The following is a 57,671-nucleotide window of genomic DNA, read 5'->3' as shown; positions in this document are numbered from 1 at the left end:
GTCGAATTGCTATTGCAGGAGACGCCCGGGCCAGATGGCGCGGGAATCGCAATCGAAGCAGGCCAGACGGCAGAATGAAGAGAACAGGCCAAGATGAGCGGTGACAAGCGCCACACCCCGACGGACCCGGTCAAACCTATCAGCAGCGACAGCCCCTATCTGCTGCGCGGTGCGGTGGACATCGCCTATGTACTGGCGTCCCTGGTCAAGCACCACAGCAGCATCACGGCCTTTTACAACGAGCGCCAGGAGTTTGCCTCGGTCACGCTGCTCGCCATCGACACCAAGTCGCACCAGCTGATCATCGACCCGAGCCCCAGTGCCACCGCCAATGCGCAACTGACCCAGGCCGGCAAGGTGATGTGCGTCAGCTCGCACGACAAGGTCAAGGTACAGTTCGACACCGGGCCGTTCCGCCCTATCCAGTACCAGGGGCGCTCGGCCTTCACCGTGCCGATACCGGACAAGCTGCTGAAGCTGCAACGGCGCAACTACTACCGGCTCAGCATCCCCTACAGTCAGACGCTCAAGTGCGTCATCCCGATTGCCGGGCAGATGCCGGTCGAGGTCGAAGTCATGGACATCAGCCTCGGCGGTATCGGCATGATCGGCTATCCGCTGGAAATCGAGCTGGAACCCGGGCTGACCTATGAGAATTGCAGCATCAGCCTGCCCGGCGTAGGGCTCATCGTGACGACGCTGCAGATCCGCTCCAGCTTCGACTTCGTGTTGCGCACCGGCCTGCGCACGCGGCGTTCGGGTTGCCGCTTTCTCGACCTGACACCGCAGACCGAGCAGATCATCCAGCGCTACATCCTGGAGCAGGAGCGCAAGTTCCGCGCCCGCCAGCTCAGCGAATAACCGTTTCCCGGCTCAGCCCTGGAGCCATTCCGCCGCATCGAGCGCGAAATAGGTCAATACTGCATCGGCACCCGCGCGCTTGAACGCCAGCAACGATTCGAGCACCACGGCACGCTCGTCGAGCCAGCCGTTCAGCGCCGCGGCCTTGAGCATCGCGTATTCACCCGACACCTGGTAGACAAAGGTCGGCACGCCGAATTCGTCCTTCACGCGACGAACGATATCGAGATAGGGCATGCCCGGCTTCACCATCACCATGTCGGCGCCCTCAGCGAGGTCCAGCGCCACCTCGCGCAGCGCCTCGTCGCTGTTGGCCGGGTCCATCTGATAGGTGTACTTGTTGCCCTTGCCCAGGCTGGTGGCGGACCCCACCGCCTCGCGGAACGGGCCATAGAATGCCGAGGCATACTTGGCCGAGTAGGCCAGGATGCGCGTGTGGATCATCCCCCTGGCTTCGAGCGCCTGGCGCAGGCTGGCAATGCGGCCATCCATCATGTCGCTCGGTGCCACCATGTCGGCACCGGCCGCGGCATGACACAAGGCCTGCTTGGTGAGGATTTCCACCGTTTCGTCGTTGAGCACATAGCCGCTGCCGTCGATCACGCCGTCCTGGCCATGGCTCGTGTACGGGTCCAGGGCGACATCGGTGATCACGCCCAGCTCGGGGAAGTGCTCCTTGAGCGCCTCGATCGTGCGCGGCACCAGGCCCTCGGGGTTGTAAGCCTCGCGCCCGTCGAGCGTCTTGAAACTGGCATCGATGACCGGGAACAGCGCCAGCGCCGGAATGCCGAGCTTGACCGCGCGCTCGGCCGTATGCAGCAGGTGGTCGATACTCTGGCGCTCGACGCCGGGCATCGACGAGACGGGCTCGACGCGGTTGCTGCCATCGAGTACGAACACCGGATAGATCAGATCGTTTGCCGTCAGCACGTTTTCGCGCATCAGTCGGCGGGAAAAGTCGTCATGGCGCATGCGGCGCGGGCGGATCAACGGGAATTTGCCTTGGAAATTCATGCAGCTACCTCGATAGATTGACAGCTAAACTTAGAGCCAGCCGTGACAGTCAATTGTGCTATTCTGCCGCGCTTGCCCAAAGAGGACCTTGATATGTCGCAAAAGCCCACGCACCAGTATTTCGCCCCCTGCCCTCGCGGACTGGAACCCGCGCTGGCGGAAGAATTGAGCAGCCTGGGCGCGGGTGGCATCAAGGCGGTGGACGGTGGCGTCCATTTTAACGGCGACTGGTTGATGGGGGCAAAAGCCAATCTCTGGAGCCGCACCGCGAGCCGCGTACTATGGCGCGTGGGCGACGGCCAGTACCGGACAGATCAGGACATCTATGCGCTTGCACGCAACACCGAATGGGACTGGCTATTCGACGTGAAGCGGACCATTCGCGTACAGATGACCGCAAACAAGAAGGCGCCGATCCAGAGCGTCGAATTTGTCACGCTGCGCGTCAAGGACGCCGTGTGCGACCGCTTCCGCGACACATGCGGCGAGCGTCCGAGTGTCGACCGCGCCAATCCCGACGTGCGCATCCATGGCTTTCTCGACGGCACGCGCTGCACCCTGTATGTGGATTTCTCCGGCGAGCCGCTGTTCAAGCGCGGCTGGCGCGTGGCCACCAACGAGGCGCCAATCCGCGAGAACCTCGCCGCGGGCATTCTCATGCTCGCCGGCTGGACGCCCGAGCAGACGCTGCTCGACCCGATGTGCGGCAGCGGCACCTTCCTGCTCGAGGCGGCGATGATGGCGCTCAATATTGCGCCCGGGCTCAAGCGCAGCTTCGGCTTCGAAAAGCTCAAGACCTTCCACCGCATCAAGTGGCAGGCCTTGCTGGACGAGGCACGCACCGCCGCCCAGCCGCCGCACCCGCTGGCGATCTACGGCAGCGACAAGTACGGCGACGCGCTCAAGGCGGCGCGCGCCAACCTCGAGCACGCCGGCCTTGCCGATTGCGTGCAGCTCAAGCAGGTCGACCTGATGGAAGTATCGGCGCCGACCGAGACCGGCGTACTGGTCGCCAACCCACCTTACGGGGTACGGCTGGACGAACTCGACAAGCTGGCCGAGATGTACCCGCAGATCGGCGCCGTGTTGAAGAAGAAATTCTCGGGCTGGCGCGCCTATTTCTTCACGGCCGACCCGGCGCTGGCCAAGCTGATCCGCCTGTCGGCCTCGAAGCGCACGGTATTGTTCAACGGCGCGCTCGAATGCCGCCTGTTCGAATACAAGATGGTGGCCGGCAGCAACCGCAAGGACTCGGCCCAGGCCGATCAGCCGTAACGCTTGTCAGCCACGAAGGGGTTGGTCGCACGCTCCTGACCGAAGGTCGACATCGGGCCATGCCCCGGCACGAAACGCACGTCGTCGCCAAGCGTCCACAGCTGCTGCTTGATCGAATCGATCAGCTGCTGATGATTGCCGCCCGGGAAATCGGTGCGGCCGATCGAGCCGGCGAACAGCACGTCGCCGACGAAGGCGACGCGGCTCTCGGGCTCGAAGAAGATCACATGGCCCGGCGTGTGGCCTGGGCAGAAACGCACCAGCAAGCGAAGCGGGCCTAGCTCGACCACATCGCCCTGGGCCAGCCAGCGATCCGGTACAAAGGTCTTGGCGTCGCCGAAGCCAAACATCTGCGCCTGCTGCGGCAGGGCCTCGATCCAGAACTGGTCGTCCATGTGCGGGCCCTCGATCGGCAGGCCGAGCTTGCTGGCCAGTTCGGCCGTGCCGCCGACATGATCGAGATGGCCGTGCGTGAGCAGGATCTTCTTCAGCATCAGCCCATGTTTTTCCACTTCGGCCAGGATGCGCGCCACGTCGCCACCGGGGTCGACCACGGCGGCCTCGCGCGTGGCGTCGCACCAGATCAGCGAGCAGTTCTGCTGGAATGGGGTAACCGGGATGATCTTGAATTGCATGATGAGTCCGTCAGGGCTGAAGTCGGCGGCAGTCTAGCACGACAGCCCTCCCCTTGACCGCGGGGAGGGCTGCTGGCGCTACTTCCTGTCGCCCTTGCCGGCAGCGGCAAAATCACCGGCCACCACCTGCACCAGCTTGCCGGCATCGAGATACTTGCGCAGCGCCGCGTTGACCTCGTTCGCCGTGGCGGCCTTGATTTTTTCCTCACGCTCTGCCGAGAAGGCCATGGTTCGCTTCAGGTACAGCTGGTTGGCCAGCCCACCGGCCAGCGTGCCGTCCTGCGCGCGCGCCACGCGTGACGCCTGCAGCAGGCCGCTCTTGGCCTCTTCGACCTCCTGCTCGGTCACACCATCCTTGAGCAGGCGGGTAAGCTCTTCCTGCACGCCCTGCTGCACGCGCGCCAGGTTCTGCGGCGCGAAGATGGCCTGAATGCCAAGCCCGCCGTTTGCATCCTGGCTGCCCGCCACCAGCCAGGAGCCCGCACCGTAGCTGAGACCCTCCTTCTGGCGCAGGCGATCCATCAGGCGCGACTTGAGGCTGCCGCCACCGAAGACGTGCTCGCCGATCAACAGCGCCGGGTAATCCGCATCGTCATCCCGAAGCGGCAGGCGCTGCGTCGCGAGCAGCACGGCGTTGGCCTTGTCCGGTGTCTCGAAGCGCATCGCAGTCGGCTCGGCGGGCACGAACGGGCCCGGCACGCGCGCATAGCTGGCGGGGCTGTTCCAGCCGCCGAACAGCCTGGCCAGCTGCGGTTGCACGGCAGCGGCATCGAAATCGCCCACCAGCGCCAGTTCACCGTTGTTCGCGCCATAGAACTGGCGATGGAAGGCCTTGAGCTCATCGAGCTTGATCGCGTTGATGCTGGCCAGTGACTCGTCCACGCTCTCGACATAGCGCACGTCGCCCTGGGGATAGGGGTTGGCATAACGCGCCAGGGCGTTCTGCGCGACCGCGCCGGGCTCGCGCCGCTGGCCTTCGACATTGGTCAGCCAGCTGGTGCGGAACTGCTCGAACTCGCCCTGCGGGAAGGCGGGCTCGCGCAGTATCTCGCGCAACAGGTCGAGAAAGGCCGGCAAGGCGTTGCGGCGGGTCTCGAAGTTGATGCTGACCACGCCGCCATCGCCGCCGATACTCATGCTCGCCTTCAGTTCGTCGAGACGGTCGGCGATCTGCTGACGGCTCAGCTTGCTCGTGCCTCGGCGCAGCATGCCGGCCGTCATCGCGGCCACCGATTTCCGGCCCTTGAGGCTGCTCTCGTCGCCAAACCGCAGCACCAGGCTGCCGTTCACCGTGTTGCCACGCGTCGTCTTGGGCAGCAGCGCGAGCTTCATGCCGTTGGCCAGCGCGGTGCGCGTGGTGCGCTGCTCGATATTGGCCGGCGTCGGGTCGAAGGCCTCGCCCTCGGCCAGCGCGGCGCGGCCCTGGTAGCCCTCGACCAGCGGCGCGACCTCCGGTGTCGGCGGGATCGCGACACGCTCGGCCTTGTCGGTGGGAATGAATTCGCCGAGCGTGCGGTTGGGCTCGCGCAGATACGTCTCGGCAACGCGCTGCACATCGGCCAATGTGACTGCGGCAATACGGTCGCGCCCGACGAAGAACAGGCGCCAGTCACCGACCGCGATCGCGCTCGACAGGGCCACCCCGAGCGCGGACGGATCGTTCTGCAAGTCCTCGAAATCGTTAAGCAGCGAGGTCTTGGCGCGCTTCAACTCGTCTTCGGTGATCGGCCTGCGGCCCACGCCCTCGACGACATCGAGCAGCTGCTGCTTTGCCTCGTCGCGCGACTGCTGCTTGTTGAGCTTGGCGAAGAACAGGCCGTAACCGGGTTCTTTCAGCGCAAAGCCGTTGGACCAGGCTGCGGCGGCCTTGCCCTTCTCGACGAGTGCCTTGTGCAGGCGGCCGTTGGGCGTGTCGCCAAGGATTTCCGCCAGCACCCAGAATGGCGGATAGTCGGCATGGCTCGCCGCTGGCACGTGGTACATCGCGCCGACGAGCTGCATGTCGCCCACGCGCTTGAGCGTCACAGAACGGGCACCATCCTGCGCCGGCTCGACGGTATAGCTCGGTTCGAGCACGCGGGATGGCTTCGCGATTGCGCCGAAATAGCCCGCGATGCGGCGCAGCGTGGCGGCCGGATCGAAGCGCCCGGCCACCACCAGCACCGCGTTGTCGGGCTGGTAATACTTGCGGTAGAAGGCCTGCAGGTTCTCGATCCTGACGTTCTCGACATCCGAGCGCGCGCCGATCGGGAACTTGCCGTAGTTGTGCCACAGGAAGGCCGTCGCCACCATGCGCTGCATCAGCACGCCGGCGGGGTCGTTCTCACCCATCTCCATCTCGTTGCGCACGACGGTCATCTCGCTGTCGAGATCCTTCCTGGCGATGAAGGAATTGACCATACGGTCGGCCTCCATCTTCAGCACCCAGTCGAGGTTGTCGTCGGATGCGGCAAAGGTCTCGAAATAATTTGTGCGGTCGAACGAGGTGGTGCCGTTGTAGCGCATGCCGCGCTTGCCCAGCTCCTGCACGATGCTGGTGCCGGGCAGGCCCGGCGTACCCTTGAACACCAGGTGTTCGAGCAGGTGGGCCATGCCGGTCTCACCATAGTTTTCGAGACGCGAGCCGACCAGGTAGGTGACGTTGACGGTCGTGGTCGGCTTGGCGGCGTCGGGCGCCAGCAGCACGCGCAGGCCGTTAGCGAGCCGGTATTCGGTGATGCCTTCGACCTCGGTGTAGCGGCTGATGCCGGCAGGCAGCGTCACGGCCACCGGGGTCTGTTCGGACCAGGCCGGCAGCGGTGCGCACAGGCTGGCCAGCGCCAGGCTCAGGGCCAGCGCAGTGGATTTCAGTCTCATCTATTCCTCTTCGTTATTGTTTGCTGTCGGCCTGTGCCTTCAGTTCACCGGCGAACACGCGGGTAAAGCCTGCCGGGTCGAGCTGGCGCTTGAGCGCGGCATTGATATCGGCGGCCGTGAGCCGCGCCACCTTGTCCTGCAGCGCTGCCGCATCGCGCATGCTGCGGCCGAGCCGCAACTGTTCCGCCAACTCGCCCGCGAGTGCGGCATCCTGCGCCCGGCCGAGCTTGATTTCCTGCAGCAGGCCCGCCTTGGCGTCGCTGACTTCCTGCTCGCTGACGCCATCGTGCGCGAAACGGCTCAGCTCCTCGCTGAACCCGCGCTTCAGCCGCTCAAGGTTCTGCGGCGCGTAGATCGCCATGGCGCGCAGCTCGGCATCGTCATCCTGCGCGCTCACGTTCAGAAACGAGCCCGCATAGTAGCTGATGCCGTCCTGTTGGCGTAAGCGGTTGATCAGGCGCGAGCTCAGGCCGCTGCCCTGGCCAAGTATGTAGTTGGCCACGAGCAGCGCCGGGTAGTCGGGCGAACGGTCGGTCAGCCGCAGCGGCAGGGCGGCGACGAAGAAAGCATTGGCCTTGTCCGCCAGCTGCACACTGAGTTCGGCCGGCTGGCCCGCGTCAAACGGCCGCGCCACCCGCCGATAGGGGCTGGCGCTGCGCCAGTCGCCGAACAGGGCGTCGAGCTCGGGCTTGATCGCGGCTGCGTCGAAATCGCCGACGATGGCGAGCTGGGCGCTGTCGCCGCCGTAAAAGCGCTGGTGAAAGCCCTTGACCTGCGCCAGCGTCACCGACTGGAGCGCCGCTGTCGACTCGTCGAAGCTCGGCTGGTAGCGCACATCGCCGACCGCGTAGTGGTTGAAATGCCGATACAGCGTATTCATCGCCAGGGCTTGCGGGTCGCTGCGGCTTTCCTCGACGTGCGCCAGCGACTCGTTGCGCAGTTGCGCAAATTCGGCCTCGGAGAATGCCGGCTCGCGCAGCAGCTCACGCACCAGCCGCAAGGCCTGCGGCAACGACTGGCGCGAGCTCTGCAAGGTCAGCGCGCCGCCCTCGGCGTTGCCGTCGTAACGCCATTGCGTCTTCAGCGCATCGAAGGCCGATTGCAGCTGCTGCCGGCTCTTGTGCTCGCTGCCACGCCCCAGCATGGCGGCGGCCAGCCGGCCGATCTCGCGCTGCCCGGCGAGCGACTGCTCATCGCCAAAGTGCAACGCCAGCGTCAGCGACACCGCCTCGCCCCGGGTCTTTTTCGGCAACAGGGCCAGCCGCATGCCGTTTTTCAGTGCCGTGCGTTCGGTGCGTGCCTCGATATGTTCGGGCGTCGGGTCAAAGGCCTCGCCCTGCGCCACCGGCGGCTTGCCCTGGTAGCCCGCCAGCGCCAGCTTCAGGTCAGACTGGGGCGGGATGACGGCGCGTTGCGGCTTGGCATCCGGGATGAACTGGCCGAGCGTGCGGTTGCTCGACAGCAGGTAGTGGACCGCCACACGCTGCAAGTCCGTGGCCGTAGCGTGCTCGATGCGGTCGCGCAGCAGGAACAGGCTGCGCCAGTCACCCAGCGCGATGCTCTCGGACAGCCGCACGCCGAGCGCTTCCGGGTCGTTCATCAACTTGTCGAAGCCGTTGAGCCAGCGTGCACGCGCGGCCTCCACCTCGTCGTCGGTGATCGGCCGCTGTGCCAGGCCTTCGAGCTCGGTCAGCAGCGCCTGCCGCACCGCTTCGCGGTCACCATCGACGCGCAGCTTGGCGCCGAACAAGGCATAGCCGGGCTCGTTCAGGTTCATCTGTTCGCCGAACACCTCGGTCGCCAGCTTCTGCTCGACCAGCCGCTTGTACAGCCGGCCATTGGGCGTGCCGCCGAGTACATCGGCCAGCAGCTCGAAGACTGCGGCATCGGCGTGGCCGCCATCGGGGCCGTGGTACAGCGCCGCCACGATCTGCGCGTCGCCCGCGCGGCGCAGGGTGATCTCGCGTTCGCCGTCTTGCGTGGGCTCGGTGGTGTAGGTCGGCTCAAGCACGCGCAGTGGCTTTTTCAGCGCGCCGAAATGCTGCTGCACCCAGCGCAGCGTCTGCGCCTCGTCGAACTTGCCGCTGACCGTCAGCACGGCGTTGTCGGGCTGGTAGTACTGGCGATAGAAGGCCTGCAGATGGGCGATGTTGACGTTCTCGACGTCGGCACGGGCGCCGATGGTGTCCTTGCCGTAGTTGTGCCACTGGTAGGCAACGGCCGTCATCTTCTGCCACAGCACGGACATCGGGTCGTTCTCGCCCGACTCCATCTCGTTGCGCACGACCGTCATCTCGCTGTCGAGATCGCGCTTGGCGATGAAGGAGTTGACCATGCGGTCGGCCTCCATGCGCAGCGCCCACTGCAGGTTGTCGCCCGACGCCGGGAAGGTCTCGAAATAGTTGGTGCGGTCGAACGAGGTGGTGCCGTTGGACTGCATGGCCCGCCGCGTGTAGTCCTCGTCGATATGCGGGTGGCGCGGCGTGCCCTTGAACATCAGGTGTTCGAGCAGGTGCGCCATGCCGGTCTCGCCATAGTGCTCGTAGCGCGAGCCGACGAGATAGGTCACATTCACCGTGGTCGTGGGCTTGGATTGGTCCGGCGCCAGCAGCACGCGCAAGCCGTTGGCCAGCCGGTATTCGGTAATCCCCTCGACACGGGTGACACGCTGGACGCCAGCCGGGGCCGCGGCCAGCGGTGCCGCCACTGGCGCGGCCTCGGGCAGCAGGCTCAGGGCCAGGCTCAGAGCCAATGCTAGACGACGCATATGCATGGTGATGGTTTACTCCAAAAAGACAAACCTGGCGGGCGCCCAGCGCAGGCCCTGCGATCGGGGCCCATGCGCCGCTCGCAACGCCGCGTGAACAGGTGCTGGGTCAGGCCAGGGTTGCAGCCGGAAAAAGATAACGATATCGACAAGTGGGTGGCGTCCGGGTTCAGTCGCTGCCGCGACAGGCATCGCAGCCTCCACCATCAACGCAGTCGCCGCCATTGCCGCTGACAGCGATACGCCGGGCGGGATGCAAGCGCTCTGGCCGACGGCAGCCGCAGCGCTGATCGCGCGTCAAGGCCAGGAGCCGGTGCGTAAGCGGCTTCTGGCCTTGACGCGGCCCAGCAGGCCGGCCCATCAGGGCAAGGCGGCCAGCACCTGCGCCGCGGCCGTCACCGAGGCATACTCGCCATCGAGATTGGCGAGCGCCAGCGCATGCACCTCGTCGGCCGGCCAGTAGCGGCCATTCCAGTCGGTGCGGCCGAAGGTGAAGCAGGCATCCTGCGCGAGCCAGGTGTTGAAGCCGAGATTGCCGGCCATGCGCACGGTCGCCTCGACCGAGTTGTTGGTGGTCACCCCGGCGACAACCAGCGTGCCGCTGCCGGCAGCCCTGAGCTCGGCTTCCAGTGCGGTGCCGACGAAGGCGCTGTTGGTCTGTTTCTCGATCACGCGCTCGCCCGGCAGTGGCAGTGACTCGGGCTTGAAGTCGTTGCCGGGCTGGCTCGGGCGATAGGGCGAATCGGGCTCGGTCGACATATGGCGCACATGCACGACCGGCATGCCACGTTCGCGCCAGGCGGCCAGCAGGCGCGCGACCTGCTGCTCGGCATCCGGGTTGTTGCGTGCACCCCAGCACGGCTGGTCGATCGCCTGCTGCATGTCGATGAGCAGCAGACAGGCATTGGCCGGCAAGGGCGGGATCGCCGGTTGCGGCTTGGCCGGCTCATCGAGCAGCTTGCCGAAGTGGTATTCGTCCCAGTAGCTGCCATCGTCGAGCTTCAGCGAGTGGCGCTTGATGCCCTCGCAGCGGTAGCCGAGCGACAGGTAGAGCTGCTGCGCGGGCCGGTTGTGGGCGATCACGGTCAGCTCGATGCGCGTCATGTTCTGCTCGCGCGCCCAGGCCTCGGCCTCTTGCAGCAGATGCTTGCCCACCCCCTGCATGCGGTACTCGGGCAGCACGCCGACGATCAGGTAGCCGCGATGCCGGTCGCGGCTGATATTGCCGCCGATCAGCCGCAGAAACCCCGCCAGCCGGCCGTTACCGGGGTCGGCGACGAAGATCATGCTGTTGTCGGTGGACAGTGTGGAGCGGATCGTGCCCTCCATGATCGCGCCGCTCGGCAGGCGGTCACGCGCGGTCAACAGCATGAAGGGGGTATCGAGGATGAGCGCGCGGAACATCGCCGCGAACGCGTCGGCGTCATCCTCACGAATCGGTCGGATATGCATGACAATCCTTATTTTCGTATGTCATGCAATCTACCAAATATTGCCCTATCTTGACGAGCGCTTACTCTAAATGCATAAAAATCAGACGGCTGCGAGGCTGCCGGTTTCCACCGCCACGATGGCCTTGGCCTGATTCATGTCGTCGGCGTAGCCGCATGCATACAGGCAGCAGGCGAGCTGGTTGACGAGCGGCGTCGGCAACGGCTGGTGGCCGGCCAGCGCCTCCTTGATCCAGGCTGCCGTGGTGGCGGCGTCGATGGCCTCGGGCAGCTTCGGCAGGTGCGTGATCGGGCCGGCCTCGGCCTCGAACAGCACCTCGTGCAGGCCATCCTTGAACAGCTCGATCTGCGGACGCCGCTTGGGGTTGGCAAAGGCCTCGCCCTCGGTGCCGCGCATCAGCATGGCCGTGGCCGAGCTGCCGAGATAGAAATCGCGCATCTTGGTCAGGTATTCGGGGTGGCTCACGCTGACCAGCCGCACGCTGTTGCCGTCGAACGGGTCGATCATCTTGATCAGGCTATGCGCGCTGCCGCGCACGCCGAGCCGCTGGCGCAATGCGAGCAGGCTGGCGAGCCCCGGCGAGATGACCTGGGTCGGCACGAAGGCGATGCCGTCGCGGTCGATCGCATCCTGCGCGCGCGACAGGGTCGGCGATGGCTGCACCCCCAGTTCGCGCAGGATGGTGGCGGTGCCGACGCGGCCCATGCCCTCCAGCGGGCCGTGGATCAGCACCGGAATGCCGAAGCGGCCCTGCAGCAAGAGCGCCAGCAAGGGCAGCAGATTGGGCTGGTGGCGCGCGCCGTTGTAGCTTGGGATCACCACTGGCGAAGGCTTGCCGCTGGGGCGGCGCAGGCGCATCAGCCGCTCGTCCGCCGCGCGGTAGAAGCCGCAGAGTTCGTCGTGCGCTTCCGACTTCATGCGGAAGGCGATCAGGATGCCGCCGAGCTCGAGGTCGGAGACCCCGCCATCGAGTACGGCGGAGAACAGTTCGTAGGCTTCCTCCTGGTTCAAGTCACGCGAGCCATCGCGGCCGCGCCCGATCTCGCGCAAAAAACGGGGGATATTCAGCATGCCTGTTCCGATCTGTCGCGGGTCGATGCCCGCGCTGGTGTTGTTTCCGCAAGCTCAGGCCGGTATTGGCTTGAGCGTGATCATCCGCTTGATTTCCGGCACGCACGAACCGCACGAGGTGCCGCATTTGAGCTTTTCCTGCAGCCGCACCAAGTCGAGCCCGGCGGCAATCCCCGCCTGGATGTCGCGTTCCGACACATTGAGGCAGTTGCAGACGATTTTACCGCGACTTTCGCCGCCGACAGGCGGGTTGGCCGTCGGCGCCAGCATCCACGGCCGCAGCTCGGCGGCGGCATGGCCTTCGGCCATCAGCTCCTTGAGCCAGTCGCGTGCGGCAGTCTCGCCGGTCAGGCGTACACCTTCGATGCCGCCATCCGCCCCGACCAGCACGCGCTTGGAAATACCGCGCTTCGGGTCGGTATAGGTCATGCAGTTGCCTTCGTCCACCATGTCGAGCAGCACATCGAGCTCGTGCAGCAGCGCGGCGTCCGGCGCCTCGGTGCAGGCCACGCGCAGGATCGTCGCCGGCTCATCGCACCCGAACAGGCCCACGGTAGCATAGGTAAATCGGCTCAGATACGGCTGCAGTGCCTGCATGCGAGACAGCGCGTCGCCCTTGCGCATGATCACCATCTGCCACGGCAGCTCGACCTTCTCGACCTGCACCGCGGCGTGCTTGAGCTCGGGCTGCTTGGATACCGGGTCGAACTTGCCGGTGGTCAGCGCGTTAACGCCCACACCCGACATGAACTGCCCGCCCCAGTGCATGGGCAGGAAGGCCTGGCCCACGCGCACATCGTCGGATGCCTGCACGCGCAGCACCGTGGCGCCACGGCGGCTCTTGACGCGCACGATGTCGCCGGCCACGAGCTTGCGCCGGCTCATGTCGTCCTGATTCAGCACCAGCGTCGGCTCCTCGACGTGGTTGTACAGCCGCGCCACCGTGCCGGTGCGGCTCATGCCGTGCCACTGGTCGCGCAGGCGGCCCGTGGTCAGCCGCAGCGGATAGCGGGCATCGGCCGGCTCGGCCACCGGCAGGAAGCGCGTCGCGACAAACTGCGCCTTGCCCGATGCGGTCTCGAACTTGAAATCCTCGTAGAGCCGCGCCCTGCCGCTGCTCGCGGCCTCGGGGAACGGCCACTGCTGCGGGCCCAGGCTATCCAGCCGCTGGTAGCTCAGGCCGGTGATGTCGAGATCGCGGCCACGCGTGCTTTCCTTGTGCTCGTCGAACACCTGCTCCACCCGCTCATACGGGAACAGCGTGGGCAGGCCGGGGCGCAGCCGGGCTTCGAGCCGGCGTGCGAAATCGACCGCGATGCGCCAATCGGCGCGCGCCTCGCCCGGCGCCGGGATGGCCGGCCGCACATGCGAGATGCGCCGCTCGGAGTTGGTCACCGTGCCCTCGCGCTCGCCCCAGGTGGTGGCCGGCAGCAGCACATCGGCGTAGGCCGTGGTATCGGTCTGCCTGAATGCCTCCTGCACCACCACCAGCTCGGCCGTCTCCAGCGCCTCACGCACCAGGTTCACGTCCGGCATCGACTGCGCCGGGTTGCTGCAGGCGATCCACACGGCCTTGATCTCGCCGCTGCGCACGGCCTCGAACAGCTCCACCGCCGTCTTGCCGGGCCGCGCCGGCACCTCGTCGACCCCCCACAGCCGCGCCACTTCGGCACAATGCTCAGGGTTGGCGAGGTCGCGGTGCGCCGACAGCAGGTTGGCCATGCCCCCCACCTCGCGCCCACCCATCGCATTGGGCTGGCCGGTGAGCGAGAATGGCCCGGCGCCGGGCCGGCCGATCTGGCGTGTGGCCAGATGCAGGTTGATCAGCGCCGCGTTCTTGTCGGTACCACGGCTGGACTGGTTCAGCCCCATGCAATAGAGGCTCAGCGTCGCCTTCGACTCACCGAACCACTTCGCCGCCTGCACCACCTGCTCGGCCGGGATACCGCAGATATCGGCCACGAACTGCGGCGTGTACTCGCGCACCAGCGCCTTCAGCGCATCGAATCCCTCGGTGTGCTCGCGGATGAAGGCCTGGTCGCACAGCCCCTCCCACAGCAGCACATGCAGCATGCCGTTGAACAACGCCACATCGGTGCCGGGCAGGATGGCCAGGTGCAGATCAGCCGACGCCGCCGTATCAGTGCGGCGCGGGTCGACCACGATCAGCTTCAGCTGCGGGTTGGCCTGCTTCGCATCCTCGATGCGGCGGAACAGGATCGGATGCGCATAGGCGGTGTTCGAGCCGGCGATAAAGATCGTCTCGGCATGGTTCACGTCGTCGTAACAGGCCGGCGGCGCATCCGACCCCAGCGTGGCCTTGTAGCCCGCCACCGCGGACGACATGCACAGCCGCGAATTGGTATCGACGTTATTGGTGCCGATCAGGCCTTTGGCCAGCTTGTTGAAGACGTAATAATCCTCGGTCAGCAACTGCCCCGAGATGTAAAAGGCCACGCTATCGGGCCCGTGCTCACGGATGGTCTCGGCGAAACGCGCCGCCAGATGCTCCAGCGTCGCATCCCAATCCGCCCGCTCGCGCACCTCACCGCGCTCGCCGCGCAACTCGGGGTACAACAGCCGCGCATCGAGCCCGGCCGTCAGATGCAGTGTCGAGCCCTTGGTGCACAGCCGCCCGAAATTCGCCGGATGCGCCGGATCGCCCTGCACATCAATGATCTTGTCGTTATCAGTCTTGATGAGCACCCCGCAGCCTACGCCGCAATAACAACAGGTTGCCTTAGTCGTTTGCATGTATCTCTCCAGCTTTTGACTGGCCACATGCAAAGGTTGTGCCACCAATACAAATCAACTAATAATCAATATGATGCAGCTTAATTCCGGCCCGGCTGGCAGGCACAGGTCCAAATTGGTGCACCAAAACCGGCCACCCACGCCTTGACATGGTGCAACGGCAAGCCGACATCGCCACATGCGTTAGCGGTTATGCACGAATTGGGGGCGTGGGGGTGATTTGGGCGTGCCTATGCGTTGACACACCACTTCCCTGAGAAGGGCGAACCAGTCCGGCCATGGACATACACTTCTCCGGCATCAGTCGGTCGGAGCTTCATATTTGGACGCTCACTGCGGGTGGGGCTCACATTCCCACAGGCGTGGGCCGCCGCCGCAGGATAGCATTTCATGTGAATAGTGTTTACACGGCTCATCCCCACAGGTGTGGGGAACAGTGGCCAGCCAATTCTGGCCTCGGCGTCCGCCACCGGTTCATCCCCACGGGCGTGGGGAACAGGGCTCGTGTCTGCAAGAAGGTATTGAGCGCATCGGTTCATCCCCACGGGCGTGGGGAACAGGTGACAAAGTGACGCGAGGCCGGGCTCGCCAGCGGTTCATCCCCACGGGCGTGGGGAGCAGCTGATGGGGATCATCCCCAACAATACTGGCGGCGGTTCATCCCCACGGGCGTGGGGAACAGGCCTATGGCAACATCGACTCGCTGCACGGAATCGGTTCATCCCCACGGGCGTGGGGAACAGCGGCTTGCGGCAGAAGCGGTTGAGGATTCTGGCGGTTCATCCCCACGGGCGTGGGGAACAGTTGCCCTCGCCCCAACTGTATGCGGCGAGCGCCGGTTCATCCCCACGGGTGTGGGGAACAGTAAAAATGCCGAACACCACTCACCAACCCCGACGGTTCATCCCCACGGGCGTGGGGAACAGGGGTGGCGGATCATCTGGTTGACCCGCTGCACCGGTTCATCCCCACGGGCGTGGGGAACAGTTGGGGTCGTGGTACTCCTTGCCCTCAGCGGCCGGTTCATCCCCACGGGCGTGGGGAACAGGCCTCATGTGTGGTGGTCTTGAAAATCGGTGTCGGTTCATCCCCACGGGCGTGGGGAACAGGGATTCAGGATTCAGGGGGTGCTCGCACTGTGCGGTTCATCCCCACGGGCGTGGGGAACAGCAGGTCGGCCATGGATTACTGCTCCGGCGTCACGGTTCATCCCCACTGGCGTGGGGAACAGTTGGCACCGACATGCTCTTGCGTCACACGCTCCGGTTCATCCCCACGGGCGTGGGGAACAGAGGCTCGGTGCACCGAGCGTTGCATCCCATGTCGGTTCATCCCCACGGGCGTGGGGAACAGAGCCCCATATTGAAGTGTTTCACGGATTTTTTCGGTTCATCCCCACGGGCGTGGGGAACAGGCAGAATTGGCGCGCCTGTTCCGACGGCTTCACGGTTCATCCCCACGGGCGTGGGGAACAGGGAATGAAGCCATTCCGGGCGAACGCGTAAAGCCGGTTCATCCCCACGGGCGTGGGGAACAGTGCAGGACGCGGGGTTGATCTTGAGGGTCACCGCGGTTCATCCCCACGGGCGTGGGGAACAGGTTGTAGCCGGCCTTGACCTCGGCGATTAGCTCCGGTTCATCCCCACGGGCGTGGGGAACAGGCAATGCTCTCAGCGTCCAGGTAGGTGTTCACCGGTTCATCCCCACGAGCGTGGGGAACAGGGCGTGCTCGCCTATAGCAGACTGGATCGCAGCGGTTCATCCCCACGGGCGTGGGGAACAGCGCCTTCCTGGCCGGCATGCTGATCTCTGAGACGGTTCATCCCCACGGGCGTGGGGAACAGTCGCTGACCAATGACGCCAAAAAGCCCACATCCGGTTCATCCCCACGGGCGTGGGGAACAGTGCCCCCGAAGCTCTTCGGCCTGGACCGTGCCCGGTTCATCCCCACGGGCGTGGGGAACAGCTGCCGGCCCTGAACCATAGAGGGCTCCCCGACGGTTCATCCCCACGGGCGTGGGGAACAGTGCGGCGTGACTACCGACTTGGCCATCTGCTGCGGTTCATCCCCACGGGCGTGGGGAACAGTCCAGTGCGGTACCGCGCGCAGCCGCCTGCAACGGTTCATCCCCACGGGCGTGGGGAACAGGGCCGCCGCCGTCGTGCCGGTGACGCTGACCCAGGTTCATCCCCACGGGCGTGGGGAACAGCAGGTGGGGCTGTGAACGACGTTCCTACGCGACGGTTCATCCCCACGGGCGTGGGGAACAGGTCGACCGATCCATTGGCGCAGATATTTCTCGGCGGTTCATCCCCACGGGCGTGGGGAACAGAGCGGCGGCTGCCCCATCGCCACCGACCTAGCCGGTTCATCCCCACGGGCGTGGGGAACAGGCGGTGTGTGAGCAGACGGGCGAGGTGATCGGGCGGTTCATCCCCACGGGCGTGGGGAACAGCGCGGCGGAACTAGAAGATGAAGTGATCAACTACGGTTCATCCCCACGGGCGTGGGGAACAGACCTTGGCGTCACGCGCAATGCTGTCTGCCGTCGGTTCATCCCCACGGGCGTGGGGAACAGTTCTACCGCACCCTCTACGGCCAGAAGTACCTCGGTTCATCCCCACGGGCGTGGGGAACAGCTGGCGGCCAGCAGCCGGGCGGCGTTTTCCTGCGGTTCATCCCCACGGGCGTGGGGAACAGCGCGTCAGAGCAGGCGGGGTTGATCCACACCACGGTTCATCCCCACGGGCGTGGGGAACAGCGAGGACGCGATCGCCGCAGTCAAGTCTGGCGACGGTTCATCCCCACGGGCGTGGGGAACAGGGTTGAGGCACTGGAGATTGCGACCGAGGAAAAGGTTCATCCCCACGGGCGTGGGGAACAGTCCTGATCTAAATCATCATCTCCGCTGCCCGGCGGTTCATCCCCACGGGCGTGGGGAACAGCGAGGGGGGCGTATGGGATGGCGCGGTGGTGTCGGTTCATCCCCACGGGCGTGGGGAACAGTCCCAGCCCTGCTCACGGGCCTTGGCGACGAACGGTTCATCCCCACGGGCGTGGGGAACAGGCGGCTCATAAACTCGAAGCAGTGACCGCCGTCCGGTTCATCCCCACGGGCGTGGGGAACAGACAATGGTAGGAATACGCGCCCAAAGCGAATGCGGTTCATCCCCACGGGCGTGGGGAACAGAGCAGGGCTGAAAAAATGATCGTTCAAATCTGCGGTTCATCCCCACGGGCGTGGGGAACAGTTCGCGTGAGCGTTGCCAAGTGAGCATCAAGACGGTTCATCCCCACGGGCGTGGGGAACAGCGATTAGTGCAGAAGCCCATCAACGACGCGTTCGGTTCATCCCCACGGGCGTGGGGAACAGCGGAAATGTATTGTGTTTGAGCTTGTTGAATTCGGTTCATCCCCACGGGCGTGGGGAACAGGCGTCAATTTGGCCGGTATATTTGGACTATTGCGGTTCATCCCCACGGGCGTGGGGAACAGTGCCAAAGGTCAATATTTTTATGATGGGGCGTCGGTTCATCCCCACGGGCGTGGGGAACAGGGTGCGGTCGGCCGGGAACATGCGCAGCCCGGCCGGTTCATCCCCACGGGCGTGGGGAACAGTCCAGAATTGGAGCGCCCGGCCCGACCGGTTAGCGGTTCATCCCCACGGGCGTGGGGAACAGTTATCAACGCCAATATCCCCGTTATCAAAACGCGGTTCATCCCCACGGGCGTGGGGAACAGGATTTGATATTGGCAGGTTCGCCGTGTCAAGGAGGTTCATCCCCACGGGCGTGGGGAACAGGCTCGGATACAGGAATTCGCCAGAATCCCTATCGGTTCATCCCCACGGGCGTGGGGAACAGGATGCTCATCATGAAGCTGGCGAACGAGATCGCGGTTCATCCCCACGGGCGTGGGGAACAGCATGCCAGGGGCCAGCAGGCCGTTATTCACGCCGGTTCATCCCCACGGGCGTGGGGAACAGACCATATCTACCAGGTCGAGCCGGAGCGCGGCTGGTTCATCCCCACGGGCGTGGGGAACAGTGCGCGCAGGGAAAGTCGGACTCGAAAGAATCTGGTTCATCCCCACGGGCGTGGGGAACAGCTCGACCAACCCATCCCGGCAAAGAGGTAATCCGGTTCATCCCCACGGGCGTGGGGAACAGGTGGTTCCTCGACACCGAGGCCGGCGTCCCCTACGGTTCATCCCCACGGGCGTGGGGAACAGTTCGACGACAGTACCAAGGTCTCCACAACCGCCGGTTCATCCCCACGGGCGTGGGGAACAGCTGCTGACCGGCAAGGATAACCAGACGCATGACGGTTCATCCCCACGGGCGTGGGGAACAGGCCCGATGCGATGGTTCGATGGCACGGAAATCCGGTTCATCCCCACGGGCGTGGGGAACAGGTGTCGCGCTCCGCTTTGACTCGGGCGAACAGCGGTTCATCCCCACGGGCGTGGGGAACAGCAGTTCGATGATGTTGAAGGCGCGCGTATGGCCGGTTCATCCCCACGGGCGTGGGGAACAGGGAATTACACGATCAACCGATTTAAATTCGACTGGTTCATCCCCACGGGCGTGGGGAACAGATCAGACCGGCAACGAACATGAAGCCAGCGGCCGGTTCATCCCCACGGGCGTGGGGAACAGGTATTGTCATACGTAGTACCCTCAACATCGCCCGGTTCATCCCCACGGGCGTGGGGAACAGGGCTGCTGCCTCACTCTGCGTCAGCGCAGATGCGGTTCATCCCCACGGGCGTGGGGAACAGGTTGATGCGGGCGGCGACGCCTGCGCCGATATCGGTTCATCCCCACGGGCGTGGGGAACAGTTAGTGCAGGGATTTCCTAATAAAATCCTCGACGGTTCATCCCCACGGGCGTGGGGAACAGGTCCAAATCAACAACACCACAACCGATGCCGACGGTTCATCCCCACGGGCGTGGGGAACAGACGATATAACCGGCGTCGAATCGTTTAACCGACGGTTCATCCCCACGGGCGTGGGGAACAGAACGATTGCCCGGCGCGCGCATTGGTAACAATCGGTTCATCCCCACGGGCGTGGGGAACAGGTCTTGTTCGGGCTGCATCGCGCTTTTCCTTTCGGTTCATCCCCACGGGCGTGGGGAACAGGCAACAATGTTATTTATTTGTGTTCGATAGAACGGTTCATCCCCACGGGCGTGGGGAACAGGGTCAGGCGGGTGATTTCCGCGTCGAGCCATGCGGTTCATCCCCACGGGCGTGGGGAACAGTGCTATGGCGGCTGCGTTCGAAGAAGCGGCGCTGGTTCATCCCCACGGGCGTGGGGAACAGATTCGCGCTTAGTCCATGCCATGATTCAACCCCGGTTCATCCCCACGGGCGTGGGGAACAGGGCGACAGCGCAGCCGACCGGCTGAACAAGTCGGTTCATCCCCACGGGCGTGGGGAACAGAATGGCGGCGGAAATGATCGAGCGTAGCAGGTCGGTTCATCCCCACGGGCGTGGGGAACAGTTTCGTTCCATCTCCGCCCGCCTTTTTTTGGTCGGTTCATCCCCACGGGCGTGGGGAACAGTTGACATAGCCCCCCATCTCACCCGGCCTGCACGGTTCATCCCCACGGGCGTGGGGAACAGATGCCCGAGCCAGCCTCGATGCCCGAGCCAGCCGGTTCATCCCCACGGGCGTGGGGAACAGTTGTCGCCCGGCAGCAGAATGACGTGGTGCAGCGGTTCATCCCCACGGGCGTGGGGAACAGATGTTGCTGGTCGACGATTACCCGCATCGCACCGGTTCATCCCCACGGGCGTGGGGAACAGGACCTCTCCGGTCAACATGTCGCGCTCGATGTAGGTTCATCCCCACGGGCGTGGGGAACAGTGTAGAGGCGGCGCAGGCGGCGGATAGGGGGGAGGTTCATCCCCACGGGCGTGGGGAACAGTCTAACCGCTTCGTCGTGGGCGACTATCACTTCGGTTCATCCCCACGGGCGTGGGGAACAGATGCGCGAAATCGTGAAGCCGACCGCCGAAGCCGGTTCATCCCCACGGGCGTGGGGAACAGTTCGTAAAACCTTCTCGTCGCGCTTCGAGTTGCGGTTCATCCCCACGGGCGTGGGGAACAGTGCTTGAGGCCGCCTTGGTACTGGCCCACGATCGGTTCATCCCCACGGGCGTGGGGAACAGAAAACCAAGAAGCCGTTTTGCTTACGAATAACCGGTTCATCCCCACGGGCGTGGGGAACAGACACCGGTTAGCGCCGCGCTGGCCAGCGGCGCCGGTTCATCCCCACGGGCGTGGGGAACAGTGGTAATGCTCTGCGAGTCCTTTTGCGCCTGTCGGTTCATCCCCACGGGCGTGGGGAACAGTGCTGCGCGTCGCGTGGCGTTGCCCCGTCATACGGTTCATCCCCACGGGCGTGGGGAACAGCTGGTGGCGAGTGCCGCCGATTTCTCGACGTACGGTTCATCCCCACGGGCGTGGGGAACAGTGACGTGAAAAAAGCCGGCCTGTTCTGGCCGGCGGTTCATCCCCACGGGCGTGGGGAACAGGCGTGGCAGTATTGGAGCGGCAGGTTGCCGCGCGGTTCATCCCCACGGGCGTGGGGAACAGTGTAGAGGCGGCGCAGGCGGCGGATAGGGGGGAGGTTCATCCCCACGGGCGTGGGGAACAGGTAACCACGCCGCTCGCCACGTTGCCCGCTCCCGGTTCATCCCCACGGGCGTGGGGAACAGGCGCCACTGAGGAGCTTCAACGCCTGCATGCCCGGTTCATCCCCACGGGCGTGGGGAACAGGCAGGCTGCCGCGTCAGCACAAACTCAGGCCACGGTTCATCCCCACGGGCGTGGGGAACAGAGTTTGAACACGATTAACCGGGCCGGTTAAATCGGTTCATCCCCACGGGCGTGGGGAACAGGCGCAACCCCCGGCCTGATCGCCACCATGCGCCGGTTCATCCCCACGGGCGTGGGGAACAGCGGCGCGCTATTCGTGTCGGTGCCAAGTAGTGTGGTTCATCCCCACGGGCGTGGGGAACAGCAGCGCGAAACTATGCGCCGCATTTATGATCGCGGTTCATCCCCACGGGCGTGGGGAACAGTTACGCATAAAGTGACAAGTCACTAAATGTGACGGTTCATCCCCACGGGCGTGGGGAACAGTTCGCACTTTTCCCACTATCCCTAAATCTTCCCGGTTCATCCCCACGGGCGTGGGGAACAGTGCAGACACCAATCAATCATGTCCGCCCTACCCGGTTCATCCCCACGGGCGTGGGGAACAGAAATTCACCGACTGGGCCAGCAAGAAACTGTTCGGTTCATCCCCACGGGCGTGGGGAACAGCACATGGACAAGATGGCCATGGTGGCCGCAGCCGGTTCATCCCCACGGGCGTGGGGAACAGAGCAAGTTGGGTTAGACCTCAATGCCGTGATTCGGTTCATCCCCACGGGCGTGGGGAACAGTGCCAGTTCATGCCGAAGCCGGCAATCGATGGCGGTTCATCCCCACGGGCGTGGGGAACAGTTTGGCGACAGTCGCAAGAATTGCCCAGGTTGCGGTTCATCCCCACGGGCGTGGGGAACAGTTGCTATCCCATATAGGCACGATATGCACCGGCGGTTCATCCCCACGGGCGTGGGGAACAGCGCGCCCAGCTCGCTACCCAATCCCAGAACGGCGGTTCATCCCCACGGGCGTGGGGAACAGACCTCGCGCGCAAATTCGAGCTGGCAGAATGTCGGTTCATCCCCACGGGCGTGGGGAACAGACCTCGCGCGCAAATTCGAGCTGGCAGAATGTCGGTTCATCCCCACGGGCGTGGGGAACAGGTTTCGCAACATGTGCCGCACATCTTGCAAGTTCGGTTCATCCCCACGGGCGTGGGGAACAGGTTCGTTGGTCTTGTTCATCCCGTTTCTCCTTCGGTTCATCCCCACGGGCGTGGGGAACAGCCGTTGTTGGAGCGTTTCAGTTGGACAAACATCGGTTCATCCCCACGGGCGTGGGGAACAGGAGCAATGGGGCTATCGCCGGGGTGAGTACTGGCGGTTCATCCCCACGGGCGTGGGGAACAGATGGGTGGCCGGCGTGGCATTCGGCCTGCCGGCGGTTCATCCCCACGGGCGTGGGGAACAGATGGGTGGCCGGCGTGGCATTCGGCCTGCCGGCGGTTCATCCCCACGGGCGTGGGGAACAGACCGCCGATACCGCCAACAAGCCGCGACGCGCCGGTTCATCCCCACGGGCGTGGGGAACAGGCCGCCTTGGTGGTGCCGTTCGAGCGAGCCACCGGTTCATCCCCACGGGCGTGGGGAACAGTCCGGCTTGCGGCTCAGCTCTTCATAGAGAGACGGTTCATCCCCACGGGCGTGGGGAACAGGGGACGAGTTTGGTGGCGAGTTCATCGCTGACCGGTTCATCCCCACGGGCGTGGGGAACAGGAACTCGGCGAAGGAAATGTTGCGTTTGGCGGCGGTTCATCCCCACGGGCGTGGGGAACAGTTGCTGCTGGCCCTGCGGTGCGCCCCATGCAGCGGTTCATCCCCACGGGCGTGGGGAACAGATTGCAGCATTCAAACGCGGCGAACTTCGCGCTGGTTCATCCCCACGGGCGTGGGGAACAGTTCCGTAGTTGCGATAGCGTACTTTTATACCACGGTTCATCCCCACGGGCGTGGGGAACAGTCAGGCCGATTCGACCGATACGAATACGCTGACGGTTCATCCCCACGGGCGTGGGGAACAGGTTTCTTCGTCAAGATTGACGCTATCAAACGGCGGTTCATCCCCACGGGCGTGGGGAACAGACCAAAAATAAGTATTTGATCTAATGCAAAAATTCCAACACCGACAAAACCACCAAACTTCAGGCGCCTAACACCCGCCCAATTTCATCCATTTTGTTAAAGATCGGTATGGTCTTCCGAGGGGAGAAAAGACACCAACTTAGCCCCATCCAGCTCGATGGGAATGCGTCGATTGGTGCCCAATGTGACGAAATCGAATCCCGCCTCGTTATTGGCACGCCAGGCCATGACCGCATTACCGTCCTCGATGCCCTGCTCCACTTGCTGCCAGATATGTTCGCGGACTCGTCGGGAATAGTTACCGACATAAACGCCCGCACGGATTTCCAAGAGCCAGATGGCAAGCCGACCACGTAGCCGCGGCGGGGCGTTTTCAAGCACGATGACCAGCATCGCCGAGACTCTCCGGGTTGGGGATGGCCGGCGGGATAGCCTCCTCTGCAGGTTCAGGAGGTGTGAGGCCACCCGCAGCCAGGATTTCTTCTATGTCTGGAATGATCCGCTCCAAAAGGCGGGTCTGGCGAAACAGGTCACGACATTTGAGGCGCACCGCGCGCTCTGGCTGGGCCACAGGCTTGGCTGCGACAGCAAAGGCCGCCGGCACGACTGTCTCGAACTTGTAGAGGTCGGCCACATCGTAGACGAAGGACAGCGGCTTGCCTGAATGGATAAAACCCACGGCAGGCGCATAGCCGGCGGCCAACACAGCGGCTTCTGTAACGCCGTAGAGGCAGGCCGTTGCAGCGGAAAGGCAGCGATTGGGGATGTCCGCTGCATCCCAATCCTGCTGGTCGTAATTGCGTGCACGCCATTCCACGCCGTATTGCTTGGCAAGCAGCTGATACGTCGCCCTCACCCTGGCCCCCTCGATGCCGCGCAGTTGCTCGATCGAGCGACGTTGAGGCGGCTCCTCGTTGAAGCGCCGGCGGTACATTTCCCGCACGACCTTCAAGCGTGCGTCATCATCCAGCGCCAGCCTTGCCTGATACAACAACCGGTCGGAACGCGCCCCGCCGGGTTGTCCCGCCGAATATAGGCGTACGCCGGCCTCCCCTACCCAAACCAGCAAGGTGCCAACTCGCGCCGCCAGTGCGCAGGCCGAATGAGACACCCGGACACCGGGCTCCAGCAGCAGACAAGCCACGCCGCCAACCGGCACATGGGTCCTCACACCAGTCTTGTCGACGCAGATAAATGCACCGTCAAGCACATCGAGCTGGCAGCGCTCGATGAACAGGATGGAAAGGCGTTCTTTGATGGGAATAGGCTTAAGAGGCGGAAGCATCAAACGCGCGCCAAACTCAGCAACCCGCATCCAAAAGACTTTGCCGAGCCCAAGCCACCTTCCATCAAGCGGGCAACTGCCTCGCTGGATATGATCTGCAATACCCCTTGGAACGTGACGGTTGCCACCTTACCGGCGCTCCCGCCCTTGCGGAAAAACACGGGGGGATTGGATGTGACAATGACTGACTCCAAGCTGGCTGCCCCCTCCAGCTTGCGTTCAAGCCAAGCAATTTGTTCATCTTCACGAATCAGGGGCACACGTAAAGCGCGCTCAGGATGTTCTCTATCACGAATCTTTTTGGTGGGATTTGCCGTCAATTTGAAACGCAATGCAATACCGTCAGGAAGGTCAAGCCAATCGACAGACTTGGCCTCCGCAATCAGGCGCACACCTTTAGACTCCCTTTGAGGCTTCATCGCGGACAGCATTAGAATCCACACACCTTGCCCCACCTGCATCTGCTCGACACGATAAAGAAAATCACGTGCCTCGCCGTCCCTATCCGGAAACAAGCGCCATAGCGCTCGATGCCAATCGTAGGGGTTACGGCTGACCTCCCAATCGAGAAACACCTTACTCAGATACATGGCCACTCCCTGTACCCAACACCAGTACCGGCCGATTGGCAAATTGGCGCCGCCGGCCAAATATGGGATCGTCCCGTAACCTCAATATTGGGCCGGCACTTCCCGCGTCTGCGTCTGCGTAGACCACGTCGCCGATTGCCTCCTCTGGGCCAACTTGAGCCAGGGCGATCAGTGCATCGGCGGCCTCGACACGCCCTTCAAACAGAGGCCTAGACAGAGCGCAGGCCCGTCGGCCAAGGCTGGGCGTATAGACTGGCCGTTTTACCGCAGCTTCAATCTGATCGAGCGACCAAGTCGAGCCATGGCGCGGCCGAAGTGCCACAGTAAATACAGCGTCGCAAAGGTATTGACGTTTGGATACCACAGGAAACTCTCTCGATGAACCATCCACCTTTCGGGCATCCATAACGGTGTGGAAATCGGTAATTCGCACTACCGGTGCAGAATGCACCACACCGACGGCATCAGCCCTCCTGCGCGCTTCGGCACGCACTGCGAACTCGAGATCACGGTTGAGCACGGTAAGCTCGTCGCTTGCTGATCGATCTATGCCAAGACATGCCGCAAGCAGGCCCACCAATCCGGATCGCGTAGGGAAGCCAACAGTCGGTCGGAAATCCTCGTACGTGTGGTCACCCCAGGACTGCATCACGCCATCAAGCTTAAGTATCAGATAGTCGGCCATCTTGGCTCCCTTACACTTGCCCGTCAGCCAACAACCACGCCTCCAGTTGAGGCAGCTTGTTGAAGGTTTTCACCTCATCCAGTTGCTCTCGCAGCTGGAATACGGCGGCATACTCATCCAGGCCATACCCCTGATGAATCCCCTGCCAGTATTCAGTCAGTTTGCTGATTGAGGGAGCCAGATAGCCACCCTCTCGAGCGGCTTTGACTGGCGCTTCGAATGCATTTGCCAAAGAAATGGGCTGATCAGCCAAGGTAACCAGCGCAAAGTCAGCCAAGTTGTGGGCGGCAAAGGATTGCTGCTTCGCCGTCGGTACGACAGTGGCCATCATGTGCAGCAAGTGAGCCGCGATTTCGAGCGCACGCTCCCTGCCCGCCCCCCCAAGGTTCAATTGAAGCTGGGGTAGATTCAAACTGGCATAACGGTAGAACACCCCAGAGGAGAACTCCTGTGTATCAAGGTGGCCAGCACCAACCTCACCGGCATCAGCAATCAGGTCGTCAACAGCGGTAAACCAATCAATATCGGTATCAACGGCATGCGTCGTAATCGAGTGGGCCATCGCCATCGCGCCATCTACACTGCCCATGAGGCCACTGGTCGCCATGCGACCAGACAGCGCGATATCGACATTCCGTGCCATCGCCTGTTTGATTACCAACGCCTCATTGGCAACCAGCTTCTCGGTTTTCTTCGAATCCAGCCCCTCAGCATCTGCGCGTTTTACCAATTCACACAACTTCGCGAACTCTTCGACAGACCAAGGCGCAACGGCATCGGCTCGTGTATCGGCGGCGATGCCCTCCTTGCCACTCACCAGCGACAGCGTCCGTTCAACAAGCTTCGCATCAAAGCGTTCATGCAACGCCCTCTCCAATGAGCCTTGCAAGCGGCCAAGCTCACGAGTACGGATCGAACGTTCCCCTAAATACTGTTGGTAGTAATCACTGGTGCGCATGGCTCTTTTCAAGCTCTGGCTGGATACGCGCACTCGACGGGCACCGCCGAACACAGCACTCTTCTGCATGTTCATGTCGTCGCGATTTAAGCACGAAGGACTATGCGAGATGAGGACGTGGAAATTGACGAAGTTCTTGGACATGGTGATTCCCCTTTATTTGGTTTGAATGGATTGGCCAATAAAAAAATCGGCAATCAACTGTCGCTTCTTATCCGGGGTTTCCCACCCCACCAGCGTCCAGCCAAACTCCGCCCAATTGACGGTCGGTTCGATACGCATCAGCAGTCGGCGCAATTGGATCAAGTCGTTTGGTGCACCAGCCCGCGCAACCTGCATGACCCGAGCCTCCCCTACTTTCGCCGCCGCCAATTGCGCCCCCAAAGGTTTTGCGTCGGTAGCATGCCGGCAACACGGCAACATGAACGCGACACGGGCAGCCCATTTCGGCAGCTCCCTGTAACCTGCAAACAACTGGTAAAAGGCCGGCCTATCATAAAGGTCATCCGGATGGCCGATGCGCTTGCCCAATTGGGAACGGAACCCACCGTCCGCCTTGGCTAGCGCCTGATACCGGTCATGCAAGGCGATAAAGTCGATACCGCTCATTGGCCTTCCTCCAGAGGTTTGAGATCATTATTCAAGCTGACGCGCGCCAAGGCGACCGTACGCAGCAATATAGGATCACGCGTATAAGGCTCGGTCATTTCATCGAACAGGTTTCGGCAAATCGTCCCAAGTGCTTTGTTGAACAGTAGAAAGTCAGCAAACTCGTCTACAACAATGGGCTCAGATAGGTTGCGGTGTATGAGCGGCTCAGTGCGATGGTAAAACCGCTCCTCTCCAATCTCCTGCAACGCGCCCCCAACCCCGCGCAAGTGCTTATCGCGGTCGCCTTTTACAACTCGGTACAATTTGCCGCGGAGCAATTTCTTGTAGTCGAGCGCACGTTGAATTGTTCTTTCGATACGCCCCCCACCTTCTGCGCTACTCCAGCCAGCTGCAATCGAGAAGAGTTCATGCCGTCTCTCGATAACCGATGCCTGCTTGTTACGGTATCCGCCAACAATCAGGCGTAGCGGCGCTCCACTACACGACCGCCACTGCCGCACAACCGCCGCGGCAGACGACCCTTCTTTGGGACTAGGATGTTCAAACAGGAAACGGCTGCATTGTGTCCAGGCAGGCGCAATCGTTGTAAAAGCAAGGCAACGCTCGGTCTTCTCGTTTTTCTTGATCTCGAATTCACTCGGGCTATGTGGATGAGGCCACAAGCCCTGGACATCAAAGACGAACTTTTCCTTGTTGAACCCGGCGTACCCCCGCTGTGGCGGGCCATCAAGCAAGCCACACTCAGCTGCGAAGGCCGAAAACATCAATTCGACACGAGCCGGTTGCCAGAACAGCCCGCGCAACAATCCTATCGATGTTGCATGAATCCGCTCGGCAGGCTGAATCGGCTTCACCCAGACCGGTGGCTGAGCACGAGTCTCATCGTAGGCCGGCAGCAGCTTTCGTAAACTCTCTTCATGCAGCACATTTCGCCACACCGTATCGCGCAGATGCTCCCCTGCAATAAGCGTGGTGATGGGAACACCACGTAATGCCCCCTTGAACCCGCCACCAAAATTTGGCGCGCAGCTGGCTTGATTGAATAGCGCAATGGCAGCGGCAGGAGGCGACAAATGGGTGACCTCCCCTGCGTCGTTGAAGAAAGCGTGGTTATTGCCCTCAGGCAGCCCCACCAGCAGTTTTTGTACCGGAGTGGGTTCACCGGCCTTGACACCTCGGGCCTGCATGAACGGCTGCGTCGGATGATCAAGATCAAACCAATCGAGATAGGGAGCGATACCGGCATCAAACTCCACCTCATCCATTGGTGAATCAAGCCGATCCCACCACGAATCGACATCCCTCGGAGGGAAGATCGCCTGCACCAAACAAATGATCAATTGCAGACAGGCAAGCTCCATGTCATCTCGAGGCAGCACCAGTTCGAATGGGTTGTCTGTGCAAAGCACATGCCGGAGGGTTACCAGTGTGTGCCGCTGGCCATCAGCGACAGGAATGAACGGATCGACAAGCAGTTTCATTAAATTTTTGCCTCCATTAGCGCCCGCACAATGATGACGATCACTAGCGCAAGCAACACCAAGCCCTATGGCTCTATCTTGCCCACACCTCCCACAGCCCCTCGATCAGCTTGATGTTCCGCCCATTAGCGACCAGAGCCAGACAGATACTATCGCCAGTCGATAAATTATTCAAGACTGTTGGAAGAGTAGCCAATAACTCCTGACTCGGCTAAAATCTATTCATCCTCATCAAAATGGGGATGAACCGACTGCAGGAAGCGGAAGCCTCTTACACAGGTCCTGTTCCCCACTCTTGTGGGGACTGCTCGGGCGATACCTGGACGGCATCGCCCGATCTACTCATTTCCAGGCCGAACTCCATGTCGTAGCGAAATCGAGCCTCACCCACGGAACCCATCCACCCCTCCCCGTCTGCACGAACTGTCAGGCGATGGCGGCCGTCGTCATCCGCGGGTGGCAAGCACGACTGCCAACTGTTTGGAACGCCGATGGTGGCCAGGTCGAGTGCCTCGTCCGGATCCAATGCAGGATCGAGACCCAATGGCTTACCCTCTTCATCTATCAGCAAAACAGCGCGGGCCATCTCGCCATCTCGCGTCAAGACGCGAATCGCTTGCTCACTTTCAGCAAACTCGCTCATCGAAGTCATGCACCAGTGCGTCGCATTATTTGCCTTGGCCCGCTCCTCTCCGTAAAAACAGTCATATCCCATTGAAATATCGGCAGGTTCATCGAGCCATGGGGATTCTTGGTACACTCGCTCGATCCAGGATCTGTATGCGAATGGAAAGCATAGCGGCAAGCCATCAAGACCTTGCAACATCTGTTGAGTACGCCATAACACACGGGTATTGCCATAGATGGCCTTGTGCGCACCGTAGTCAGAGTCAACGGGCATCAACACCGTGCAATGAGGTTGCTCAAAACCTTTCGGCCTGGTGCTACGCAAATGCCGGTGCAAACGTCCAAGACGCTGAAATAACAGGTCCACAGGACATAGCTGCGTAATGAGCCAGTCCCCATCCAAATCAAGGCTCTGCTCGATGACCTGGGTCGCCACGAGCACACGCCCACCTCCCAACCGATTTCCAGGGCCGTAGGTCTGCAATACTTGCTGTTCAATCTGTGCTCGGTCGTAGAACCGGTAGCGCGCATGAAACAAGTCGACCTGGCACGTTGGGGCCATGCAGCGCAGCTGGCGAGCAACGCGCTGGGCGTCTGCGACCAGATTGCAAACAACGGCAACATGCGCACCGCCGTTAACCGCATCAACAATTTGAGCTAGCAGGGTTTCGTCCGGGAGCAGCCCCTGTTTCGTCAGGCATTCGATCTGTACCTTTCGCTCAGGAGGTTGTTGTGCAGGATCCTGTAATTGAAAGGAAGTCGATTCCCCATCCTGCTGGATGGAGGTAACTAAAGGGTATGGCGCCTCAGCATCCAGTTCAGGCTTCGCTCCCCACGCACCAGCAAGCTTACCCCGCTGAGAAGAGGGCAGCGTGGCTGACAGCAAGATTGCGCTTGCCCCAACCCTGCACTGTGCAGCCAATACCCGTTCAAGCAAGCCATACATATAGGCGTCGTAGGCGTGCACCTCATCCACAATCAGCACGCTTTTCATCAGACCGAATCCACGCACAAAACGATGCTTGAATGGCAGCACTGACAAGAGCACCTGATCGATGGTGCAAACACCAATTTGCCCAAGGAAAACCCGCTTACGGCTCTGGGCCAGCCACTCGACACACTGCACACGGATATCGTCATCTGCCTGCAAACTCGCTTGGTAGCCTATTTCCTTGAGGCGCTGAAATCCACTGTGATACTTCGCCTTTCCATGCGCCAGAACGACATTGGCCCCATCCTCAAAAAGGTGATCGGCAAGAATGGTCAAACGCGCCAGCATTGCGTTTGCGGTTGCCTGAGTAGGCAGGGCGAATATGACCCCTTCCGCTAGCCCAGCCGACAGCAATCGCCAAGCATAAGCCAGCGCCGCTTCTGTTTTACCCGAGCCAGTCGGTGCTTCGACCAAGGTGAGGCCGCAACTCAGAGGTAATTCGTCGACCAAGGTTTGCACCTGCCGAGGTAAACGGTTAGCAGCAAGCAGGGCCCCCACTCCCTGATATGGCTTTACTGCATGGACGAGGCCAAAACGGACCAAACATTGGTCTTTGGAGACCTGCTCAAGCCTACTGTTGAAATAGTTTGCTAGATCGCTAGTACTATCTAACGGCTGTGAGCAGTACTGAAAGTCTTCTTCATTGGAACCGATCCAATCACAGATCGAACAAAATCCCGCCAACAGCGCCACATCTGCATCGGACATTATTGGCGGTAATGCACGTAGATCCAGTCCTACCGGTTGAAGAAACAGCTGCTCGAGCACCAGTATCCAATCGCGGCGGGCTTGACGGTCATATTCAAGCAAGGAGCGATCCACCGGGACGGTTAGGCGTTGCTCTGATGCAATTCCATCCGGAATCACTCCGTGATGCCCGGTAACGGCAGCAACCCATGGTTGCCAAGCCCGCGCACATCGGCGTCGACTGTCGACAATACCGAACCAGTTTTGATATTCGCTGAAAAACCAAAAAGCACCGCGTGGCCCATGGTTAAAAGGACGATGGTTGTATTCATGCGTTCCCCCAACGCGACTCAGCAAATCTTCGGTCATGTCTATTCGGCAGCACAACACGGATTGGCTCGATTGAGCCTGGAATCGAATGTCGAATTTGCCCAGGTCGTGCATTGCAACAAAAAAGAGCACCCATGCCCGCACTATGTGTGATTCCTGTCCAGCACACAGCGTACAAAACAGGCGTTCAACGGTTGGGCTGGCATCCCACCAGGCGGCAGCAACCGCAGCTACGTCCAGAGAGTGGTATGGCAGTAGGTGATAGGCAATTCCATCGTCTATCAACGGTTTTGCCTTACCCCAGTAGTGAAAAACAGCTTGTGTCATGCAATCACCTTCCCATAGCCACTGCCACGCCAATCATTATTGGCACAACCAAACAGAAACTATCGATATGCGCATAAATATATTTTCAGTCTATGATCCACCCGACCGCCCCTCACTCATTCACCACCCCACTCGGCACATGCCCCGTCGGGACGTGCTCGCAGGCGGTGGCGCAGTTGTGCATCTGGTCGTCGAAGAACAGGTCGGCGCCGAAGGCGGCGAGGAAGGGGCCCTTGGGGCGGCCGCCGAGGAACAGGGCTTCGTCGATGCGCACGTTCCAGCTTCTCAGCGTCTTGATCACACGCTCGTGGGCCGGGGCGCCGCGGGCGGTGACGAGGGCGGTGCGGATGGGGTTGGCGTCGGCCGGGAACTGGCGCTGGATGTGGGCCAGCAGGTCGAGGAAGGGCTTGAACGGGCCGCCGGGCAGCGGCTTGTCGGCGTGCAGGTGTTCGTGTTGCTGCCAGGCGGCGAGGCCGTGCTGCTGGTAGACGCGCTCGGCTTCGTCGGAGAACAGCACGGCGTCGCCGTCGAAAGCGAGGCGCAGCTGACCCGAGCCGTTGGGGCTGTGCTGCGATGGCAGGATGGTGGCGGCGGCGTGGCCGGCGTCGAGCGCGGCGCGGACGTCGGCCGGGTTGGCGGAGAGAAACAGCTGGGCGCCGAGCGCCGGGATGTAGCGGTAGGGCGGCTCGCCGTTGGTGAACACGGCGCGCACGATGTCGAGCCCGTGCTCGCGGATCGAGTGCATCACGCGCAGGCCGCTGTCGCCGCTGTTGCGCGATACCAGCACGATCTCGACGCGGGTGCCGCCGTCGCCGTTGAGCGCGAGCAGCTTTTTCACCAGCGGGAAGGCGACGCCGGGCGCCAGCGCTTCGTCTTCGTGCTCGATCTGGTAGCGGCTGAAGGCTTCCACACCGGCGCTGTCGTACACGGCGTGGCTGGCGTCGAGGTCGAACAGGGCGCGCGAGGAGATGGCGACGACGAGCGGGTTGTCGATGTCCATGGCGTGCCCCTTCAGTTCAGCCGGCCGACGATGTTGATCGCGCCGTCACGCCCGAGCACGGCGTAGGTGCCCAGGTAGCGGCGCAGTTGGCCGCGCAGCTCGGGCTGCTCGACCAGGCCCAGGCTCGCGCGGTCGAGGATGACGAGCTGGCCGCCATCGCGCTGGGGCTCGCTGCGGCCATGCAGCAGCAGGCTTTCCAGCGCGGACATGGGCAGGCGGCTCTGGGCGAGGCGGATGCGGGCGTAGTCGCTGAGGCGGAAACGGGGGGCGGTGTGCATGCTGTGGCTCCTGGGTCAGGGTGTGGGCACAGTATGCGGGGTGCTGTGGCTCATGGCGTGAGCCTGTGTAGAGTGTGATTGAAAAAAGCTGTGGGCGGGATGGGGTGGCCTTCCGCCCCCCTTAGGCCGGGCAACAGACCAGCCGGCCAAGCCGGCAAGGGTTGGTCATCGTAGTCATCGTGTGAGGGAGAAATGGGGGAAGTGGGAATGCGGCTGCCGATTGTGGCGGCCGCCTCGCCTGCCCTCTGATCCAGCAACTGGCAAATCAACCAGGCCGGCAAAGAACGCCGACCAGGTCGCTGGTCATCCCACGAGGGGAGAGGGGGTTTGGTGCTGTCGAACTGTTATCTGTTGTTTCTTTGTTTCTTTGTTTCTTTGTTCCGCTGCCTCGAAAATCTGGCTAACAGTCTTCGCCGCCGTACACGCGCTGCATCGCTGCCACGGCGTCGATCAGTCGTTGTCTGAGGTTGGCTGGGGCCAACACTTCGACGTCGGCACCGTAGCGCAGGATGTCCATCAGTAGCTCGCGGTCGTCGCTGTAGGGTAGCCGCAGGCGGTAACGGCCGTCGTCCTGCCAGGCGCCCTGCTGCCCGGGATGCCAATGCTCGGCGGCGACCCAGCGCGCGCGTTCGGCGCTGAACAGCAGGTCGGCCCATTGCACCTCGGCGCCGCCGAAAATACCGTAGCCGGCAGCCAGTACGCGGTCGAGCTCGGCCTCGGCGATGTCGAGGGCGGCCTCGTCGCTCGGGCTGGCGCTGCGGATGGCGTCGAGCGCGAAGCTGCGCAGGCCGCCGCGCAAGTGGCACCAGGCGTCGAGATACCAGTTGTCGCGGTAGTGCACGAGGCGTTGCGGCGATACCTGCCGCTCGGTGTCGTCGTCGCGGCTGCGGTTGTAATAGCACAGCGCCAGCCGGCGGCGTTTGAGGGTGGCCGTGGCCACCAGCTCGAACTGGCGATACGGCATGGCGCGGGCGCTGGCGCGCAGGATGCGGATGCGCCGGTCGATCTCCTCGGGCGCGTGGCTTTCGGCCAGCACGCTTTGCAGGCGCGCCAGCAGCGGTTCGACATGCTGCGACAGCAGGCCGGGCGAGAGGCTGGCGAGCAACTGGCGCATGGTCAGCAGTGCGTGGATCTCCTGCGCATTGAACCACAGCCCTGGCAGCTCGTAGCGCGCGCCGCCGTGCTGGCGTTCGAAACGGTAGCCGCGCGCCTCGCGGTCCCACACGATGGGTGCGTGCAGGCGGTCGCGCAGATAGTCGAGGTCGCGCTTGAAGGTGGCGAGCGAGATACCGAGCTGGTCGAGAAAAGTGGCGACCGGCACGACACGATGGTCGTTGAGCAGCTGGTCGATCTTGTAGAAGCGTTCGGTGCGGTCCATGCCCGTCAATGTAAGGCGCGAGCCGGCGCCGCGCAATTCACAGCTGCTGTGGATAAGCCTGTTCGCAAGCCGGTAGGAAGCGGTCAAAGCCTTGGATGGGCAAGCATTTTTTCTTGCCTGCCCAAATTTTAGTCAAACCGTCATAGTCGCGTCATGTTTAGATGGATGCGTCGTCGCCGCCGCCCGTGTCGGGCAGGCTGTCCACATGCAGCACAGGCCCGCGCGGCAAGGTGAAGAAGAAGGTCGCGCCGCGGCCCAGGGCGCCCTCGGCCCACACCTCGCCGCCATGGCGATGGATGATGCGCTGGACGATGGCGAGGCCGATGCCGGTGCCTTCGAAATCCTTGCCGTCGTGCAGGCGCTGAAACGCACCGAACAGCTTCTCGACATATTGCATGTCAAAGCCCGCGCCGTTGTCGCGCACCAGGTACACCGCCTTGCCGGCGCGCTCGGCCATGCCCAGCTCGATCTGCGCCTCAGGCTGCTTGTTGGTGAATTTCCAGGCATTGCGCAGCAGGTTTTCCAGCACGATCAGCACCAGGCGCTCGTCGCCCCAGGCCGGCAGGTGCGGCGGGCAGGCAAATGCCACCTGCCGCTGCGGGTCGCCAAAGCGCAGGTCGGCAATGATGCGCCCCGCCATCGGCGCGAGATCGATCTGGCGCGGCTGGAAGCTCTGGCGCGAGACGCGCGACAGGTTGAGCATATCGTCGATCAGCTGCGACAGGCGCTCGGTGGAAGCGGCGATGCGGTTCAGATAGTCGCGCCCCTCCTGGTCGAGCTGGCCGTAATACTCTTCGCGCAGGATGGCGCTGAAGCCGGAAATGCTGCGCAGCGGCGTGCGCAGGTCGTGCGACACCGAGTAGCTGAACGATTCGAGCTCCTTGATCGTCGCCTGCAGCTCGGCAGTCCGGTCGACCACGCGCTGTTCGAGCTCGGCATTGAGCTTGCGGATTTCGGCCTCAGCCGACTTGCGCGCGGTGGAATCGACGCCGACCGCGATGATCTCGTCAATCTTGCCCGAGGTGCCCGCCCGCGCGGCCGTCTTCCACATCAGCGAGCGCAGCTCGCCGCTGCGAGTGCGCATCGTCAGCTCGAGCTCGCTCGCGCCCAAGCTGCTGGTGTCGAGCAGGAAGCGCTCACCCGGCTGGCTGCGGCCACCGGGTGCGAACACCTCGACCCAGTTGCGGCCGATGGCATCCTGCGGCACGAAGCCGGTGATCGCCTGGAAAGCCTGGTTGATGCGCAGGATGCGGCCATCCGGCGCCATATTGCAGATGATCGCTGGCGAGTTGAAGAGGATCTGCTCCGAGTACAGTTTTTCCGCACGCAGCGCCACCTCGGCCTGGCGCCGTTCGAGCTCGGCCCCCGCGCGCGTGGCGAGGATGGTCAGCAAGGTACGCGCCTGCTCGATATCGGGGATCGGCTTGTCGTGCATCACCACCAGCAGGCCATTGGGCTCGTCGTGGGCGCCCTTGAGCAACACGCCGACGTAGCTCTCGATCGCGCTGCACTTCAGCTTCTCGTCTTGCGGGTAGAGCCCGGTCGCGCCTTGCGCGATCACGCACACGCCTCGGCTGCAGACGTCGCCGCTGGGCGTGCCGTCGAGCTCCCACTCCACGCCGTCCACGATCTCACCGCGGGAGCAGAGCGCCACGGTGATAGCCGACCTGGGCTCGCCACGTGGCGCCAGCTCGGCCACCAGTGCATACCGCACGCCCAGCGCACCGCACAGCTCGATCACCAGCGAGCGGAAAAAGCTGTCGCCGACGGCGGAGGCCGTCAGGCGCATCATGTTCTCGACCAGCGTTTCGGCGCGCCGATGTTCGGTAACGTCGAGATTGATGCCGACCAGACGTAGCGGCTGGCCCCGGTCATCGCGCTCCAGCTGGCCATAGGCGCGCAGGAAGCGGACCTGGCCGTTGGGCCGCACGACACGGAACTGGATGTCGAGCCCCAGGTCGCCACGCAGCACGCCTTGCAGCTCGGCATCGAAACGCGGCCGGTCGGACGGGTGGATCAGCTCGCGCCAGTGCTCGAACGTGCCGCCGAACTGGCCGGCCTCGCTGCCGTAGATGCAGCGCTGCACCTCGTCCCACTCGATCCGGCCGGTGGCGATATCCCAGTTCCACACCCCCATGTGCACCGCGCGCTGCGCCAGGCGCAGGCGCTCGGACAGCCGGCTGAGCTCGATCTGCGCGCTGACGCGCTCGCTCATGTCGCGTATCGAGGCACTTAGCAACTCCTGCTCGTCGAGCTGGAAATAGGACAGCACGATCTCGACCGGAAAATGCGTGCCGTCACGCGCCTGCAGCACCGAATCGAGGCGGTCCGAGTGTGTGCGCCGCAGCCGCTGGAACAGTTGCAGATGGGCAGCGAGCGGGTAGTTCGGGTCGATGTCGGGCACCGACATGCCCAGCAATTGCTCGCGCGTATAGCCCAGGCGCTGGCAGGCGCTGTCGTTGACGTAACGGAAGCGGCCATCGCCATCGACCCAGAACAGCATGTCGGCGCTGTTGTCGACCACGAACTGGATGCGCAGCAATTGCTGCTCGGTGCGCGCCAGGCGCTCGATCTGGTGCGACAGCAGCCGCCAGATCGCCGCCAGCACGCCCACCAGCAGCATGGCCACCAGCAGCATGCCGTACAGGTAGCCGCGCCAGCCACCGAGCAGCCTGTCCTTGTCGATGCCGACGGTGACGATCAGCGGCAGGCCGGCGGTGCGCCGGAAGCTCAGCAGGTTGACCGGCCCATCCCCCGCCAGCGGCTCTTCGACCATGCCGTCACGCACCTTGGCCATGGCCGGGTCGAACAGCGACGACACGGCCTGGTGGCCACGATCGGGCTCGAAACCGCCCTGCGGATAGCGCAGCAGGATTTCCGCATCGTTGCGCAGCAGCATCACCGTGCGGTCGCCATCGAGTTCGAGCGCCTGGTAGAAGCGCTGCAGGTAGGAATAGTCGAACACGATCACCAGCACCCCGGCGAAACTGCCGTCGCGGTGATCGATGCGGCGCGAGACGGGTAGGATGGCAGCATTGTCGACGCGGCTCGATACCGGCTTGCTGACGAACAGCCCCTGGCCTGGGTTCGCCATGTGGTAACGGAAATATTCGCGGTCGTAGACGTTGATGCGCTTGAACGGAAACTCCTGCGAATGCGCAATGCCCACGCCGCGCTCGTTGTACAGCGCGATGCGCTTCACCTGCGGCAGGCTCTGCGACACCTCGGCCAGCAACATGTGCAGCGAGGCCTCCGGCGTATCGGCCATGTGCTCGCGCAGCAGCGGGCTCTGCACGACCCGCTCGGTAGAAGCGGCGAGGGTGGCGAATACACCCGAGATGTGCTCGTCGAGCGCGCGCGCCAGCACCGCATCCTGCTCCAGCGCCACGGCACGGGTATCGACCAGATTGCGCCACACCAGCCAGGCGGCGGCCGACAGCAGCAGCACCGCAATGCAGACCAACAGCAGGGCGAGGTTGAAGCGCAAGGAGGCGAGATGCGAGCGGTGAGGCGCCATGAAAAGGCCCGAAGTGGAGAGTAATGCCATTATAGGCATGCAAGCCGGCGCCATTCGGCCGGCGCAATGGCCTGGGGTCAGGCCGCTCAGAACAGCGAGGGCTGCAGCTCCGGCTCGCGGTCCACCAGGCGCACGCCCACCCCCAGCAGCCTGACGGGCTTGCCACCCCGCTCGAAACAGCGCTCGCACAACTGCTCGTAGATGGCCAGCGTGGGCTCGAGCAGCGGGCACTCCATCGTGGTCTGGGTGAAATCGGCGAACTTCATCTTGAAATACGCCTTGCTGATGCGGTAGCTGGCATCGACCCGCGCCAGCCGCCGCACCATATCGTCGTAGAGCGCCGGCAGCTCGGCGCAGCAGGCCGCAGCGGTGGGCAGATCATCGACATAGGTGTTCTCGACCGACAACGATTTGCGCCGGCTGTCCGACTCTACCTCGCGGTGGTCGATGCCGTGCGCGAGCTGCCACAGCCGCTCGCCGAAACTGCCGAAGTGGTGGCTCAGCTCAGCCGGCGTCAGGCCGCGCACATCCTCGCAGGTAAACAGGCCGAGCTTGTGCATGCGCGCCTCGGTGACCTTGCCCACGCCGAACAACTTGCCCACCGGCAGCACGCGCACGAATTCGTCCACCATCGCGGGCTTCACCACGAACTGGCCGTTGGGCTTGTTCCAGTCCGAGGCGATCTTGGCGATGAACTTGTTGGGCGCAATGCCGGCCGACGCCGTAATACCGACCTCGGCGCGAATCTGCTCGCGGATCGCCTGGGCGATCCGCGTGGCGCTGCCCTGGCAGTGCGGCAAGCCGGTGACGTCGAGATAGGCTTCGTCGAGCGACAGCGGCTCGATCTTGTCGGTATAGCGCTCGTAGATGCGATGGATCTGGCACGAGGCCTCGCGGTACTGCTCGAAGCGTGGCGGCAGCAGGATCAGCGGCGGGCACAGCTTGACCGCGCGGCTCGACGCCATAGCCGAGCGCACGCCGAACTTGCGCGCCTCGTAGTTGCAGGTGGCGATCACGCCGCGCCGGTCCGGCTGGCCGCCGACGGCCACCGGCTTGCCGACGAGCGTGGGGTCGTCGCGCATCTCGATCGAGGCGTAGAAGCAGTCGCAGTCGATGTGAATGATCTTGCGCTGGGACATCATGCGGAAAGATAGGCGGCCATGTTGCTATTGTGCCCGTGATGGCTGGCTTTGGCATGGGGTGCCGGCGCCAGGCGGCCCCGGCGGCGGCGATATCTGATAATGTTGATCAGAGGAGACGGTGGCCACGCACCCGATCCGCGACATGGAGAACGAGATTGTCCGTACTGTCATGGTTGATGCCGAACGAACCCGCCCAGTCGCTGCGCATTCGCCGGCTGGGGCTCAGCGTGTTCATGTACGTCATGGCCACCGTACCGCTGGCCATCGGCGCCTATTTCGAGCTCACCTCGCCAATGCTGCTGGCGTTCCTGATCCTGTTCGGCACCACGGCCAACCTGGCGTTCTACCTGATGATCCGCTCCGGCATCAACCTGCGTTTCGCCGACCCGAGCCTGTCGCTATCGCAAATGCTGTTCGCCATCCCGCTCGATCTCTACGGCCTGGCGCACGCCGGGCCGATGCGCGGCGCCTACCTGTTGATCCTGCTCGTCATCTTCGTGTTCGGCTGCTACCGCTTGAGCACGCGCACGCTGCTCACGCTCAGCGTCGTCACCGTCGCGGTGTATGGCGCGCTGCTGCCGTGGATGCGCCACTACGACGGCTACGCCTTCTACCTGCCGCTGGAGCTGGCGCTCTGGCTCACCACCGCGGGCCTGCTGCCGGCCGTATCGCTGCTCGCCGGCAGCATCAGCAAGATGCGCAAGCGGCTGGCGCAAAACGCGCTGGAACTCGAGGCGCTGCTGACCAAGGTGACGGCCCAGGCCACGCACGACGAGCTGACAGGCGCCTACAACCGCCGCCACATCCTCGAACTGCTGGCACGCGAAAAGGCGCTGACGGACCGTGACCGTGGCCGTTTCTGTATCGGCATCGTCGATCTCGACCACTTCAAGCGCGTCAATGACAGCTGGGGCCACCATGCCGGCGATGTCGTGCTCACCACCTTTGCCGGCACGGCGCAGGCATCGCTGCGCGCCGGCGACGTGTTCGCGCGCTATGGCGGCGAGGAATTCCTGCTGCTGTTGCCCGATGCCGCGCCGGAAGCCGCCAGCGCCATGCTCGGCCGGCTGCGCGAGCGGCTCGCCGACACCGCGTTCGAATCGCTGCCCGGCGACTTCCGCATCACCCTGTCGGCCGGCATTGCGGCCTACCAGCACGGGGAAAGCATCGAGCAGCTGATCTCGCGCGCCGACGAGGCGCTCTACCAGGCCAAGCAACAGGGTCGCAACCGCGTCAACATCGCGGCCGGCTCAGGCCAGCTTGAGGCCGACGATGCCCACCAGAATCAGTAGCACGCAACCCGCGCGCCACACCGTGGCCGGCTCGCCCAGCACCAGCATGCCGACGACCACGGTGCCGGCAGCGCCGATACCGGTCCACACCGCGTAGGCGGTGCCGATCGGCAGCTGCCGCACGGCGAGGCCGAGCAGCGCCACGCTGGCGACCATCGCGCCGAGCGTCAGCACGGTAGGCAGCGGGCGCGACAGGCCATCGGTGTACTTGAGCCCGACGGCCCAGCCGATTTCGAGCAGGCCCGCCACAATGAGCATGAGCCAGGAAAGGGAAACGGGAGACATGGTCCACTCCGATCAGGGTCGGGGTCGTCCCCATGAGGATGCGCGCACCGGGTCGTCCCGGCGGCGTTGACAGGCGTCATTCTAGGCAAGGCAGTGGCAGCCGTCGAGCGCTGCGGGCGGCCAGCATTGCGGGTGGGCAAGGCAGGCGCCGCGCGCACTGGCCGGGGCACGGCCGCTTGCCATTCGGCCAGGATGAAACAGTTTGTTACACCTATCGCGGGCACCCTGGGGCCGGGTAGCGGCCTAAGCTACATAGCCTCATACCGCGAGGGCTCGCCATGGCAATCGCACCTGTTTCCAGCACTGCCCTATTTCCGGCCTGGCCGGTTTCCAGCCAGCCGCTGATCCCGTCCAGCACCGATGCGGGCACGCTCGCCGCAACGTCGGCCGACCTGTCGCTGCAGGATGCCATCGTGGCCGGCTTGGGCAGCCCCGCGCAGGCACCGCTCACGTACAGCGCCACCGGCCTGTTCGACGCGCTGGCCCTGGCCGGCACGCCGACGGCCGCGCCGATCGCGCCACAGCAGGACGCCACCACGCAAGCGCTGGACCTGCTGGCCGGCGGCATCGTCGACACCCTGCCCAGCGACGGCATCGCCAGCGGCATCTACACCCCGCACGGGCTGCTGCAGGCCATGCCCGACAATCTCAACACGGCCTGGGCGCAGATCCTCAAGGCCAACCCGGAGTTGAGCGGGCTGGCAGCCGGCACCTTGTTCGAACAAAACCTCGTCGATACCTTAGCCTGAGCGGCGGCATCAATTGGGTGCTGCTGCGCCGCGGCCGTGCCCGAATACCTCAAGCACGGTGGGTACACCACGGCTTCGTGTGCTGCCCGCGTCGATCCACCCGCACTCGTCGGATGGGCGACACGGCGCCTGGGCGTCAGGCTTCCAGCCAGCTCCGACGCAACAGGCCATCGAAATCGACATCGGCCGGCAGCGTGCCGAAGTGCTGGCCCCAGTCGCCGGCAAGGCGCGAGCGGCAGAAGGCGTCGCTGACGTAATCCGGCGCGTGCTGCAGCAAGAGACCTGCCTGCAGCGCTAGTGCTAGGTCCTGGGTGAGCCGGCGGGCGCGGGTTTCGAGCCCGTCGGCGTGCATGAAGTCGCGTTGCAGCCTGGCGACGAAGGTATCGAATGCCCGATGGCGGCCCAGCGCGGGGGCAAGCTCGGCCTGCAGCACTTCGAGCGTACGCGGCGATTTGCCGATGGCGCGCAGCACGTCGAGACACATGATGTTGCCCGAGCCTTCCCAGATCGAGTTGACCGGCATCTCGCGGTAGATGCGGCCGAGTATGCCGTCCTCGACATAGCCGTTGCCGCCGAGCACTTCCATTGCCTCGGCCGCGAATTCGGGACCGCGCTTGCACACCCAGTATTTGACGGCCGGCGTAACGAGGCGGCGGTACAGCGTCTCGGCTTCGTCGTCCTGTGCATCGAAGGCACGCGCCATGCGCAGGCCGATCGTGACGGCGGCCTCGACTTCGAGCGCGAGATCGGCCAGCACGTTTTTCATCAGCGGCTGGTCGATCAGCCGCGCGCCGAAGGTCGAGCGGTGATGCGCGTGATGCAGGCCCTGCACCAGCGCCTGGCGCATGCCGCCGGCGGTGCCGATGACGCAATCGAGGCGCGTGTAGGTGCCCATTTCGAGGATGGTGGGCACGCCGCGCCCTTCCTCGCCGAGCAGCACGCCCCAGGCATCGTGGAATTCGACTTCGCTCGACGAGTTCGAGCGGTTGCCAACCTTGTCCTTCAAGCGCTGCACATGGATCGGGTTCTTGCTGCCGTCGGGCCGCCAGCGCGGCACGAAGAAGCAGGATAGGCCGCCGGGCGCCTGAGCGAGCACCAGGTGGGCATCGCACATCGGCGCCGAGAAGAACCACTTGTGGCCGGTGATCAGGTATTCGCCATCGCCGATCGCCGTGGCGAAGGTGGTATTGGCGCGCACGTCCGAGCCGCCCTGCTTCTCGGTCATGCCCATGCCGATCATGCCGCCGCGTTTTTGGGCGAACGGCAGGTCGCGCGGGTCGTGCTCGCGCGAGAACAGGGTCGGCAACCAGGTCCGCACGCTTTGCGGGCCCTTGGCCAGCGCGGGTATCGCGCCGTAGGTCATGGTAGTCGGACACAGCGAGCCGGCCTCGATCTGGGCCTGCATGATGTAGCCCGCGGCGCGCGCCACGTGGGCGCCGCGCCTGGGGTCGGCCCAGGGACTGGTGTGCAGGCCGCGCTTGGCAACGCCGCGCAGGATCTCGTGCCAGGCCGGGTGGAACTCGACGGTATCGATGCGATTGCCGCGCGCATCGAAGGGTTTGAATTGGGGCGTGAACTGGTTGGCGAGCCGGCCCAGTTCAAACTGGTCGGCCCGCCCCAGATCGGCTCCCGCTTGGTACAGCCAGTCCGCCGCCCAGGCGGCGCCTTCGCGGCTCGCGCCTTCCTGCAGCACCTTGTCGATGGTGAACAGGTTGATGTCCCCCAAGGGCGGGGTCTGGTTTTGCACTTCGTGGGTTTGCCAGCTTTGCACGATCGTCTCCTCGATCTTCCTTGTTGTCCAAAATCGGCTGCTGCTCTTGCCGGCGGCTGGCCGGGTATTCGTTCGACGGCGCGCTTGTCGCCGTCAGGGCTGGGGGCGGCTTATTGCCCCCCCCTGATGACAGGGTGCGGGCGGGTTCGTTGCCACGCTACGGGCCAATCCCGGCGCGGTGTTCCATCGGCCGGCAAGGCGCGCCCAGACTGGGCTGCAGCCCGCTTCACCCGACCGCGCGCAGGCTGAAGGCGACCAGCTCGTCGGTCAGCGTCGCGCGAGCGGCTTCGTCCAGCGTCTCTTCGCCGGGTGCCAGCGGCCCGACCAGCGCCTCGGCCAGCGCGCCGACCAGGCAGGCGGCGGCCAGCTTGGCCGGCTGGGGGGCGATCTCGCCCAGCGCCATGCCTTCGTTGAGCAGCCCGGCAAACACCTCGGCGTAGGCCTGGCGCAGCTTGAGCCTTTCCTCATCGACCAGCGGGTCGACCGGCTCGGCGATCAGCGACCACGCCAGCCGCCGCGAGCGCAGCGCACGCTCGACGAACACGCGCACCGCGCCGGCCAGCCGCTCGTGCACCGAGCCCGCCACCTGTGCGACGGCGCTCACCACCTCGACCTCGTGGCTGCTCGCGGTGCGGAACACCTCGGCGAACAGGTCGGCCTTGGCCGGGAAGTAGCGGTACACCGTGCCGTTCGCAATGCCGGCCGCGCTCGCCACCTGGGCGATCTGCGTTTCCATGAAGCCACGCTCGGCAACCAGCGCCTGGGCGGCCTTGACGATGCGGGCGCGGACATCGGCTTTCTTCGCTTCAGTATTCGCGGTTGGGCGGTAAACCAAAAAGTGATTCCTGATTCATTTTTTGGTTAGCGTATGCCCGATCAGCAAAAAGATCAAGCAAATGATTGAATTATTCCGCAGACCAATCCCGCCCTCATCGGGTGGGCGAGGCTCATGGCTGTTTGCAGCCGAAGCCCGGGGCGAATTCCTGGTATTCGACCCGTGGCGCCCAGTCCTGCGCCAGGCGGTTGCCGCGCTCGGCGACGATGCAATAGCGCTGGCACGGCGCCACCTCGAGCGCGAGCGTTCTTTCCACGGGGATGCGGAAACCGGACACGGGCCGCGTCTCCAGCGTCAGCACGTGCTGGCCGGGCTCGATCGGCACCGGGTTCTGGTTGACGAGCGTGTCCACGCCGTCAACCTTGGTCACGCGCGTGGTGTAGGTGTGCATATTGGCCAGATGGTAGCGGTTGCCGTCGACCAGGCTGGTGCCGGCCGGGTAGCTGGCGCAGCCACCGAGCAAGGCGGCCGCGAGCACTGCACGGGTGGGATGGAATGACATGATGGCCTCCTCGCGCACAAGGGCCTGGGTTCATGCTGGTAAGACTGGCACAGATCACGGCCGTTCGGCAAAAACCCGTAACAAATTGCATCCAGACGCGGGGGCGCCGCGTATCAGTGGACGTGTCTTCCCACCACCACAGGAGAACCGTCATGAAACGCAGTCTGCTTGCCACTCTCGTCGCGCTCGGCCCGGTGCTGCTCGGCACCGCCCTGCCCGCCTATGCTTCCAGCCACCGTGAGGCACCGTTCATCACGCGCATGCCCAAGGTCGACGGCACCGACTTCTACATGTTCCGCTCATACGAGGCCGGGCGCGGCGACTATGTCACGCTGATCGCCAACTACAGCCCGCTACAGGACAGCTACGGCGGCCCCAACTACTTCTCGCTCGATCCCGATGCGCTGTACGAGATCCACATCGACAACAACGGTGACGCGAAGGAGGACCTGAGCTTCCAGTTCCAGTTCAAGAACACGCTGAAGGACCTGCAGGTGCCGGTCGGCGACCGCAAGGTATCGGTGCCGCTGCTCAATATCGGCGGCATCAGCAGCGTGAACCCGGAGGTGCTCAATGTGCGTGAGACCTACAGCGTCAACGTCACGCGCGGCGAGCGGCGCGGCCCGCAGCGCAACGCGGTGAGCAACGCCGATACCGGCGCGACGGTGTTCGACAAGCCGGTCGACAATATCGGCAACAAGTCGATCCCCGACTATGCAGGCTACGCCGCGCGCCACGTCTACAACATCAACGTGCCGGGCTGCGGCAAGCCGGGCCGCATGTTCGTCGGCCAACGCAAGGAAGGCTTCGGCGTCAACCTCGGCGAAATCTTCGACCTGGTCAACATCAAGGCGCCCGCCACCGCCTTCGACCCCGGCGCCGAGGACAAGGGCCTCAACATCGCCACCGACAAGAACATCACCTCGATCGAGCTGGAGCTGCCGATCGCCTGCCTGACCCACGGCGCGGACCCGGTCATCGGCGCCTGGACCACCGCCAGCATCCGCCAGGCGCGGCTGATCAACCCCGTCCCCGGCAGCGACAACAGGTCGGCCTCGAAGGAAGGCGGCGCCTGGGCGCAGGTATCGCGGCTCGGCATGCCGCTGGTCAACGAGCTGGTGATCGGCTTGAAGGACAAGGACCGCTTCAACGCGTCAAAACCGCGTGACGACGCACAGTTCGCCAGCTATGTCACCCACCCGACCCTGCCGGCGCTGCTCGAAATCCTGTTCGGCAATGTCGGCGTCAAGGCGCCGACCAACTTCCCGCGCAACGACCTCGTCACGGCCTTCCTCACTGGCGTGCCGGGGCTCAACCAGCCGGCCGGGGTCAAGGCCGCGGAAATGCTGCGGCTCAACACCGCCACGCCGGCCATGGCCCGTGGCGCACAGCAGCGCCTCGGCGTGATCGGCGGCGACAACGCCGGCTTCCCGAACGGCCGCCGCCCTGGTGACGACGTGGTCGACATCGAGCTACGCGTCGCCATGGGCCGCCTGTGCACGCTCAACCTCGGCTGCAGGCCGGCCGATGCGCCCGCGGGCGGCATTGACTTTACCGACGGCGCACTGGTCAACGACAGCCAGTTCGATGCGGCCTTCCCCTACCTGAAGACACCGCTGCCGGGCTCGCCGTTCGACGGCAAGCAGTAAGGAGGACGCCAGCATGAAGATGATCAAGTTGATGGCCATCGCGCTGGCCACGGCGGCACTCGGCGCCTGCGGCGGCGGGGAAGATGGCGGAAATGGCGGCGACACGCTCGCCAGCACGGCCCCCGCGCCGAGCGCCCCAGCAGATGCCTTCACCACAGCGACGGCGCAACAGGTGGCCGCCAGTAGCGACGCCAGCGAGCCGATCGCGGTCGACAGCCTCGCGTTGACCCAATCCGACAGCGGCGAGCCGGTGGCCGTCCGGTAGGGCTCGGCAATCATGCGGCCGCCCGCAGCCAGCGGTCGGCCGCCAACAGGAGAATGAAGATGAACGAGCAAGGCAATCTGGAACGGGTACGGGCGATCTACCAGGCCTTCGCGCAAGGCGATCTGCCCACCGTGCTGTCGCACTTCCACGATGACGCGATCTGGCATGTGGTCGGCGACCCGCGCCAGGTGGCGTTCTTCGGCCGGCGCGAGGGCAAGGCGGCGATGACGGAGTTCTTCGTCTCGCTCGCGGGCCAGGTCGAGGCGCTGGACTGCATGCCCCAGGCCTTCCACGCCTTTGGCGAGCAGGTGCTGGTACTGGGCCGCGACAGCGGCACCGTGCGCACCACCGGCCGGCGCTACCGGACCGACTGGGCACAGCTGTTCACGCTGCGCGAAGGTCGCGTCGCGCAGTTCAGGGAGTTCTACGACACCGCAGCCATCGCCCAGGCATTCCAGCCGGAGGCACAGCCATGAAACGCCTTCTGCTCGCGGGGGCCCTGCTGGCGGGGGCCCTGCATGCCGCGCCAGTGGTGCCCGCCAGCGATGCGAGCGTGGTTGAGACGCTGCCGGCACGGGCCGACCCGCTGGCGCGCGAACTCAAGGCGCTGCGCGCGCAGGCCCAGGCCCAGCCGCAACGGCTGGATCTCGCGCTGAGCCTGGCGCGACGCTATGTCGACAGCACGCGCCGGCTGGCCGATCCGCGCTATCTCGGCTACGCCGAATCGGTGCTGGCGCCGTGGCTGGCGCAGCCACAGGCGCCGCTCGATGCGCGCGTGATGCAGGCGATCATCCTGCAGAGCACGCACCGCTTCGATGCGGCCATCGCCGAGCTGCAGCATGTGCTGGCGCGCAACTCGGCCCATGCGCAAGCGTGGCTGACTCTGGCCAGCGTGCACCAGGTGCGCGGTGAATTCGAGCCGGCACGCGCCGCCTGCCGCCATCTCGCCCCCCTGCTCGACCCTGGCGTGGCGGGCGAGTGCCTGGCTGGCATCGCCGCGCAGACCGGCCAGGGCGATGCTGCCTACCGGCTGCTGGCGCTGCGTCAGGCTGAGGCGCCGGACTGGTCGCGCGGCTGGCTCACCGTGCAGCTGGCCGAGCTGGCACAACGGCTGGGCCGGCCCGCCGAGGCACGGCGCTGGTTCGAACGCGCCATGGAAAATGGCCCGCCGGACAGCTACCTGAAGGCAGCCTATGCCGACTTTCTGCTCGACCAGCACGACGCAGCGGCGGTGATCGCACTGCTGGCCGGCGACACCCGCGCCGACCCGTTGCTGCTGCGTCTGGCCGAGGCCGAGGCAGCAAGCGGCGCCCCGGCGGCAGCCGAACACATCGCCGCGCTCAATGCCCGCTTCGCCGCCGCTCGCGAGCGCGGCGACGTCACCCACCGCCGCGAGGAGGCACGCTTTCGGCTCAGGCTCAAACACAATGCGCCGGCTGCGCTGCAACTGGCGCTCGACAACTGGCAGGTGCAGCGCGAGCCGGCCGACGCACGCATCGTGCTCGAAGCCGCGCTGGCCGCACGCCAGCCGCAGCGCGCCGGGCCGGTGCTCGACTGGCTGCGCGCCACGCGCCTCGAAGATATCGCGCTGCGGCCGCTCGCCGCGCAACTGACAAGGAGTTGAGCCATGCCTGCCTTTCTCGATCGCCTGCTGTCTGCGCTGCGCACGCCGCGAGCCGACGGCTCGGGCTTTGGCCCGATACCGGACGCCGCCCGGCGGACAGCGACAACGCCGGCCCGCCCCGGCTGGCTCGCAGGCTGCGTGCTGCTGCTCCTGCTCGCGGCCCCCGCCCAGGCACACAAGGCTAGCGACAGTTATCTGATGCTGGCCGCCCATGGCGAGCAAGTCACCGGCCACTGGGATATCGCGCTGCGCGACCTCGACGAGGCCATCGGCCTCGACGCCGATCAGGACGGCCAGCTCACCTGGGGCGAGGTGAAGGCCCGCCACGGCGCCATCGCCGCCTATGCGCTGACACGGCTCGGCATCGAGGGTGGCGGCCGGCCGTGCCGGCTCGACGGCGGCCAGCAGACGCTCGAACGCCATACCGACGGTGTCTACACCTCGCTGCCGCTGACGGCCACCTGCCCGGCCGGCACCGCCTCGCTGCGGCTCGATTACCGGCTGCTGTTCGACCTCGACCGGCTGCATCGCGGGCTCGCCCGCGTGAGCCACGACGGCAGCACCGAATCGCTGGTGTTCAGCCCCGAGCAGCCGCGGCAATCCGTCACCGAGCGCGGCAGCTGGCAGACGGCCGTCGAGTTCGCGCGGCAGGGCGTCATCCATATCTGGACCGGCTACGACCACATCCTGTTCCTGCTTTCGCTCTTGCTGCCCGCCGTGCTGGTGTGGCGCGACGGCGGCTGGCAGGCCAGCGCGGGCTGGCGACCCGGCGTGGCGGATACGGCGCGGGTGGTGACCTCGTTCACGCTGGCGCATTCGATCACGCTGTCGCTTGCCGCGCTCGGCGTGGTGAGCCTGGAGAGCCGCTGGGTGGAATCGACGATCGCGGCCTCGGTCGTGCTCGCCGCCATCAACAATCTCTACCCGGTGATTCGCGGACGGCGCTGGGCGGTGGCGTTTGGCTTCGGGCTAATCCACGGCTTTGGCTTTGCCAGCGTGCTGGCGGAGCTGGCCTTGCCGCGCGCGCAGCTGGTCACGGCGCTGGTGAGCTTCAATCTCGGCGTGGAACTGGGGCAACTGGCCATCGTCGCAGCCTTCCTGCCGCTGGCCTATGCCCTGCGCGGCTCGTGGCTGTATCGCCGGCTGACGGTGTCGGCCGGGTCGATCGCGATCATCGTGCTGGCGGGAAACTGGTTCGTGCAGCGGGCATTCAACCTGCCCGGCTTGTGACTGGCGGCACCGAGCGGCTCAGTGGGTGCCGCCGCGCGGGAAGCGGGCGGCGTACTTGTCGATCCACTCGTGCGCGGCCTCTTCCGAGGTCAGCTCGCGCTGCTCCGTCCTTGCCACATGCTGCTTGTAGTTTTCGATGTAGCACAGCTGCTCGACCATGCGCGCGCGGAACACGTCGTCGGGGTCGAGAAAGGCCACGCCAAGCTTGAAGCCAGCGCCATGTGGGCTGCACCAGGCCACGCGCCCGGTGGTTTCGAACGGCGGGCGCACGAAGGGGATGCGCAGCGCCACCACAGCCCCCGGTTCGAGCCGGCTGAGCGAATCGAAGGCCAACCCGCCCAGGCTGACGTCGCAACTGCAATGACTGTCGTAATCGGCCTGATCGGCTTGCTGACAGGCGTTGATTTCGAACGGGATCGTCACGGGGTGGCGGATGAACTGCCTCATGGGCGGTCTCCTGAGCAATGCGGAAAAGATGGCGGGCGCCCTTTCAGGCTAGCCCACCATCGCCGCCACGGCAAAGCGACGCGACCATCCGCCCGCGCGGCAGCCGGCCGCTCAGCCGCCGAAGGTGTAGATGTCCATCGCCAGCACGCCCTCCGTGATGCCGGCATAGCGCCGCGCCACCGCCGGGTGCTCGCCGGCCGCGCCGAGCGCGACGTAGATCGGCAACAGGTGTTCCTCGGTCGGATGGGCGCGCGCCGCCGCCGGGGCAAGCTCGCGGTAGTGCAACAGCTGCTCGACCTCGTCGGCCAGCAGATGCTCGTGCATCCACTGCTGGAAGGCCGGCACATAGGCCGGGATACGCGGGCCGTCTTCCACGCCGAAATCGACCTCGTACAGATTGTGCGTGAGGCTGCCCGAGCCGACGATCAGCACGCCCTCGTCGCGCAGCGCCTGCAGCGCGCGGCCGAGCTGGTAATGGTGCGCCGGCCCCTGGCGTGGCTGCAGCGAGAGCTGGGCCAGCGGCACATCGGCGTCGGGGTACATGACCTTGAGCGGCACCCAGGCGCCGTGGTCGATGCCGCGCTGGGCATCGAGCGTTGCCGGCAGCCCGGCCGCGGCGAGCAGCTCGGCGCCGCGCTCGGCCAGCCAGGGCGCGCCCGGCGCGGGGTATTGCACCTGATACAGGGGCTCGGGGAAGCCGCCGAAGTCATGGATGGTCTCCGGCCTGGCCGTGGTATTGAGCTTGGGCGCCAGGCTACCCCAGTGGGCCGACACCATCAGCACTGCGCGCGGCCGTGGCAGCCCCGCCGCCAGCGCACGCCAGGCCTCGCCGGTGCGGCCGGCGTCGAACGCCAGCATGGGCGAGCCGTGAGAGACGAAAACGGTGGGCAGCGTGGTCATGATGCGGTTTCCTGATCAATGGTTGCCATTAGAACGATACCGTCGCCAAGGGTTCGCCCGGGGGGCGATCTGGCGTCGATATTGTCGGCCTGGGGGCGCGACGGCGCAGATGGCTCCGTCGATGGCAGGCAGTGTGATTGATTTCACAGCAGCAATAAATAAGCTAAATTGTGATTATTTATCGCCAAATTCGGGATAATTAATGGATCGCCTGCTGGCCATGCAAACCTTTGCCCGCGTCGTCGAGGCCGGCAGCTTCGTGCGTGCAGCCGAGCGGCTGGGTATCTCGACCACCGCCGCCTCGCGTCTGGTGGCCGATCTCGAAGCCCGCCTCGCCACGCGACTGTTGAACCGCACCACGCGCCGGCTGAGCCTGACCGAGGCAGGACAAGCCTATTACGAGCGTTGCCAGCAGATCCTGCACGACATCGACGATGCCGAAATCGCCGTCGGCAGCGAAACCCGGCGCCCGGCCGGGCTGCTGCGCCTGTCGGCGCCATTCACCTTCGGCCACCGCCACCTGGCGCCCTTGCTGCTCAGCTATCGCGCGGCCTATCCCGAGGTGACGGTCGAGGTTTCGCTGTCGGACCGCATGATCGACCTGGTCGAGGAAGGCATCGACCTGGCCCTGCGCATCACGCGCCAGCCCGCGCCCAACCTGGTGGCGCGGCGGCTGGCGCCGGCCCGCATCCTGCCCTGCGCGGCGCCGGCTTATCTGGCCCGGCACGGCACGCCTGGCACCCCGGCCGAGCTGGCAAGCCACAACTGCCTGGTCTACACCTATGGCGGCATGCACACCGAGTGGCGCTTTGCCGGCCCCGAGGGCGACACCGCAGTGCGCGTGGCCGGCAGCCTGCGCGCCAACAACGGCGACATGCTGCGCGCCGCCGCACTGGCCGGCGAAGGCATCGTGCTCGAACCAAGCTTCAATATCGGCGACGACCTGCGCAGCGGCCGGCTGGTGCCGCTCTTGCCGGCCTACCGGGTGGCGGCGCTCGGCATCCTGGCGGTCTACCCGAGCCGGCGCTACCTGTCGGCCAAGGTGCGCAGCTTCGTCGATCATCTGGTCGCCGGCATGGGCGAGGCGCCGCCGTGGGACACCTGGCTCGACACCCACCCGGCATTCCGCTGAATCCAGAAGCCGGTTTGCTGCGTATCACCCGGGTTGTGGTGCTGGCACGGCTCACCTAATCTTGTCTGGATGGGCCGCAGGAACGCCTTGAGGCATGGCCACCCGCCATGCCTGAACGTATTTCCATTCAATTTCGCGGATTTCATCATGACCGACCCAGCCGAACTCGGCCGTCTGCTCGCCCAGGTGGGGCGTGGCGATGAACGGGCATTTTCCGAGCTCTACCGGACCACCTCGCCGAAACTATTTGGCGTCGCGCTGCGTATATTGTTCAGACGCGACTGGGCAGAGGAGGTGTTGCAGGACTGCTATGTGAAGATCTGGCAGCACGCCGCCGACTATGGCGCCGACAAGAGCCAGCCGATGACCTGGATGACCAGCATCGTGCGCAACCGCTGCATCGACTTCCTGCGGCGGCCGCGCGAGGATGGCCTGCCCGAGAACGAGGACGGCGAGCCATTGCTGGATTTCGCTGACGAAGCCGCCGGGCCGCTCGCGCAACTGCTCGGCGAGCAGGACACGGCCTGGCTCGCGCGCTGCCTGCAAAAACTCGCCGCGCGCGAACGCCAGACGATCTCGCTGGCCTTCTTCCATGGCTTGAGCCACGGCGAGCTCGCCGATCATCTGCTGCAGCCGCTTGGCACGGTGAAGACCTGGGTACGCCGCGGCCTGGACAAGCTCAAGGATTGCATGGCCCCGATATCGCAAGAGGCCTGACAGGTAGCGCCCGATGAATTATCTACGCCCCGAACGACTGGACAAGCTGGCCGCCGAGTATGTGCTCGGCACCCTGCGCGGGCTCGCGCGCAAGCGCTTCGAGCGGCTGCTGGCCGAGCAGGCCACGGCCCGGCTCCACGTCAAGGAGTGGGAGACGCGGCTGGCCTCGCTGGCTGTCGCCATCCCGGAAGCCGAGCCGCCACGGCGTGTGTGGCGCGCCATCGAGTCGCGCATCGCGGCCGAGCGTGCCCGCCAGCCCAGGCCAGGCGTGCCCGCCAGGCCGGCTGGCAGCGGCTTCTGGCGCGGCCTGGCGCTGTTCATGTCGGGTGTTGCGGCACTGCTCGTAGTCTATCTCGGCGTTGCCCCGCGCCCCGCGCCAGGCCCGGCCAAGAGCTATATCGTGGTGCTCAATAGCGACAAGATGAAACCGGTGATGATGGCCGAGGCCGACGCGGCGAGCGGCGAGATCCGCGTGCGCGTGCTGGCGACGCAAGCCGTCGGCCGCGACAAGAGCCTGCAGCTGTGGGGCCTGCCCAAGGGCGGCAAGCCGCGTTCCTACGGCCTGATCCCGGCCACTGGCATCGTCAGGCTGCGCTTCGACAAGCCGATCGAACAGGTCTTGTCCGACATCACCGCGCTGGCGGTCAGCCTGGAGCCACAAGGCGGCTCGCCAACCGGCCAGCCGACCGGGCCGGTGCTCTACACCGGCGAAGTGATCAGGCCGATCTGACATGAGCCCCCGTCGCGTCGGCAATGACCTATGCTGAATTGAAGGCATCACTAAAGACATCTCGTTTACGTATGCAGGCAAGCCGTTCAGGAGAAACATCATGCTTAGCGCCCGGTCGCAATCATCGGCGCTCGTGCTGCTCGGACTGTTCAGCCCCTTGCTGCAGGCAAGCAAGCTGACGATCTACACCGAGGAGTACCCGCCCTACAACATGATGGAGCCGACCACGGAAACCGTGACCGGCGTATCGACCGACATCGTGCGCGAGTTGATGCACCGTGCCAGGCAGGATCACGACATCCTGCTCGTGCCGTGGCAACGCGCTGTCAGCCTGGCCCAGGCGCAGCCCGACAGCTGCGTCTACTCGATGTCGCGCACCGAGCCGAGAGAGCCGCTGTACAAATGGATCGGCCCCCTGGTGCAGAACGAATGGGTGCTGTTCGGCCGGGTCGAGGATGATCTCAAGCTCAAGAAGCTCGAAGATGCCGCGCGCTATCGCATCGGCAGCTACCAGGGCGACGCGATCGTGCAATACCTGCAGGAACGCGGCTTTCTGGTCGACGTGGCGATCAACGACCGCCTCAATCCCGCCAAACTGGCAGCGCGCCGCATCGACCTGTGGGGTACCGGCAGGCTGATCGGGCAATACATCCTGCGGCAGGAGAAAATGATCGGCATCCAGCCGGTGCTGACCTTCAACCGCACCGAGATGTACCTGGCCTGCAACAAGGCCATGCAGGAGAAGCGCGTGGAGCAGTTCAACACCCTGCTGCACGCGATGGAAAAAGACGGCACCATCAACCAGATCTATTCGCAGTACGGCTACCAGCGCTGAACAGCCGACAACAAAAAAACAGGCCGGATATACCGGCCTGTTTTCGTATTGCCTTGCGCGCTGGTCAGCGAACGAGGAAGCGCAGATCGTTCATGCTAGCGCTCAGCGCGGTGTAGTTGACCATCGGCGGCGTGACCGTGCGCCCAGCGACGCTGACGCTGATCGAGCCGCTCGCGCCCGCCACCGTGGTGCAGCTCAGCACGCTGTTGTTGCGGCCAAGGCTGCACTTGCCCTGCTTGTCGTTGATGGTGACGGTCGCGCCTTCCACCGCACGGCCGGTCTTCAGGTCGACCAGGGTGCCGGACAGGGTCAGCGTCGCCGGCATCGCCGAGACTGCCGCAGCCTTGAAGTTTGCAACGGCCGGGAACTCCAGGTTCAGCGTGCGGGATACGTTGGCGGTGGCCGTGCCGCAAGGCGCGTTGCTGCAGACGGTCAGGTTGGGGTTCGAATACACGCCGACCTTGGGCCAGTAGTAGCTCATCACGTCGCCGAACTTGCCCGAGACGCCGTAGCCGAAGGAATCGGCATAAGCGCCCTTGCCGGTGCCCGAGTGGGCGATGTCGTGCATGGCGCCGAAGTTGTGGCCGACTTCGTGGGCGAAGGTCGTATCGTCGCAGTAGTAGCTGGTCGAGGTATCGCGCCCGTCGGATACCACAGTGTAGGCGTAAGCCGACTGGTAGGGGATGTACTCGGGATGCAGGCCCTGCCCCAGCACGTAGCCAACGCCACAGCTGCCGCCATTCTTGACGTAGCTGAACGGGCGCAGGAAGGTCACCAGGTCGGCGCCATACTGCGTGCGCAGCGCATCAGTGCCGATAAAGGCGCCACGGCTGGCTTGCACGTCGCCCAGCGCCACGCCATTGTCGTTGTCGGCATAGTTCACTTCCTTGGTGAAGACGGCGCGCAGCTTGCCGTTCACCTGGCTGTCCGAGAGCGCGCGGTTGGCGATTGCGAACAGGTTCTGAATACGGGTCAGGTAGGCGCTGTCGCCAAGCTTCTGGCGGAATGTCGTGGAAAACAGCACCAGCACATCGACGGTGTTGGTGGCGGAAGTCGTGGTTGCAGCCGTCGTCGTCGTCGTCGTGGTGCCCGTGGTAGCCGTCGTGCCCTTGGCCGTAGTTGGCGCCTTGGCCAGCACCTGCTTGGCCTGCTGCGCAAGCTGGGATGCCGCTGCGGTCGGCGCATCGATGTCGTAGTGGGTGCTGTCCGGGTTGTGGTAGCCAGCGGCCCTCACATCGACCATATAGGTCTTGCCACCCTGGGTTTCGATGCGGTAGACGGTGTCCGGCGTCGTCACGGTGCCGAATACGGCATCCGGGCCATAGGTCAGCGTCGCCTGATAGGCCTTGCCGTTGTCGCGCGAGTAGGCAAGCCAATCCACCGCGCCGGCCATGCCAACCTCGCGATTCACGAACACCAGCGGCAGCTTGCTGCCATCGGGCAACGGCAGCTGCACGATGTCGTTCTCACGCGCCTGGGACAACGTATCGAGCTGCAGTTCGACCTGGTACATGCCCTTGCCCGCGGCACGCGGATGGCCACGCTCATCCAGCGCGAAGCCGACCATGTCGCCCGTCGCCGAGCGGAAACCTGCCGCGGCCCCGGCCTTGACCGCCAGACGGGCATCGGCACCCTGCTTCAGGGCAAAAGTGCCGGCGTTATAGGAAATCGAGCCGACGAAACCCTGGCCGTCATATTGCAGCGTGACGCGCGCACCATTGTCGCCAGACAGGTGGCCGTGCCAATAGGCAACGCCGTTGCTGAACGGCGACTGCGACTCATACACCACCTGCTTCTTGCCGATGACCGGGAAGGCGATCTCGACGGTGTCGCCGACATGCAGACTGAATAATTGCTTGCCATCGAGGCGGAAAGCCTGATAAAACGCCACCCCATCTTGCGCAGCGGCAACCGGCGGGTGAGCGTTGTGTGCAAACGCGGCAGCGGATAGCGACCCCAGGGCAACGGAGAGCACGGAAGCGGCAATCTTGTTGGTGTTCAACGTAAACATGAGCATCAGCCTCTGGTTGGTCAACCCGCCATCGGGTAAGTGACGCCGATGTTATAACATAAAATTAGAATTTACTAATATTATTTTAATATCAACACCTTACCTGGCCTGAGAAAGCCCCCCGTTCACGCCTGCAAATCGCACCAGGATTAGTTTATATTTTTTGCCGCATGCGTTAGGCAAGACTGCGCCTGACACTCAAAAAGCCCCCCGGCAGCCCCACCTCAAAGCCCGTCTCACCTACCCACCCAGCCCTCCAATCGTGCCCAGCTGGCGGCATCCACACAGCCCTCGGCCAAACGCCGCCGTGTCGGCACGCTTTACACGGCACGCCGGGCGCCACAAGCCACGCAAGCCCGGCGACGCATGTAACGAGGCCATCCCACCATCCCCCAGGCCCGGCCAAGCCTCGATATCAAGGCAAAGCAGTGGCGGCCGCGCAGCCCTGGCCGATCACCACATTCCCTTGTCCGGACATATCGCCCGCCTGGCCTGGTGCTTGCATCGTTTGACCTTCCTCTCCACCCGGCTCCCGCCGCCCACACCTATCAACAACAATCCGCCAGCAATGGAGACCCAGATGGCAAACGATCATGCGCCCTTCCACCCGATCATCTACGTCCGCGGCTATGCCATGACCGAGAGAGAGCAGGACGAGACCACCGCGGACCCGTTCTGCGGCTTCAACCTGGGCTCCACCGTCTACCGCGCCACGCCGGACAAGGACAAGCCCGCCCGCAAATTCGTGTTCGAGTCGCCGCTGGTGCGGCTGATGTCCGACACCATCGCCAGGCGTGACGGCAGCGAGGTGGGTTATCTCGATGTTTATGAGAACGGGCTCGACATCCTCGACGACGAGTGGACCGGCACCATCCGTTACCAGTCCATCGTGATCTACCGCTATTACGACCAAGCCTCGTCACTGCTGGGCAACGGCAAGACACCGGAGATGGAAGACTTCGCCAAGGGCCTCGGCCGGCTGATCCTGCGCATCCGCGAGCTGGCCTGCCAGGACCCGCGCAACAACGTAACTCCCGAGGATTTCCGCTGCTATCTCGTCGCCCACTCGATGGGCGGGCTGGTCTGCCGCGCCTTCCTGCAGAACCCCGAGCTCGGTGACGACGAGGCGCGCCGCTGCGTCGACAAGGTGTTCACCTATGCCACGCCGCACAACGGCATCGAGATGGCCGGCCTGAACATCCCCAAATGGCTCAACGCAGCCGACATGAACAACTTCAACCGCCAGCGCATGGCCGGCTACCTCAATCTGGCGCCGGTCTACAGCAAGACCGAGCGGGTCGACTGGCTGCCCGATAC

General features: G+C 64.3%; 42 protein-coding genes, 1 pseudogene and 1 CRISPR repeat array (2 of these 44 only partly in view). Of the genes and pseudogenes, 15 read left to right on the top strand and 28 right to left on the bottom strand.

Annotation, left to right across the window (positions count from 1 at the left end; translation table 11 throughout):
• Both ABWL39_RS00780 and ABWL39_RS00775 read left to right on the top strand, forming a co-directional pair.
• Nucleotides 1-78, top strand: partial view of a hypothetical protein gene (locus ABWL39_RS00780; protein ID WP_367786264.1) — the final stretch only. 570 nt of this gene lie to the left of the window's left edge; 78 of the gene's 648 nt are visible here — the last part of the coding sequence; the start codon falls outside the window, past its left edge; the stop codon is at nucleotides 76-78.
• 15 nt (nucleotides 79-93) lie between these two features.
• Nucleotides 94-861, top strand: a complete 768-nt coding sequence (locus tag ABWL39_RS00775; RefSeq protein ID WP_367786263.1) for a flagellar brake protein — start codon at nucleotides 94-96, stop codon at nucleotides 859-861.
• Between the two features lie 12 nt (nucleotides 862-873).
• Here the strand turns inward: ABWL39_RS00775 and hemB are convergent, their stop codons facing one another.
• Nucleotides 874-1,875: a porphobilinogen synthase gene (hemB, locus tag ABWL39_RS00770; RefSeq protein WP_367786261.1), complete on the bottom strand. Its 1,002-nt coding sequence runs from the start codon at nucleotides 1,873-1,875 to the stop codon at nucleotides 874-876.
• A 93-nt stretch (nucleotides 1,876-1,968) separates the two neighbouring features.
• On the opposite strand from hemB, the gene ABWL39_RS00765 reads away from it, so the two are divergent.
• Nucleotides 1,969-3,150 (top strand): class I SAM-dependent RNA methyltransferase, encoded by a 1,182-nt coding sequence (locus ABWL39_RS00765; RefSeq protein ID WP_367786259.1) that lies wholly within the window; start codon nucleotides 1,969-1,971, stop codon nucleotides 3,148-3,150.
• Here the strand turns inward: ABWL39_RS00765 and ABWL39_RS00760 are convergent.
• From ABWL39_RS00760 to dinB, 20 genes and pseudogenes are all read right to left on the bottom strand, one after another.
• The gene (locus ABWL39_RS00760) at nucleotides 3,141-3,785 is read right to left on the bottom strand and encodes an MBL fold metallo-hydrolase (RefSeq protein ID WP_367786257.1); all 645 of its coding nucleotides are present in this window, start codon (nucleotides 3,783-3,785) and stop codon (nucleotides 3,141-3,143) included. The genes ABWL39_RS00765 and ABWL39_RS00760 overlap by 10 nt on opposite strands.
• Nucleotides 3,786-3,863: 78 nt before the next feature.
• Nucleotides 3,864-6,641, bottom strand: coding sequence for a M16 family metallopeptidase (locus tag ABWL39_RS00755; protein ID WP_367786256.1), 2,778 nt, complete (start codon nucleotides 6,639-6,641; stop codon nucleotides 3,864-3,866).
• Nucleotides 6,642-6,654: 13 nt separating this feature from the next.
• Nucleotides 6,655-9,414 carry a M16 family metallopeptidase gene (locus ABWL39_RS00750; RefSeq protein WP_367786255.1) on the bottom strand — a complete coding sequence of 920 codons (2,760 nt, stop codon included), beginning with the start codon at nucleotides 9,412-9,414 and terminating at the stop codon, nucleotides 6,655-6,657.
• Nucleotides 9,415-9,768: 354 nt separating this feature from the next.
• A complete protein-coding gene (locus tag ABWL39_RS00745) occupies nucleotides 9,769-10,365 on the bottom strand; it encodes a cysteine hydrolase family protein (protein ID WP_367786905.1) in 597 nt (198 codons plus the stop codon).
• Nucleotides 10,366-10,395: 30 nt separating this feature from the next.
• Nucleotides 10,396-10,860, bottom strand: a pseudogene (locus ABWL39_RS00740) (N-acetyltransferase family protein); the annotation flags it as partial.
• 81 nt (nucleotides 10,861-10,941) lie between these two features.
• Nucleotides 10,942-11,931 (bottom strand): DNA-binding protein YbiB, encoded by a 990-nt coding sequence (gene ybiB / locus ABWL39_RS00735; RefSeq protein WP_367786253.1) that lies wholly within the window; start codon nucleotides 11,929-11,931, stop codon nucleotides 10,942-10,944.
• A gap of 54 nt (nucleotides 11,932-11,985) precedes the next feature.
• Complete coding sequence (locus ABWL39_RS00730; protein WP_367786251.1) at nucleotides 11,986-14,685, bottom strand: molybdopterin-dependent oxidoreductase; 2,700 nt, start codon at nucleotides 14,683-14,685, stop codon at nucleotides 11,986-11,988.
• A gap of 408 nt (nucleotides 14,686-15,093) precedes the next feature.
• Nucleotides 15,094-23,492: a CRISPR direct-repeat array (repeat unit 29 nt; unit sequence CGGTTCATCCCCACGGGCGTGGGGAACAG).
• Between the two features lie 96 nt (nucleotides 23,493-23,588).
• Entirely contained in the window at nucleotides 23,589-23,885 is a 297-nt protein-coding gene (gene cas2e / locus ABWL39_RS00725; RefSeq protein ID WP_367786250.1) for a type I-E CRISPR-associated endoribonuclease Cas2e, read from the bottom strand.
• A complete protein-coding gene (cas1e, locus tag ABWL39_RS00720; protein WP_367786248.1) occupies nucleotides 23,866-24,777 on the bottom strand; it encodes a type I-E CRISPR-associated endonuclease Cas1e in 912 nt (303 codons plus the stop codon). The genes cas2e and cas1e overlap by 20 nt, the downstream gene beginning before the upstream one ends.
• On the bottom strand, nucleotides 24,777-25,367 hold the full coding sequence (gene cas6e / locus ABWL39_RS00715; protein ID WP_367786246.1) for a type I-E CRISPR-associated protein Cas6/Cse3/CasE: 591 nt from the start codon (nucleotides 25,365-25,367) through the stop codon (nucleotides 24,777-24,779). The genes cas1e and cas6e overlap by 1 nt, the downstream gene beginning before the upstream one ends.
• Nucleotides 25,354-26,052 (bottom strand): type I-E CRISPR-associated protein Cas5/CasD, encoded by a 699-nt coding sequence (gene cas5e / locus ABWL39_RS00710; protein ID WP_367786244.1) that lies wholly within the window; start codon nucleotides 26,050-26,052, stop codon nucleotides 25,354-25,356. The genes cas6e and cas5e overlap by 14 nt, the downstream gene beginning before the upstream one ends.
• 10 nt (nucleotides 26,053-26,062) lie before the next feature.
• The gene (cas7e, locus tag ABWL39_RS00705; RefSeq protein WP_367786243.1) at nucleotides 26,063-27,154 is read right to left on the bottom strand and encodes a type I-E CRISPR-associated protein Cas7/Cse4/CasC; all 1,092 of its coding nucleotides are present in this window, start codon (nucleotides 27,152-27,154) and stop codon (nucleotides 26,063-26,065) included.
• A 12-nt stretch (nucleotides 27,155-27,166) separates the two neighbouring features.
• Nucleotides 27,167-27,619: a type I-E CRISPR-associated protein Cse2/CasB gene (gene casB, locus ABWL39_RS00700; RefSeq protein ID WP_367786241.1), complete on the bottom strand. Its 453-nt coding sequence runs from the start codon at nucleotides 27,617-27,619 to the stop codon at nucleotides 27,167-27,169.
• Nucleotides 27,616-29,103, bottom strand: a complete 1,488-nt coding sequence (casA, locus tag ABWL39_RS00695; protein ID WP_367786239.1) for a type I-E CRISPR-associated protein Cse1/CasA — start codon at nucleotides 29,101-29,103, stop codon at nucleotides 27,616-27,618. The genes casB and casA overlap by 4 nt, the downstream gene beginning before the upstream one ends.
• Before the next feature lie 271 nt (nucleotides 29,104-29,374).
• Complete coding sequence (gene cas3 / locus ABWL39_RS00690; protein WP_367786237.1) at nucleotides 29,375-32,065, bottom strand: CRISPR-associated helicase/endonuclease Cas3; 2,691 nt, start codon at nucleotides 32,063-32,065, stop codon at nucleotides 29,375-29,377.
• A 112-nt stretch (nucleotides 32,066-32,177) separates the two neighbouring features.
• Nucleotides 32,178-33,065: a 5'-nucleotidase gene (locus ABWL39_RS00685; RefSeq protein WP_367786236.1), complete on the bottom strand. Its 888-nt coding sequence runs from the start codon at nucleotides 33,063-33,065 to the stop codon at nucleotides 32,178-32,180.
• Between the two features lie 11 nt (nucleotides 33,066-33,076).
• Nucleotides 33,077-33,343, bottom strand: a complete 267-nt coding sequence (locus tag ABWL39_RS00680; RefSeq protein ID WP_367786234.1) for a hypothetical protein — start codon at nucleotides 33,341-33,343, stop codon at nucleotides 33,077-33,079.
• Nucleotides 33,344-33,743: 400 nt separating this feature from the next.
• Complete coding sequence (locus ABWL39_RS00675) at nucleotides 33,744-34,721, bottom strand: helix-turn-helix transcriptional regulator (RefSeq protein WP_367786232.1); 978 nt, start codon at nucleotides 34,719-34,721, stop codon at nucleotides 33,744-33,746.
• Between the two features lie 157 nt (nucleotides 34,722-34,878).
• Nucleotides 34,879-38,238 carry a PAS domain S-box protein gene (locus ABWL39_RS00670; protein WP_367786231.1) on the bottom strand — a complete coding sequence of 1,120 codons (3,360 nt, stop codon included), beginning with the start codon at nucleotides 38,236-38,238 and terminating at the stop codon, nucleotides 34,879-34,881.
• 86 nt (nucleotides 38,239-38,324) lie between these two features.
• Complete coding sequence (dinB, locus tag ABWL39_RS00665; RefSeq protein ID WP_367786904.1) at nucleotides 38,325-39,377, bottom strand: DNA polymerase IV; 1,053 nt, start codon at nucleotides 39,375-39,377, stop codon at nucleotides 38,325-38,327.
• Nucleotides 39,378-39,535: 158 nt separating this feature from the next.
• Between dinB and ABWL39_RS00660 the strand changes: the two genes are divergently transcribed.
• Nucleotides 39,536-40,672, top strand: a complete 1,137-nt coding sequence (locus tag ABWL39_RS00660; protein ID WP_367786229.1) for a diguanylate cyclase — start codon at nucleotides 39,536-39,538, stop codon at nucleotides 40,670-40,672.
• On the opposite strand, the gene ABWL39_RS00655 is transcribed toward ABWL39_RS00660, so the two are convergent.
• The gene (locus tag ABWL39_RS00655; protein WP_367786227.1) at nucleotides 40,631-40,957 is read right to left on the bottom strand and encodes a multidrug efflux SMR transporter; all 327 of its coding nucleotides are present in this window, start codon (nucleotides 40,955-40,957) and stop codon (nucleotides 40,631-40,633) included. The two genes, ABWL39_RS00660 and ABWL39_RS00655, sit on opposite strands and share 42 nt — an antisense overlap.
• A gap of 278 nt (nucleotides 40,958-41,235) precedes the next feature.
• On the opposite strand from ABWL39_RS00655, the gene ABWL39_RS00650 reads away from it, so the two are divergent.
• Complete coding sequence (locus ABWL39_RS00650; protein WP_367786226.1) at nucleotides 41,236-41,706, top strand: hypothetical protein; 471 nt, start codon at nucleotides 41,236-41,238, stop codon at nucleotides 41,704-41,706.
• Nucleotides 41,707-41,842: 136 nt separating this feature from the next.
• On the opposite strand, the gene ABWL39_RS00645 is transcribed toward ABWL39_RS00650, so the two are convergent.
• From ABWL39_RS00645 to ABWL39_RS00635, 3 genes are all read right to left on the bottom strand, one after another.
• Nucleotides 41,843-43,477: an isovaleryl-CoA dehydrogenase gene (locus tag ABWL39_RS00645; RefSeq protein WP_367786224.1), complete on the bottom strand. Its 1,635-nt coding sequence runs from the start codon at nucleotides 43,475-43,477 to the stop codon at nucleotides 41,843-41,845.
• A 226-nt stretch (nucleotides 43,478-43,703) separates the two neighbouring features.
• Nucleotides 43,704-44,312, bottom strand: coding sequence for a TetR/AcrR family transcriptional regulator (locus tag ABWL39_RS00640; RefSeq protein WP_367786222.1), 609 nt, complete (start codon nucleotides 44,310-44,312; stop codon nucleotides 43,704-43,706).
• A 112-nt stretch (nucleotides 44,313-44,424) separates the two neighbouring features.
• The gene (locus ABWL39_RS00635; RefSeq protein WP_367786220.1) at nucleotides 44,425-44,814 is read right to left on the bottom strand and encodes a hypothetical protein; all 390 of its coding nucleotides are present in this window, start codon (nucleotides 44,812-44,814) and stop codon (nucleotides 44,425-44,427) included.
• 152 nt (nucleotides 44,815-44,966) lie between these two features.
• Between ABWL39_RS00635 and ABWL39_RS00630 the strand changes: the two genes are divergently transcribed.
• From ABWL39_RS00630 to ABWL39_RS00610, 5 genes are read left to right on the top strand one after another with little or no spacing between them, the layout of a single operon-like run.
• Nucleotides 44,967-46,463: a DUF4331 domain-containing protein gene (locus ABWL39_RS00630; protein ID WP_367786218.1), complete on the top strand. Its 1,497-nt coding sequence runs from the start codon at nucleotides 44,967-44,969 to the stop codon at nucleotides 46,461-46,463.
• A gap of 13 nt (nucleotides 46,464-46,476) precedes the next feature.
• Nucleotides 46,477-46,728, top strand: coding sequence for a hypothetical protein (locus ABWL39_RS00625; protein ID WP_367786217.1), 252 nt, complete (start codon nucleotides 46,477-46,479; stop codon nucleotides 46,726-46,728).
• 59 nt (nucleotides 46,729-46,787) lie between these two features.
• Complete coding sequence (locus ABWL39_RS00620) at nucleotides 46,788-47,204, top strand: nuclear transport factor 2 family protein (protein ID WP_367786215.1); 417 nt, start codon at nucleotides 46,788-46,790, stop codon at nucleotides 47,202-47,204.
• Complete coding sequence (locus tag ABWL39_RS00615; RefSeq protein ID WP_367786214.1) at nucleotides 47,201-48,352, top strand: hypothetical protein; 1,152 nt, start codon at nucleotides 47,201-47,203, stop codon at nucleotides 48,350-48,352. The genes ABWL39_RS00620 and ABWL39_RS00615 overlap by 4 nt, the downstream gene beginning before the upstream one ends.
• Before the next feature lie 3 nt (nucleotides 48,353-48,355).
• The gene (locus tag ABWL39_RS00610; RefSeq protein WP_367786212.1) at nucleotides 48,356-49,582 is read left to right on the top strand and encodes a HupE/UreJ family protein; all 1,227 of its coding nucleotides are present in this window, start codon (nucleotides 48,356-48,358) and stop codon (nucleotides 49,580-49,582) included.
• A gap of 18 nt (nucleotides 49,583-49,600) precedes the next feature.
• On the opposite strand, the gene ABWL39_RS00605 is transcribed toward ABWL39_RS00610, so the two are convergent.
• Both ABWL39_RS00605 and ABWL39_RS00600 read right to left on the bottom strand, forming a co-directional pair.
• Nucleotides 49,601-50,029 carry a PilZ domain-containing protein gene (locus tag ABWL39_RS00605; protein WP_367786210.1) on the bottom strand — a complete coding sequence of 143 codons (429 nt, stop codon included), beginning with the start codon at nucleotides 50,027-50,029 and terminating at the stop codon, nucleotides 49,601-49,603.
• Between the two features lie 111 nt (nucleotides 50,030-50,140).
• A complete protein-coding gene (locus tag ABWL39_RS00600) occupies nucleotides 50,141-50,929 on the bottom strand; it encodes a class III extradiol ring-cleavage dioxygenase (protein ID WP_367786208.1) in 789 nt (262 codons plus the stop codon).
• Between the two features lie 202 nt (nucleotides 50,930-51,131).
• Here ABWL39_RS00600 and ABWL39_RS00595 point away from each other — a divergent pair, with 202 nt between their 5' ends.
• From ABWL39_RS00595 to ABWL39_RS00580, 4 genes are all read left to right on the top strand, one after another.
• Nucleotides 51,132-52,061 (top strand): LysR family transcriptional regulator, encoded by a 930-nt coding sequence (locus ABWL39_RS00595; protein WP_367786206.1) that lies wholly within the window; start codon nucleotides 51,132-51,134, stop codon nucleotides 52,059-52,061.
• A 147-nt stretch (nucleotides 52,062-52,208) separates the two neighbouring features.
• Nucleotides 52,209-52,778 (top strand): sigma-70 family RNA polymerase sigma factor, encoded by a 570-nt coding sequence (locus ABWL39_RS00590; RefSeq protein ID WP_367786205.1) that lies wholly within the window; start codon nucleotides 52,209-52,211, stop codon nucleotides 52,776-52,778.
• 13 nt (nucleotides 52,779-52,791) lie between these two features.
• On the top strand, nucleotides 52,792-53,508 hold the full coding sequence (locus ABWL39_RS00585) for an anti-sigma factor (RefSeq protein ID WP_367786204.1): 717 nt from the start codon (nucleotides 52,792-52,794) through the stop codon (nucleotides 53,506-53,508).
• 100 nt (nucleotides 53,509-53,608) lie between these two features.
• The gene (locus tag ABWL39_RS00580) at nucleotides 53,609-54,343 is read left to right on the top strand and encodes a substrate-binding periplasmic protein (RefSeq protein WP_367786202.1); all 735 of its coding nucleotides are present in this window, start codon (nucleotides 53,609-53,611) and stop codon (nucleotides 54,341-54,343) included.
• A gap of 64 nt (nucleotides 54,344-54,407) precedes the next feature.
• Here ABWL39_RS00580 and ABWL39_RS00575 read toward each other — a convergent pair whose 3' ends face one another.
• Nucleotides 54,408-56,354 (bottom strand): reprolysin-like metallopeptidase, encoded by a 1,947-nt coding sequence (locus ABWL39_RS00575; RefSeq protein WP_367786201.1) that lies wholly within the window; start codon nucleotides 56,352-56,354, stop codon nucleotides 54,408-54,410.
• Nucleotides 56,355-56,934: 580 nt separating this feature from the next.
• Between ABWL39_RS00575 and ABWL39_RS00570 the strand changes: the two genes are divergently transcribed.
• A protein-coding gene (locus ABWL39_RS00570; RefSeq protein WP_367786199.1) for an esterase/lipase family protein crosses the window boundary here: on the top strand, nucleotides 56,935-57,671 show its 5' portion. Its footprint extends 856 nt past the window's final position; 737 of the gene's 1,593 nt are visible here — the first part of the coding sequence; its start codon is at nucleotides 56,935-56,937; the stop codon falls past the right edge of the window.

Source organism: Chitinivorax sp. PXF-14, from assembly GCF_040812015.1.
GTDB lineage: Bacteria > Pseudomonadota > Gammaproteobacteria > Burkholderiales > SCOH01 > JBFNXJ01.
This window is presented reverse-complemented; position numbering and strand designations above follow the sequence as displayed.

Excerpts from the sequence above, each read along its gene's own strand:
- ABWL39_RS00595 (WP_367786206.1), top strand. The coding sequence starts at position 51,132 with ATGGATCGCCTGCTGGCCATGCAAACCTTTGCCCGCGTCGTCGAGGCC.
- ABWL39_RS00685 (WP_367786236.1), bottom strand. The coding sequence starts at position 33,065 with ATGGACATCGACAACCCGCTCGTCGTCGCCATCTCCTCGCGCGCCCTG.
- cas2e (WP_367786250.1), bottom strand. The coding sequence starts at position 23,885 with ATGCTGGTCATCGTGCTTGAAAACGCCCCGCCGCGGCTACGTGGTCGG.
- ABWL39_RS00760 (WP_367786257.1), bottom strand. The coding sequence starts at position 3,785 with ATGCAATTCAAGATCATCCCGGTTACCCCATTCCAGCAGAACTGCTCG.
- cas1e (WP_367786248.1), bottom strand. The coding sequence starts at position 24,777 with ATGCTTCCGCCTCTTAAGCCTATTCCCATCAAAGAACGCCTTTCCATC.
- ABWL39_RS00605 (WP_367786210.1), bottom strand. The coding sequence starts at position 50,029 with ATGAGGCAGTTCATCCGCCACCCCGTGACGATCCCGTTCGAAATCAAC.
- ABWL39_RS00610 (WP_367786212.1), top strand. The coding sequence starts at position 48,356 with ATGCCTGCCTTTCTCGATCGCCTGCTGTCTGCGCTGCGCACGCCGCGA.
- ABWL39_RS00630 (WP_367786218.1), top strand. The coding sequence starts at position 44,967 with ATGAAACGCAGTCTGCTTGCCACTCTCGTCGCGCTCGGCCCGGTGCTG.
- ABWL39_RS00755 (WP_367786256.1), bottom strand. The coding sequence starts at position 6,641 with ATGAGACTGAAATCCACTGCGCTGGCCCTGAGCCTGGCGCTGGCCAGC.
- cas5e (WP_367786244.1), bottom strand. The coding sequence starts at position 26,052 with ATGGCCGACTATCTGATACTTAAGCTTGATGGCGTGATGCAGTCCTGG.
- ABWL39_RS00650 (WP_367786226.1), top strand. The coding sequence starts at position 41,236 with ATGGCAATCGCACCTGTTTCCAGCACTGCCCTATTTCCGGCCTGGCCG.
- ABWL39_RS00620 (WP_367786215.1), top strand. The coding sequence starts at position 46,788 with ATGAACGAGCAAGGCAATCTGGAACGGGTACGGGCGATCTACCAGGCC.
- ABWL39_RS00670 (WP_367786231.1), bottom strand. The coding sequence starts at position 38,238 with ATGGCGCCTCACCGCTCGCATCTCGCCTCCTTGCGCTTCAACCTCGCC.
- hemB (WP_367786261.1), bottom strand. The coding sequence starts at position 1,875 with ATGAATTTCCAAGGCAAATTCCCGTTGATCCGCCCGCGCCGCATGCGC.
- ABWL39_RS00635 (WP_367786220.1), bottom strand. The coding sequence starts at position 44,814 with ATGTCATTCCATCCCACCCGTGCAGTGCTCGCGGCCGCCTTGCTCGGT.
- casA (WP_367786239.1), bottom strand. The coding sequence starts at position 29,103 with ATGAAACTGCTTGTCGATCCGTTCATTCCTGTCGCTGATGGCCAGCGG.
- ABWL39_RS00675 (WP_367786232.1), bottom strand. The coding sequence starts at position 34,721 with ATGGACCGCACCGAACGCTTCTACAAGATCGACCAGCTGCTCAACGAC.
- casB (WP_367786241.1), bottom strand. The coding sequence starts at position 27,619 with ATGAGCGGTATCGACTTTATCGCCTTGCATGACCGGTATCAGGCGCTA.
- ABWL39_RS00750 (WP_367786255.1), bottom strand. The coding sequence starts at position 9,414 with ATGCATATGCGTCGTCTAGCATTGGCTCTGAGCCTGGCCCTGAGCCTG.
- dinB (WP_367786904.1), bottom strand. The coding sequence starts at position 39,377 with ATGTCCCAGCGCAAGATCATTCACATCGACTGCGACTGCTTCTACGCC.
- ybiB (WP_367786253.1), bottom strand. The coding sequence starts at position 11,931 with ATGCTGAATATCCCCCGTTTTTTGCGCGAGATCGGGCGCGGCCGCGAT.
- ABWL39_RS00765 (WP_367786259.1), top strand. The coding sequence starts at position 1,969 with ATGTCGCAAAAGCCCACGCACCAGTATTTCGCCCCCTGCCCTCGCGGA.
- ABWL39_RS00680 (WP_367786234.1), bottom strand. The coding sequence starts at position 33,343 with ATGCACACCGCCCCCCGTTTCCGCCTCAGCGACTACGCCCGCATCCGC.
- ABWL39_RS00625 (WP_367786217.1), top strand. The coding sequence starts at position 46,477 with ATGAAGATGATCAAGTTGATGGCCATCGCGCTGGCCACGGCGGCACTC.
- cas6e (WP_367786246.1), bottom strand. The coding sequence starts at position 25,367 with ATGTATCTGAGTAAGGTGTTTCTCGATTGGGAGGTCAGCCGTAACCCC.
- cas3 (WP_367786237.1), bottom strand. The coding sequence starts at position 32,065 with ATGACACAAGCTGTTTTTCACTACTGGGGTAAGGCAAAACCGTTGATA.
- cas7e (WP_367786243.1), bottom strand. The coding sequence starts at position 27,154 with ATGTCCAAGAACTTCGTCAATTTCCACGTCCTCATCTCGCATAGTCCT.
- ABWL39_RS00580 (WP_367786202.1), top strand. The coding sequence starts at position 53,609 with ATGCTTAGCGCCCGGTCGCAATCATCGGCGCTCGTGCTGCTCGGACTG.
- ABWL39_RS00585 (WP_367786204.1), top strand. The coding sequence starts at position 52,792 with ATGAATTATCTACGCCCCGAACGACTGGACAAGCTGGCCGCCGAGTAT.
- ABWL39_RS00730 (WP_367786251.1), bottom strand. The coding sequence starts at position 14,685 with ATGCAAACGACTAAGGCAACCTGTTGTTATTGCGGCGTAGGCTGCGGG.
- ABWL39_RS00575 (WP_367786201.1), bottom strand. The coding sequence starts at position 56,354 with ATGTTTACGTTGAACACCAACAAGATTGCCGCTTCCGTGCTCTCCGTT.
- ABWL39_RS00655 (WP_367786227.1), bottom strand. The coding sequence starts at position 40,957 with ATGTCTCCCGTTTCCCTTTCCTGGCTCATGCTCATTGTGGCGGGCCTG.
- ABWL39_RS00775 (WP_367786263.1), top strand. The coding sequence starts at position 94 with ATGAGCGGTGACAAGCGCCACACCCCGACGGACCCGGTCAAACCTATC.
- ABWL39_RS00600 (WP_367786208.1), bottom strand. The coding sequence starts at position 50,929 with ATGACCACGCTGCCCACCGTTTTCGTCTCTCACGGCTCGCCCATGCTG.
- ABWL39_RS00590 (WP_367786205.1), top strand. The coding sequence starts at position 52,209 with ATGACCGACCCAGCCGAACTCGGCCGTCTGCTCGCCCAGGTGGGGCGT.
- ABWL39_RS00615 (WP_367786214.1), top strand. The coding sequence starts at position 47,201 with ATGAAACGCCTTCTGCTCGCGGGGGCCCTGCTGGCGGGGGCCCTGCAT.